Source organism: Nocardioides sp. Z50_6 (genome assembly GCF_058215755.1).
Genome location: NZ_JBZAJB010000002.1, coordinates 279,455 through 335,145, shown reverse-complemented (window position 1 = coordinate 335,145; position 55,691 = coordinate 279,455). Strand labels below are relative to the sequence as shown.

Genomic DNA, 55,691 nt, shown 5'->3' with positions numbered 1-55,691 from the left:
TCGCCCACGGGATCTGGGTCGACGACCCCGACTTCGACCTCGACGCTCACCTGGACCACACCACGCTGGCCCCCCCGGGCGGCGAGGACGAGCTGCGGGCGCTGCTGGCGCGGATGCTGCCGGTGGTCCTGGACCGCTCCCGCCCGCTGTGGCGGCTCACCCTGGTCGACGGCCTCGACGGGGGGCGCCAGGCGCTGGTCTTCCGGTTCCACCACACCCTGGCCGACGGGGCGGGGCTGGTGGAGACGATCACCCGGCTGCTCGACGACCGGGCGGAGGGCAGGCCGCCGGCCCCGGGGTCGGAGCCGGCGGCGGTGCCGGCTCACGACCCGGGCGCCGTACGCCTGCTGCTGATCGCCCTCCTGGGCCAGCTGAGGGCCTGGCTCACCGCCCCCGCGCTGCTGGTCCGCACCGTGCGCCGGTTCCGTGCGGTCGAGCGGCGCAAGACCGAGGCCGAGGTGAGGGTGCCCCGGTCGCTGCGCGACTCCCCGCCCTCGGTGCTCAACCGCTCCGCCGACCCGGCGCGCGACTTCGCCCGGGCCCGGCTGTCCCTGGGCGACCTGAAGGCGGTGCGCGACGCCGCCGGCTGCACGCTGAGCGACGTCGCCCTCGCGGTGGTCGCCGGGGCGCTGCGCGCCTACCTGCTCGAGCGCGACGAGCTGCCCGAGACTCCGCTGGTCGCCAACGTCCCCGTCGGCAACGACCCGGCCGGGGCCGGCCCCCGCACCACCGGCAACCACTTCTCCAACTACTTCACGCTGCTCCCCACCGACCTGGCCGACCCGCGCGAGCGGCTCGCGGCGGTGTCGGCCGGCACCGCCGAGGCCAAGCTCCAGCTCGAGCTGCAGGGCAAGGACACCGTCCCGGCCTGGATCGACCGCGTCCCGCCGGCGCTGGCCGCCCGGCTGGCCGGCCGGATGGCGGCCCGGCAGCGTGAGGGCGCGGTCGCACCCGACTGCAACGTGCTGATCTCCAACATGCGGGTGCCCGCCCCATGGACCTTCCGCGGGCAGGAGGTGCCCGACTTCTTCATGACCGGCCCGGTCGCCGACGGCGCCGGCCTCAACATCACCCTGACCGGCTACGGCGAGCACCTGACCCTGTCGGTCGTGGTCAACCCGAGCGCCGTCGCGCAGCCCGCCGAGCTCGCGCGCCTCCTCGAGGAGGGCATGGCCGAGCTCCGCCGGGCCTGTGCGGCCGGCCGACCGGAGGTGGCCTGATGCGTCGGCTCAACGGGGAGGACGCCGGCTTCCTCTACATGGAGCAGCCCGAGCAGCCGATGAACTCGATGGCCGTGGGGGTGCTGGAGCCCGGCGAGCCGCTGACCCTCGACGACCTGCGAGGGCACCTGGCCTCCCGCCTCGAGGAGCTTCCGTCCTTCCGGTGGCGCATCCTCCCGGTGCCGCTGCGCCTCCACCACCCGGTCGCCGTGCCCGACCCCGACTTCGTCCTCGACCGGCACCTGCGCCACGTGACCCTGCCACCCGGCGAGGGGGACGAGGCGGGTCTCGACGCGCTCTTCGCCCGGCTCGCCGAGGAGCACCTCGACCGCGGCCGGCCGCTGTGGCAGGCGGTGCTCGTGGACGGCCTCGACGGGGGCCGCCAGGCGCTGGTCGTGAAGTACCACCACTGCCTGGCCGACGGGGTGGCCGGCATCTACAACTTCTCCCGCCTCTTCAGCGACGCCGCCCACCCCCCGGCGGCCCAGCCCGCCTTCGCGCCCACCGCGCTGCCGGGCCGGGCCCGGCTGGTGGCCGGCGCGCTCGCCGACCACGCCCGGGCGCTGGTCCGGCTGCCCGGGCTGCTGCTGCGCACCGCCCTGGGCATCCGCGCGGTCCGGGCGCGACGGCGTACGGCGAGCGTGGAGGTGCCGGGCTTCGACGGCCAGGCGCCGTGGACCCCGCTCAACGACGCATTCACCCCCGCCCGCCGCTACGTCCGCGCGGCGATCCCGCTCGACGGGGTCAAGCAGATCAAGGACGCCTCCGGGGGCACGCTCAACGACGTGGTGCTGGCCGTCGTGGCCGGGGCGCTGTGCCGCTACCTGCCGACCCGGGGCGGGCTGCCCGAGCGCGCCCTGCTCACCACCGTGCCGGTGAGCACCGAGGAGACGCACGCGCTGACCCGCCAGTGGGGCAACCACTTCTGGAGCTTCACCACCACCCTGGCCACCGACGTCGCCGACCCGTGGGAGCGGCTGGCGGCGATCGGCGCGAGCGCCCGGGAAGGCAAGCAGCGCCTGGAGGCGCTGGGGGTGGGGCTGGTGCCGGACTGGCTCGACGTCCTGCCGCCGCTCCTGGTGGAGCCGGCGGCCCGGAGCATGCTGGAGCGCGGGCGGCAGGCGACGGACTCCGTCGACGCCACCATCCTGGTCTCCAACGTCCGGGGCCCCGCGGAACCCTGGTCGCTGCGCGGGCGCACCGTGGTCGACCTGCACGTCGACGGGCCGCCGAGCAACGGCGTCGGAGTCAACGTGATGGTCTGGAGCTACGGCGACCGGCTGTTGCTGGGCTGCCTGGCCTTCGCGGACGCCCTCGACGACCCGGCCGGGTTCCGGCAGGCGCTCCTGGAGAGCTATGACGAGCTGCGGGCGCTGGCCGAGGAGCGCCGCGGACGGGTCGCCTAGCCGGCACCGGGCCTGCTCGGCCTGCTCGGCCTGCTCGGCCTGCTCGGCCTGCTCGGCCTGCTCGGCCTGCTCGGCCTGCTCGGCCTGCCTGCCCGGCTCCCGGCTCTGCTGCCGGGCGACCTGCGGTCTAGCTCTCGGTCGGCGGGACGGCCTCGCCCGGGGTGGCTCCCCCCGGGGTGCCGGGAGCGCTGCCGGAAGCGCTGCCGGAAGCGCTGCCCGGGGTGGCGCCGGCGGCGGCAGCGGCCGCGGCGGCGGCCGCGGCGGCGGCGTTCTCGGCCGCCTCGCGGGCCAGCCGGGCGGCCTGGGTGATGGAGGTGGCGAGGTTGACCAGGTGACCGATGCGGGCCAGCTCGGAGTCGAGGAACTCCGGGCCGCCGCGACGGCCCACCACGTAGAGCTCCTCGCCCACCGGGACCCCGCAGAGCACGAGGTTCTCGTCGGCTGACTCGAGCCGGGTGGGGTGCTCGATGTCGGCCCACTCCACGCTGTCCGGGGCGGCCTCGGTGTGGTCGACGATGACGGCGCCGTCGGGTGCCTTGCGCAGCCGCACGCCCCAGTCGACCCGGAACGACATCGGGATCAGCCCGAGCAGGCGGTGGTGGGCCTCCTCGGGGTGAGCGGTGATCTCCTCGACCACCTCGAGGTCGAGGAAGAGGTTGCCGCCGGCGGCGTACCGGTTGATCCAGATCACCCGCACGCCGTCGAGCTGGCTGCACGCGGAGACGATCGAGTCGGGCATCGTGCCCGGCACGATCTCGAGCAGGACGTCGTCGACCGCGGTGCCGTGGCTGGTCTTCTCCACGATCTCGATGGCCTCGATGTCGCCGCCGGCCTCACCGATCGCGGTCGCCACCCGACCCAGCGACCCGGGGACGTCGGGCAGCTCCACGCGCAGCAGGAAGGGCATCGATGGGGCTCCAGGTCTCGGACGGTCTCGGGTCTCGCTCGGGCGCGCCGGTCCGTCCACCGAGGCGGTGACCGGGGCCGACGCCTAGGACACTAACGAAGACGTGTGTCCTCCGGGTTTCCGGTCCGCCGTGACGCCCTGCGGCGGACCGGCAGCGGCCCGCAGCCGGTCGGCGGCTGGTCGGCGGCTGGACGCCCGGCTCAGGGCTCGCGCAGCCGGTCGGCCAGCCCGGTCGCCCGCTGGGCGCGGCGGGTCACGGCCGCCCGCACCTCGGCCTCGGAGCCGACCACCCGCACCCGCTCCCGGGCCCGGGTGACGGCGGTGTAGAAGAGCTCGCGGGTCAGCAGCCGGGAGTCCTCCGGCGGCAGCAGCACCGTCACCTCCTCGGCCTGGCTGCCCTGGCTCTTGTGGATGGTCATCGCGTGCATGGTCTCCACGTCGCCGAGCCGGGAGGGGGCGAAGTCGCGGGGACCGACCCCGGAGTCGATGACCACGCGGGGGCCGGCCTCGGTGGCGACCACCACGCCGGTGTCGCCGTTGTGGACGCCGAGGGAGTAGTCGTTGGCCGTGATCAGCAGGGGCCGGCCGAGGTAGGAGGTCTCATACAGCGGATCCTGGGTCTCGGCAGTGATCCACTGCTCGACCCGGCGGTTCCAGTGGCGGACGCCGTAGGGGCCGTCGCGGTGGGCGCAGAGCAGCCGGTGCCGGTCCAGGGCTCGCAACGCGCGGGCGGCGTCCCCGGCCTCCGCCGCGTCGCGGACCGCGAGGGCGGTGCCGAGGGCGGCCCCGCGGATGCGCGCGGACGGGTCCGCGTCGGGGACCCACTCGACCTGGGGGTGCCCGGCGGCGAGCACCTCGAGGGCGTGGTCGGCGTCCCCGGTGCGCAGCGCCTCGGCGAGCTCGCCGATCTCGGCCCCGAACCGGTGGACGGTGCGCAGCGAGGCGACCGGGGAGTCCTGGCGGCCCTCGAAGCCGCGGACCAGGTCGCTGAGCACCGCCCCCGCGTCGACGGAGGAGAGCTGGAAGGGGTCGCCGACCAGCACCAGGCGGGCGTCCGGGCGCACCGCCTCGAGCAGCCTGGCCATCATCGTCAGCGAGACCATCGAGGCCTCGTCGACCACCACCACGTCGTGGGGCAGCCGGTTGCCGCGGTGGTGCCGGAAGCGGGTGCTGTTGCCGGGGTCGCGCCGCAGCAGGCGGTGCAGCGTGGAGGCCTGGACCCCCGCCAGCTTGGCCCGGTCGGCGGCCGAGAAGCGGTCGGCGGAGTCGTGGACCGCCTGCTGCAGCCGGGCCGCGGCCTTGCCCGTGGGTGCGGCCAGCGCCACCCGCAGCGTTTGCCCGCGGCCGGTGGCCTGGTCGTGCAGGGCGACGAGCAGCCCGGCGACCGCGGTGGTCTTGCCGGTGCCCGGGCCCCCGGTGATCACCGAGGTCCACCGCTGCGCCGCGCGCAGGCAGGCGTCGCGCTGCTCGGCGTAGCCGGGCCCGGGCAGCACCCGCGCCAGGGTGGCCTCCACCAGCTCCTCGTCGAGGCGGGGGGCGCCCTGCGCCCGGGCCCGCAGGTCGTCGAGGACCTGGGTCTCCTGCTCGTGGTACCGGTCGAGGTAGAGGAGCCCGCGCTCCCATCGGAGCACCCCCTGGGCCACCAGGGGGCTGGCGGCCAGCGCCCGCTCCCAGGCCGTGGTCTCCGGCCAGGGCAGCTCGTCGCGCAGCGGCAGGTCGGCGGTGGCGGCCAGGTCGAGGCAGACCGACCCGGAGCGGACCGCCCGGTTGGTCAGCGCCACCGCCAGCAGCACCGTCGGGTCGTGCTCGCCGCCGAGCTCGCCGAGGGCGCGCGCCACGTGCACGTCGCCCGAGGTCAGCAACCCGGCGGCGTTGAAGGTGGCCAGCAGCCCGTCGGCGCCGAGCGCCAGGCGGGCGTCGTGGGCGTCGAGGGGCTCGAAGACGTCGCTCATCGGGGCCGCCTCTCGTCCGCGGGGTGGTCGGGGTGCTCCCCGTCGAGCAGTGCCGAGAGCTCCTCGACCAACGGCACCGGGGGCCGCCACGCGAAGACCCCGCACGGCGACCCGTCGACCACCGGCGTCCCGGGCCCGCACATGCCGCGCAGGTAGAGGTAGAGCACCCCGCCCAGGTGCTGGTCGGGGTCGTAGCCGGGCAGCCGCCAGCGCAGGTAGCGGTGGAGGACCACGGTGTAGAGCAGCGCCTGCAGCGGGTAGTCGGAGTGGCTCATCGCCTCGGCCAGCACCGAGGGCCGGTAGGAGTGGGCGGTCAGCGGGGCGGAGACGTCGCCGAGCCAGTTCGTCTTGTAGTCCACCGTCACGTAGCGGGTGGTCCCGTCGACCGGCACCCGCAGCACCACGTCGATGGAGCCGGTCAGGTAGCCGCGGAGCACCTGGTCGGAGAGGACCGGGTCGTCCTCGAGGGTCTGCGCGTAGCCCAGCAGCGGGTCGCCCGAGGGGAGGTGTCGGCGCAGCAGGGGGGCCAGGTCGCCGAGGCGTACCGGGCGGTCCCCGCGGGTGGTCCCGCCCGGCTCGTGCTCGTCGCCGCCGACGAGGGGGAGCTCGAAGTCGAGCTCGGCGAGCCGGTCGCGCAGGGGCAGGTCCATCCACGTCGCGCCGCCGGCCAGCGGGCCAAGCGGGCTGGCGCAGACCGTCACCAGGGCGTCGGCCAGCGCCTCGGCCTCGACCTCGACCGGCCACCAGACGCGGTGCTCCTCGACGAGCTCGAGCAGGTGGGCGCGGAAGTCCGGGGCGGCCGGGTCGGCGTGCTCGAGCACCGCGTGCACCAGCGAGCCGAAGGTGGCGCCCATCGGCAGGTCGGCCATCGGGGACGGGACCGCGGCCAGCTCGGGGTGGTCGGGCTCGACCGCGAGGATCCCCAGCTCGGCCTGGTCGCCCATCTCCGGCACCTCCTCGGGCTCCGAGAGCGCCCCGGCGCCGGCGCCCTCCGCGCCGGCGGAGGCGGTGGCCGCCGCGGAGAGCGCGGAGTAGGAGGTGCGGCGCCAGTCGGTGTCGACCCGGCGGGTGAAGACGCGGGCCGCCAGCCGGTCGCGCGAGGGCCGGATCGGGGTGGGGTCGGGCGCCTCGTTGGCGGCCAGCTCGGGCTGGAAGCCGCCGGCGTCGCGCCAGTGCCCGAAGATCTCGACCGCCCGGGCGTCGTCGACCAGCGCCTGCTCGTCCGGGACGGCCCCGCCGCCGGGGCGGCGGCCGAAGAGCATCCGGTGCAGGGCGGAGCCGGAGGTGTTGCGCTGGGTCGGCGCATACCAGGCGACGACCTGGGACTTCGCCCGGGTGAGGGTGACGTAGAGCAGGCGCAGCGACTCCCCGGCGTCCTCCCGCCAGTGCCGCGCCACCGCCTCGGCGCGGTGCGGCCCCGGACCGCCCACGTCGCGGCAGCGCTGGTCGGCCGCGTCGTGGAAGAGCGGGACGTCGGGGTCGGAGCCGGTCCAGCGGTTCCACAGGGTGGGGGCGTAGACGACCGGGTACTCCAGCCCCTTGCTGCCGTGGATGGTGACCAGCTGGACCGCGGCGGCGTCGGAGTCCAGGCGCCGGGTGCGCTCGGAGGCCACCTCGAGCTTCTCGTCGGCGACCTGGCTGCGCAGCCAGGCGACCAGGCCGACCGGGCCGAGCCGCTGCTCGACGGCGACCCGGTGCAGCGCCTCCCCGATGTGACGGACGTCGGTGAGCAGACGCTCGCCGCCCAGCCGGGCGAGGACGCGCTCGGTCAGCCCGTCGAGGACGGCGCACTCCAGCACGGCGGCGACCCCCCGGTCGGCGAGCACCTCGGAGAGGACGCGGACCTGGTCGGAGAGCTCGTCGGTGAGCCGGTCGGAGGCCTCGGTGCTCCCGGCGTCCAGCTCGGCGGCAGACCGCCCCACGAAGCAGGTCAGGGCGGCGGCCCGGACCCGCTCGGTGCGGTGCGGCTGCTCCAGCGCTTCGAGGAAGGTGAGCCATTCCGTGGCGGCGGGGGTGTGGAAGACCGAGCCGCCGGCGTTGACCACCGCGGGGACACCCACGTCGGCCAGCGCCCGGTGGGCGGCCTGCAGGTCGGCCCGGCGGGCCGCGAGGACGGCCACGTCGCCCGGCACCAGGGGGCGGCCGTCCCAGGTGGCGCCGCTGGTCAGCAGCTTCTTGATGTCGCGCGCCATGTCGGTGATGACGTGGTCGCGCCAGCGGTCGACCGGCGGCTTGGCCCGGGGCCCGAGACCGAGCTCCTCGCGGCGCACCAGGCGCATCCGGAAGGGGGCGCCCGCTCCGACCAGCCGCGACTCCTGGTGGTGGGCCGCCACCGGGTGGACGACGATGCTGGGGTCGCCCAGCTCGGCGCCCTCCAGGACGGCGTGCAGCGACTCCAGCAGCGGCCGGTCGGCCCGCCAGTTGGTGCCGAGGGTCTGTCGGGTGGTGGCCCGCTCGGCGGCGTGCAGGTAGGTGGCGACGTCGCCGCCACGGAAGGCGTAGATCGCCTGCTTGGGGTCGCCGATCAGCACCAGCGTGCAGGCGCCGTCGAAGGCGCGCTCGAAGACCTGCCACTGCACCGGGTCGGTGTCCTGGAACTCGTCGATCAGCGCGACCTTCCAGCGTTGCTGCATCCGCCGGCGGGCCGGCGAGCCGGGCGCCGCCAGGGCGTCGGCGAGCTGGCCGAGCAGGTCGTCGTAGCTGAGGATGCCGAGCCGGCGCTTGCGTCGGTCGACCTCGGCGAGCACGTCGCAGGCGAACCGGACGCGGGCCGCGGCCTCGGAGTCGGGCGCCTCCTCGAGGGCGGCGGTGGGCTCGACCCGCGCCCGAGGGTCGCCGACCACGGCGCGGGCGATGCGGCGGGCCACGTCGTGGCCCCACGGCGGGTGGGCCTGGCCGGCGAACCGGGCCAGGTAGAGGTCGTCGACGACCTCGTCGGTGAGCAGCTCGAGGTCCTCGACCAGGACGGCGTCGCGGTCGGTGTCGCCGGCGACCCCGAGACTGCGCAGCACGAGCTGGCAGAACTGGTGGATGGTCGCGATGGTGGCGGCGTCGAAGTCGACCAGGGCCGCGGTGACCCGGGCCAGCCGGGCGGCGCGGTCGGCGTCGCCGGCGTCGAGCAGCCAGGCGTGCAGCTGGTTGCCCTCCTGGGCGCAGCCCGGGTCGGCCAGCACCGCGACCGCCTCGTCGAGCTGGGCGCGGACCCGCTCGCGCAGCTCCTGGCTGGCGGCCCGGGTGAAGGTCACCACGAGCAGCTCGTCGAGGCCGGCGACCCCCTCGGCGACGTAGCGGGTGACCAGCGCGGCGATGGTCCAGGTCTTGCCGGTGCCGGCGCTGGCCTCGAGCAGGGTGGTGCCGCTCGGCAGCGGACCGGTGATGTCGAACGGGGTGGGGTGCTCCATCAGATCCCCCTGACCAGCTCGTGGCCGCCGAAGACCAGCGGACCCCAGACCCGCCAGGCGTAGTGGCCCAGCCGGTGGTCCGGGGGCGGGTCGCCGCCCTCGCCCTCGCCCTGGCCACCGCCACCGGCTGCGGCCGTCTCCTCGTCGGGGCGCAGCGGCGCGGCCAGCTGCTCGTAGGGGGCCTGCTCGCCGAAGGCGCGGACGTGCCAGCGGTCGGCGTCCTCCTTGGGGAAGCCGTTGTCGCTGAAGCGGGGGGTCTCCCACTCGCGGCGGCCCTTGGCGTCGGGGTCGGCGTCGCGGCCCCGGAGCACGTGCACCCGCTCCTCCGCCCAGGCCAGGGAGGTCCGGGGCGGCACCGGCAGGGGCTCGCGGAGGCCGCGCTCGTAGACGTCGACCAGGTCGCGCAGCCACCGCCGGGCGTCGGGCTCGGGCAGCGGGCCGATCTGTGCCACCTTGCCGCTGCTGCGGTACTTGCCGATCGTGTGGGTGGTCCAGTTCTCGTCGGGGTGCCCGGCGGCCAGCGCCAGGGCGTCGAGCCAGGAGGCGATCCGCTGCTTGGCGCCGAGGTTGGAGTAGCCGACCCGCACCACGTTGTTGCCGAAGATGTCGGAGACGGTGCCGGTGACCCGGCGGTCGCCCAGGTCGATGTCGACGTCGAGGGTGCGCGGCGTGCCGGTGCGCAGCGACAGGGCCTTCTCCACCAGCGGCCTCACCTTGCCGACCACCTCGGTGAGCACCCCGGCGCCGAGGTCGCGCGGGGGGAGCAGGCCGCGCAGCTGCTCGGCCACCATCGCCGACTGCGGGTCGGCGCCGGCGAGCACGTCGTGGACCAGCCGGTTGCCGACGTCCCACTGCTCCAGCGCGTCGAGGGTGATCGGGATCGCGTCCTTGGCCTCGTCGGCCTCGTACGGGGTGGTGATCCGAAGCCGGTTGACGAAGAACCCCTTGACCGGGTGGCGGAGGAACTCCTGCAGCTCGGCCAGGGAGACCTCGGGGGTGGGGTCGCCGGGAGGCAGGGGCTCGGGGACAAGGTCGCGGACGACCGGCTCCGGCGACCGCGCGGCCAGGGCCCCGGCCAGCGCGGAGCGGTCGAAGGTGAACGGCTCGTCGCCGACCAGGCCGCCCGGCACCAGGTTGGTCTCGTCGAAGGGCTGGAGCGGGTGGTGGATCAGCACCCGGTCGCGGACCGGCTCGGCGGCGGTGCGGTCGAGGGCGTCCAGCAGCTCGCCGAGCGGCACGGCGGGGGGACGCACGGCGCCGGTGTGCTCGCCGCGCCCGGTGTAGGTGACCACCAGCGTCTCGCCGGCCGCGCCGATGGCGTCGAGCAGGAGCTGGCGGTCCTCGGAGCGGACGTCGCGCTCCCCGGTCAGCGGACGCCGGGCCAGCACGTCGTCGCCGTCGACCGTCGAGACCCGGGGGAAGACGCCGTCGTCGAGCCCGACCAGGCAGACCACCCGGTGCGGGACGGAGCGCATCGGCACCATCGTGCAGACGGTGAGCGTGCCGGTGCGGAAGTTGGAGCGGGTGGGGCGGCCGCGCAGCCGGTGGGCCAGCAGCGACCGGACGTCGGCGTGCCGCAGCCGGGTGTCGTCGCCGTCGCCCGCGCTGGCCGCGATGCGGGCCAGCTCGCGGTCGAGCTGGGCGAGCTGCCAGGCGTCGTCGGCGGAGGTCGCGGTCAGGGAGTGGACGCCGTCGCCGAGGGCCGAGGTCCACTCCCCGGCGGTGGTGGCCACCCGGGCGCGATCCACGAAGGCGTGCAGGCGCTCCACCAGCTCGGTGAACCGGCCGACCAGGTCGAGGTCGCCGTCGCCCACGTCGTCGAGCGGGAGGGTGCCGCCGACCTGGCGGTGGCCCAGCCCCGACACGGCCGCGCCGAGCAGCACCCGGCGCAGCCCCGAGCGCCAGGTGTTGGCGTCGAGGTCGAGGCCGAAGTCGCCCCGGTGGCCGGCGTCGAGGCCCCAGCGGATCCCGGCCTGCCGCACCCAGGTCGCGATCCGCTCCAGGTGGTCGTCACCGAAGCCGAAGCGGGTGCGCACCGGCTCGGTCGCGGCGAGGTCGAGCACCTGGGTGGCCGTGAGCCGGCCGTGGGCCAGCTCGACCAGGGTGGCCGCGACGGCGAGTAGCGGGTTGGTGGCGCCCGGGGACCGGTCGGCGAGCCGGACCCGGAGCTGGTGGGCCGGGTGGCCGGAGCGCGGACCGGCGACGTCGGCGAGGCCGAAGCCCGCGGAGACCAGCGGGGCATAGCTCTCGATGTCGGGGCACATCACGAGGATGTCGCGCGGCTCCAGGGTGGGGTCGTCCTGGAGCAGGCCGACCAGCACCTCGCGGAGCACGTCGACCTGCCGGGCCTGCCCGTGGGCGGCGTGCACCTGGACCGACCGGTCGCCGGGGGCGAGCCGGCGGGCGCCCCGGAGCGCGGCGTCCGGCGCCCGGTTGGCGCGGAGGTCGTCCTGCAGCCAGCCGAGCAGCGTCGGCGGGGTCGGCGGCTCCGGCGGGGCGGGCGGCTCGAGGACGGCGGTCTCGGCGGCCACGTCGAGGGTGCGGCGCAGCTCGCGGGAGTCGCGGCCCAGGGAGGCGAGCAGGGGGTGGCCGACCAGGGCCACGGAGTCGTCCTCGGCCCGCGGCACCGGCCCGAGCGTCGAGGCCCCCGCGGCCAGGTCGTCCCAGAGGGCCGCCGAGACCTGCGGCAGCCACAGGTGCACCTCGCGGGTGGCGGCGAGGGCGGCCAGCAGCTCGACCTCGGTGACCGGCAGCCGGGTGTGGCCGAAGAGGGAGAGCCGGGTGGGGAGCTCCAGGCTCGGGTCGTCGGCCCGGAGCCGCTCCAGGGTCCGGGCGTGCCGCTCGTCGGGCGCGGGCAGCCCGACGTGGACCACCAGCCGCCGCCACAGCTCGGCCTGCCAGAGCAGGTCGTCGTCGAGCGGGGTCGTCGTCCCGTCGGTGTCGCGCCCGGCCCGCCAGCCGGTGAGCAGCTGTGGTCGCTGCACGGCGTAGGAGGCGAAGAGGGAGGCGAGCCGGTGGGCCACCGAGAAGCGCCGGGCTCGCCGCAGCTCGTCGCCGTCGTGGTGGCCCAGGTGGGCCGAGAGCGCCTCGAACCCCGGCTCGCCGAGCGACGCGTCGATCACCTCGAGCAGCGGCCAGACCAGCTGGTCGGGCGCCCACGGGTCGTCCCGCTCCCGACCGAGCAGCAGCGCGACGAGCGAGGAGGGGGCCAGGAAGCGGACGCCGGCGCAGACGCCGTCGCCGCGGGAGCCGGCACCGAGCCGGTGCGAGAGCCGCTGGGTGAGCCAGCGCTCCATCCCCTTGACCGGGACGACCACGACCTCCTGCTCGAACGGGTCGGGCAGCGGCGTGCTCAGCAGGCCGCCCAGCTCGTCGGCGAGCTGGGCGGTGCTGGTCGCTCGGTGCAGGTGGAGTGGCACGCGCCGAGCATGCCACGCAGCACCGACACCCGGCCGTCAGGTGCGGTCCCGGGTCGGGCGGGTTCCCGGGTCAGTCCCGCGAACGGCGCGAGAGGGTCAGGGTGAGCCCACCGCTGGACCCGTGCCCGAGCTTGACCAGCAGCGCGTAGGGCTCGCGGTACAGCAGCGATCCCGTCGCGACCGGCGCGGCCGCGCTGACGAAGGTGTAGCCGCCGGGACAGTCGCGGTAGCACGGCCCGCTGAGCGCCGCGGACCACTCGCTGCCGGTGACGGTGACGTCGCTGGCCGCGAGCCGGATCGACGCGGGCCCGTCCGCCGGCACCCGGGCGGAGAACCACTGGCCGGGGTCGGCCGACTCGAAGCGGACGGGTGGTCCCCCGAGCACCAGGTCGGGTGCCTCGAGGATGGAGCGGATGCGCAAGGTGCGGTCCTGGGGCGCCGCGTCCCGGTCGGTCGCCACCACCAGCCGGTGGGTGCCGCCGGCGCGGGCCGGGACGGCGGGCGCGGGACGCAGCCAGGTGGCGGAGCCCTGTCGCCACCACTCCTCCTCGGAGTCGAGGAAGGTGCTCACCCCTGCGGGCAGCGCCACGGTGAGGACGTGTTCCCGACCGCGTCCGGCGGGCAGGGTCACCGGCGGCCCGTCGAGCTCGACGACGTGGGTGGACGCGCTCCGGGCGTCGACCCAGGCGCGGGTGGGGGAGGTGAGTCCGATCCGCGTGCCGCGCCGGACCACGGGGTCGTCCTCACCGAGCTCGTCCCAGACGGCGACGGGCTGCCCGTGCTCGAACGAGGCGCCCTCCCAGCCGTACCAGCGCAGCTCGTCCCCGACGAGCAGGTCGCCGGTCCGGATCGCCCGGCCGCGGGCGTCGCGACCGGTGAGCTTCACCCGGCCGGTGCGCGGCACGTCGACCCAGGCGACGTCGAGGTAGCCCTGCTGGGGCTTGCCGAGCCGGACCGCGGCGCCGTCCACCGGGACCTCCCGGCCCCGCAGCTTGGTCAGCTGGAGCCGTGTCGGGTCGGCGCAGGCTCCGCGGAACCCGATCGTCGCCCGGCCGGTCGACCGCACCCGGAAGACGTGGCGGAGATTCTCCCGCCGCGTGCCGCGACGGTCGGTCAGGGTCAGGTGCCCCCGGCAGGTGACCCCGACGCGCAGCGTGACCTCGTCGCCGCGACGCGCCCGGAAGGTGATCTCACCGGGCTGCCGGGCTGCCACGCGCAGGGGGCCTTCGCCGTAGGCGCGGACGGCGCGCTTCACCGGCGGGGCGGCCGCCGGCGCCCCGACAGGGGCCTGGGCCGCCCGGCTCGCCGCCCGTTCAGGCAGGGTCCCCTCCGCCAGGGTGCCGCCCGCCAGGGCGGCACCGGACGGCAGCAGTCCTGCTGCCAAGGACAGGACGACGGTGGCGACGGCTCGTCGCATGGCTCCCCCACCCGCGCGGACGGCCCGGCGCCGTCAGGTGCTCCGGACTCTAGTGCGCCCCGGACTCCGCCGGGAGGCCGTCCGGATCAGGTGTCCTCGCCCGGATCGGGCCCCGAGTCCTCGACGTCACCGGCCAGCTGACCGGGATCGGCGTCGGCGAGGTTGCGCTGCTCCTCGGGATCCTCCTCGAGGCCGGCGGGCACGTCGTCCAAGGGGAGCTCCGCGGCAGGGGGCAGGTCGCTCTCCTCGAGGTCGGTGGCCTCCTGGGACGAACCGCTCCCCGTCGGGGTCGGTCGGGATCTCGGTCATCAGGTCTCCTCTCGCCACGCCGCGGCGCGCGGGTCGATGGTCTGGCTGGGTGGTCTGCGCTGGGTGGTCGGCCTCAGTGGTCGCGCAGGGCCTCGATCAGCTCGTCCTTCTTCATCGACGACCGGCCCTCGATGCCGAGCTCGCCGGCCCGCGCGCGCAGGTCCTCGACGGTCCAGTCCTCGTAGCTGCCGGACTGCCCGCCCTTGCTGCCGACCGAGGAACGCGAGGAGGCGGCAGCGGCGTTGGCGATCCGTGCCGACTTCTCCTTGCTGTTGCCCTCGTCGCGCAGGTCCTCGTAGAGCTTCGGGTCCTTGACGCTGGGTCCGGGCCCCTTGCCCTGGTCCTTGGCGGCCATCGGGTCTCCTCTCCGAGTCAGCGGACGACGAACCAGACGATCGCCATCGCGATCATGCCGAGGAAGATGAGTCCGAACAGGGCCATCACCAGGAACGGCCGTCCGGACTGCTGGGTCGGATCGATCTGGTCCGGGTCCTCACCATGCGTGCTCATGGGCGTTCCGTACCCGGCTCCGGCCGGGTCATGCCCTGCTGACGTCCTGCTGACGAGCGGGTCACGCGCCCGTGCGGCGGCGCAGCTCGGGCAGCACCTCGGCGCCGTACTGGGTGATCATCTCCCGGTAGTGACGGCCCATGTTGCTGACGTAGAGCTCCTCGAAGCCCGCCTCGATGGCCGGCTGGAGGGTGTCGAGGTGCTTCTCCAGGTCGGGACCGCAGGCGACCTTCTCGGCCGTCGACTCCTTGGTGACCAGCTCGGAGACCTGCTCGAAGTGCTTCGGCGAGGGCAGCACCTGGGCGAGCTCGCCGGGGACCCCGGAGTTGGCCCACAGCCGGTGTGCCTCGTCGACGCCCTGTTCCTCGGTGGGCGCCCAGCAGACCTTCATCCCGATCTGGGCGGGCTTGCCGCCGGACCCCTCGCGGAACCGGCCCAGCAGCTCGGTGTCGGGGGTGGTGGTGATGTAGCCGTCGCCGATCCGGGCGGCCAGGTCGGTGGCCTTGGGTCCGAAGCCGGAGACGTAGATCGGCGGCGGGGCGTCGGGCAGGGTGTAGATCCGGGCGCTGTCGCAGGTGAAGTGCTTGCCGTAGTGGGTGACCACCTCGCCTGTCCACAGCTCGCGGATCAGCCCGATCGCCTCCTCGAGCCGCTCGAGCCGGACGTCGGCGCTGGGCCACGGCTCGCCGTGGATGTGCTCGTTGAGCGCCTCGCCCGAGCCCACCCCGAAGGTGAACCGGCCTTCCAGCATCACCGCGCTGGTGGCGGCGGCCTGGGCGAGCACGACCGGCGAGATCCGGTACGACGGGCAGGTCACCGCGGTGGTCACCGGCAGCGAGGTGGCCTGGCTGATCGCCCCGATCAGCGACCAGACGAACGGGCTCTGCCCCTGCTCGTCGTTCCACGGGTGGAAGTGGTCACTGATCCACAGGGCGTCGAAGCCGGCCTCCTCGGCCAGCACGGCCTGCTCGACCAGCTCGGCGGGGGTGAACTCCTCGGTGGACAGGAAGTATCCGAAGCGCATGGGCGCGCCGTACCCATCGGGTCCCCGAAGGAAAACCACTCGACTGCGCGTGGCGGTCCCGCGGTCCGCCAACTGGTGGGTTGGTGTCGCTCCCGGCCACGCAGCCGGCATCTTCCCACCAGTTGTGCGCGAGCCGGCCACTACGTTGGCCGCATGCTGATCGCACTCCAGGGCCACGCCCCCGTCGTCCCCGACTCCGCCTGGGTGGCGCCCACCGCCACCCTGGTCGGACGGGTCCATCTCGCCGAGGGTGCCTCGGTCTTCTACGGCGCCGTGCTGCGCGCCGACAACGAGCCGATCACCATCGGCCCGCGCTCCAACGTGCAGGACAACTGCGTCTTCCACGTCGACCGGGGCAAGCCCCTCACCCTCGGCGAGGGCGTCTCGGTGGGTCACGGCGCCGTGATCCACGGCGCCACCATCGGCGACCACGTGCTCGTCGGGATGGCGGCGTGCGTGATGAACGACGCGGTGATCGGGGACGAGGTGCTGATCGCCGCCGGCGCGGTGGTCACCGAGGGCATGGTGGTGCCTGCGCGCACGCTGGTCGCCGGAGTGCCGGCCAAGGTACGTCGCGAGCTGACCGACGAGGAGGTCGAGCGGCTGCACCACAACGCCGCGATCTACGAGGAGCACCGCGAGCTGCACCGCGCGGGGACCCCCGTGGGCACCGGCGGCACCGGCGGCACGGACTAGAAGGCCGCGGTCCTGCCCGACCAGGATCCAGGCGCTGGCGGCCCGGGGCCGCGCCTCCTACCGTGGAGGGCATGCGGTCGGTGGCCTGCCTCCTCGACGCGCGCGACCCTGAGCGGCTCGCGCGGTTCTGGGCGCCGCTGCTGGGCCGGGACGCGGTCCCGGAGCCCGGCGGTGTGCTCCTGCTGCCCGGCCCGGACGCCGAGCTCGACCTGGGGCTGGCGCCGACGGGTCCGCGCCCGCCGGGGCCGGCCCACGCACACCTCCACCTGACGTGTGGCACCTGCGAGGAGCAGGACGAGCTGGTGGGCGCCGCGCTCTCTCTCGGAGCGACCCGGCTGGATCTCGGTCAGCGCCCCGAGGAGGGCCACGTCGTGCTGGCCGACCCGGACGGGAACCACCTGTGCGTGCTCGAGCCGGACAACGCGTTCACCCGCGGCAGCGGTCTGCTGGGCGAGCTCACCTGCGAGGGCAGCCGGGAGGCCGGCTTCTTCTGGAGCGCGGCGCTGGGCTGGCCGCTGGTCTGGGACCAGGGTCCGCAGACGGCGGTCCAGCCCCCGTCGGGCGGCACCGTGGTCTCCTGGGACGAGCCGTCGCCGGCGCCCGGTGCCGGCCGTGGCCGGCACCGCCTCCGGGTCCCGCCCGACCCCGGAGGGACGGACGCGACGTTGGCGCGGCTGCTGGCGCTCGGTGCCGTCCGGCTGGGCACGCTGGACGACGGGACGCACGAGCTCGCCGATCCCGACGGCACCGTCTTCTGCGTGGCGGCCGACTAGCGCCGGGTGCCGAGGGAGGCGGCCACCGCGTCGGCGTACGCCACGTAGCCGGCGGCGTTCGGGTGGAAGGCGCCCGGGTCGGTGAGCCCGAGGATCCACGGGTCGGCCGCGTTCGCGCCGTGCCCGACGAACCGTCCGGTCACGTCGACGAACGCGAAGCCGTGGCGCCGGGCGGCGGCACGGATCGTCGAGTTCAGCAGGTCCGCGCCCTCGTTGAGCTGCGCCTGCTCGGCGGGGGAGGCGAGGAGGTAGTCGCCGGCCTCGGGGGAGAAGAGCCGCGGGTAGCCGGTGACCACGACCACCGAGAGCGGCGCCCGGCGACGCACCTTGCGGTAGACGCCGTCCAGCAGCCCAGGGAGCTCGCCGCTGATCCGGTTGCGGATCTGGTCCTGGGTGGCGGTGCACGCCTCGTCGGTGCCGAGCAGGCAGTCGCGGACGGCCAGGCTCCAGCCGATGTCGTTGCCGCCGATGCTCAGGGTCACCAGCCGGGTGTGCAGGTCGAGGGCGTCGAGCTGGCTGGGCTCGACCCCGCCCGGCGCCCCCTCGACCAGGGTGGCCGTCGTCGCGCCGGCACACGCCACGAAGTCGTCGAGCGCGAAGCGGAACCACCACCACCGCAGACCGTCGAGCAGTCCGGCGTAGGAGGAGGACTCCGAGCGTCCGCAGGTCGCCGAGTACGGCGGGACGCCGTAGCCCGAGCCGTAGGAGTCGCCGAGGGCGTCGTAGTCGAGCGAGAAGGCGCCTGGCCGGGGCGGCTCGGGAGCGGCGGTGGAGGACGCCGGGAGTAGGACGGCGAGCAGCGTGGTCAGGAGCGCGACGAGCGCGGTCGCGACAGCGACCCGCGAGGTACGACGGACGGTCATGCTTGACGGTAGGACCCGGGCCGGGCCGCTGGAAAGGGTGGACGAGGTCGGATCCCACGGACGCCCCTCATTTGTCAGCGGCGCACGAGCGGTGGTGGGATCAGCGCATGGCGGAGCAGACCATCGGCGTGGTGGGCGGCGGCATCGTGGGGCTGGCGGTCGCGCGGGAGCTGACCCGTCGCTTCCCGGGCGCGCGGGTGACGGTGCTGGAGAAGGAGGACCGGCTGGGCGCGCACCAGACCGGCCACAACTCCGGGGTGGTGCACGCCGGCATCTACTACCGGCCGGGCAGCCTCAAGGCTGAGCTGTGCACCCGGGGCCGGCTGCTGCTGCGCGAGTACACCGCCGAGCGGGGCCTGCCCTACCAGGAGTGCGGCAAGCTCGTGGTCGCCGTCGACCGCTCCGAGCTGGGCCGGTTCGACGCGCTGGAACGGACCGCCCGGGAGAACGGCGTCCCCGGGCTGCGTCGGGTGGAGGCGGCCGGGATCACCGACATCGAGCCGCACGCCGCGGGCCTGGTCGCCCTGCACTCCCCGGCCACCGCGATCACCGACTACGTGGCGGTCGCGCAGGCGTACGGCGAGGACGTGGTCCAGGCGGGTGGACAGGTGCTGCTCTCCACCACGGTGACCGGGATCCGGCGCGGGACCGGCGGGATCGAGGTCGCCACGGAGCAGGGCCGGCACCGGTTCGACCGGGTGGTGGTCTGCGCGGGTCTGCACGCCGACCGCGTCTCCCGGATGGCCGACGGCGTCGACGGCCCCCGGATCGTCCCGTTCCGCGGGGAGTACATGGAGGTCGCCCCCGCCAAGCGGGAGCTGGTCCGCGGCATGATCTACCCGGTGCCCGACCCCCGCTACCCGTTCCTGGGGGTGCACTTCACCCGGCGGGTGACCGGCACGCTGGAGGTCGGGCCGAACGCCGTCCTCGGGCTGGCCCGCGAGGGCTACGGCCGCGGTGAGCTCGACCTCGCCGACGTCCGGGCGATGGCGTCCTGGCCCGGCACCTGGCGGATGGCCTCGCAGCACTGGCGCACCGGGCTCAAGGAGGTGCGGGGCAGCCTCTCGGTGCGCGCCTACATGCGGGCGGCGAGCCGGTACGTGCCGGAGATCGGCGCGGCCGACGTGGTCCGCGGCAAGGCGGGGATCCGGGCCCAGGCGGTCGACCGCGACGGCTCCCTGGTGGAGGACTTCCGCATCGGCCACGAGGACGGGGTGACCACGGTCCGCAACGCCCCCTCGCCGGCGGCGACCTCGAGCCTGGCGATCGCCGAGCACGTGGTGGACCGGATCATTCGGCAGGCTTGAGCGCGCAGGACGCGGCCCGACGCGCTGAGGTCCAGACGCCGGACCAGTCCCAGTGGGGTCCCTCGCGGACGGTCCGGTAGCGCTTGAGCGAGGCCCAGTCGGGCGTCCCGGACTGGCCGCCGGTAGTCCTCGGGCGGCTAGTTGAGCGGCCGCATCGACTCCGGCACCCCACCGCCGCGGTGCACGTCCTCGACCAGCTCCTGCAGGGCGGTGAGGGCCACCCGCTGCGACATCGGGCCGTAGGAGACCCGGGCCACGCCCAGCTCCTCGAGCCGCCTCAGCGGCGGCACGCCGGGCAGGCCGATCAGGGTCAGGCGTTGCGGGCCGAAGGCCTCGACCAGGGTGGCGACCTCGGACTCGTCGAGGACGCCCGGCACGAAGACGACCGGGGCGCCGGCCTCCAGGTAGGCGCGGCCGCGCTCCACCGCGTCGGCCAGCACCCGGCCCCGGTCGCGGTCCTTGCCGAGCACGAAGGCGTCGGTGCGGGCGTTGAGGACGAAGTCGGGGACACCCTCGGCGCGGGCGGCCTCCATCACCTGCTCGACCACCCGGACCGCCTCGTCGAGCGGCTTCATCTGGTCCTCGATGTTGGCGCCCACCACGCCGACGCCGATCGCCCGGCGCACGGTGTCGCCCGCGTCGCCGTACCCGGCCTCCAGGTCGGCGCTGACCGGCAGGGAGGTCGCCTCCACGATCCGGGCGACCTCGCCCAGCATCTCGTCGACCGGGATGCGCTCGCCGTCCTCGTAGCCGCGAGACGCGGCGATCGAGTGGCTGGCGGTGGCCAGCGCGACGGTGCCCTCCGTCCCGGCGACCACCTTGGCGGAGATCACGTCCCAGACGTTGACCACGGTGAGCAGCCGCGGGGCGGTGTGCAGCCGGAGCAGCTCGCCGGCCCGGGCGCTGATCTCGGGCAGCGCGGTCACGGTCGGCCCAGGATCAGGCAGGCGGCGGCCCGTCGGATCCGCCAGGGAAGGACGGGGACGGTCTCGGTGAGCCGGTTGATCACGGGTGGTGCCTCTCTGTGGTGCTGCGTGTGCGTGGTGCTGCGTGCTCGGGGCGCGCCGAGGAAGCTCGGCGGCGCAGGTCGTACCCCTCCCCGTGGCCGGCGAAACCCCGGCTCCGGCATGAACGACCGCCCGTCGGGAACAGGACCCCCGTCCCACCACGAGACCCAGGAGGAACAGATGACGCACCGCGCCCGACAGCTGGAGGTCGCCGAGGCGTTGGGGGTGGTCCCGGAGATCGACCCGGCGGCGGAGGCCGAGCGGCGGATCGCCTTCCTCGCCGACTACCTCACCGGGTCCGGCGCCTCGGGCTACGTGCTGGGCATCTCCGGCGGCGTCGACTCCACCGTCGCCGGCAAGCTCGCCCAGCTGGCCTGCGAGCGGGCGGGCGGGCGCTTCACCGCGATGCGCCTGCCGCACGGCACCCAGGCCGACGAGGACGACGCCCGTGCCGCCCTCGACTTCATCGCGCCGCACGAGGTGCTGACCGTCGACGTCAAGCCCGCCGTGGAGCCGCTGCACGCCGCCACCACCCCGAGCGGCGGCTACGCCGACCGCGGGCAGGCCGACTTCGTGAAGGGCAACATCAAGGCCAGGCTGCGGATGACGGCCCAGTACGCCGTGGCCGGACGGCTGGGTGCGCTGGTGATCGGCACCGACCAGGCCGCGGAGGCGGTGATGGGCTTCTTCACCAAGCACGGCGACGGGGCCGCCGACGTCACCCCGCTGGCCGGCCTCACCAAGGGCCAGGTGAAGGAGATCGGCAGCCACCTCGGCGCGCCGGACCAGCTGGTCCAGAAGGTGCCGACCGCCGACCTGGAGGAGGACCGTCCCGCGCTGCCCGACGAGACGGCCTACGGCGTGACCTACGCAGAGATCGACACCTACCTGACCGGCGGCGACGTCTCCGAGGAGGCGCGGCGCGTCATCGAGTCCGCCTACGACCGGACCGCCCACAAGCGTGCCCTGCCGGCGGCGCCGGTCGAGCTGGGCTGAGGCTGCGGCTCAGCCCGCCGACTTCTCCGTCAGCGGGACGACCATCACCGGGCAGCGGGCGTTGGCCAGCACGGCGCGAGCGCGGGAGCCGAGGCGCGGCGAGATCGGGCCTCCGCGCCCGTGGCGACCGATCACGACCATGCGCGCGCTGCTGGACCGCTCCACGAGCGCGTCCGCCGGCCAGTCGTGGACCACCTCGACCTCGGGCGCGGCCGATCCGGCCGGGACCACGTGAGCGGCCGCCGCCTTGCTGACCGACTCCTGGGCCGCCTTCTGCCACTGGCCGTCCTTGGCCAGCAGGTCGTCGTACGGGCCCGGGGCGTGCCAGGCGTGCACCAGCCGGGTGGACCACCCGTGCAAGGACGCCTGCGCGAGTGCCGCCTGCACCACCTCGCGTGGCCCGCCGTCCTCGTGCACCCCGACGAGGAGCAGGTCGGACCGGTCGCCCTCCTCCTGCTCCCCGGCCGGCACCGAGATGACCGGGCAGTGCGCGTGGGCCGCGACCCGCGCGCTGGTCGAGCCGGTGACCAGGCGCACCAGGCGGGGCACCTGCTGATGCTGCAGCACGACGCGGGAGGCGTCCCGGCTCAGGTCGCTGAGCAGGGCGCCGGGGGCGCCGTGGCCGACGGCCGTGGTGATCGGGACGTCGATGCCGAGCTCGCGGGCGAGGCGGGCAGCCTCGTCGGCGACCTCGGTCGCGAGCTCCTTCCCCAGCTCGGCCCAGGAGTCCTCGTAGGTGACGAGCACGGTGCCGGGCGGTGGCGGGGGCGTGGGCACGACCGCATGCACGAGGGTGAGGCCGGCGCCCAGTCGGCTGGCCTCTGCGAGAGCGAAGCGCAGGGCCTCGGTGTTCTCCTCGGGACCGGTGACTCCCACCAGGACGGGCTGGGTGCTCATGGCTGCCTCCTCGTGCCTAGGGACGCGCCGCAGGACGATCGCCTGCGTCCTCCTCACACCGTAGCCCTGTGCTTCTGCCGGGAGCGGCAGCCCCGCGAGACTGTCGTCCTGGATGCCGTCGCGCTGGAGACGCTGGCGCACCCGCTGCGGAGCCGTCTGCTCGGGATGCTGCGGGTCGACGGCCCGGCGACGGCGAGCGGCCTGGCGGCCAAGCTGGGGGAGTCGAGCGGGCTGACCAGCTATCACCTGCGCAAGCTCGCCGACGCCGGACTGGTCGAGGAGGACCCGGGCCGGGCGAGCCGCCGCGAGCGGTGGTGGCGCCCCACCCACGAGGTGACCAGCTGGTCGACGGCCGACTTCCTGGGCAACGCCCCGGCGTACCGGGCCACCCAGTCGCTGCGGCGCAGGCACGGGAGATGACCGCGGAGATCTGGGAGGTGGTGCAGCGCTACCGCGCGGCGCCGGTCCCCGAGGACGCCTCGACCGCGCGGGTGATGTGGCTGCAGCACCTGGTGCCGTTCCGCGACGAGCTGCCGCTGTGACTCCCCGGCCGGCGGCGATGGACGACGAGCGCGCGGTGCGCCGACGGGTCCTGCTCGTGGCCCAGGGCGTCTACCGCGCGGCCGAGGAGTCCCGGCCGCGCCGGCCCTTGGCGGGCAGCATCTCGGCCGCCGGCTCGGAGTAGGCCACGCTCACCGGCCGGTCGTCCTCGAACCGGACGGAGGTCACCGAGCACAGCGTGCACTCGCGACGGCGCGGGTCGTGCAGCAGACCCCGCCCCTCCAGACGCCGGCGGGCGATCCAGATGGGCAGCTGGTGGGAGACGAGCACCGCCTCGTGCCCCGCGGCGGCGTCGCGGGCGGCCGCGACGGCCGCGAGCATCCGGTCGGCCACCTCAGCGTAGGGCTCGCCCCACGACGGCCTGACCGGGTTCCACAGGTGACGCCAGGCCGAGGGGGTGCGCAGCACCCCGTGGCCACCCTCGAGGCGCCAACCCTCCAGGCGGCTCGACGACTCCGTCATCCGCTCGTCGGTCGTCGCCTCGAGACCCAGTCGTGCGCTGAGGGCCTCAGCGGTCTGCCGGGCGCGCAGCAGCGGCGAGGAGACCAGGTGGACGATGTCGCGTCCGGCGAGGACCTCGGCCACCCGCTCGGCCATCGCGTGGCCCCGCGCCGTGAGCGGGTAGCCGTCGAGCCGGCCGTAGAGGATGCCGTCGGGGTTGTCGACCTCGCCGTGACGCACCAGGTGCACCACGGTCGGGCTCGCAGGTCCGGCCATTGGCGTGGTCATGACCCAGTAGTACCCGGTTGTGCCACACTCCCCGCGTGGCTCGACGGAAACTGGACCTCTTCTGGCTCACGGGTGCGCTGCTCATCCTGGGCCACCTGGCCTTCCGCGGCTGGGCGCTGTCGGGGTCCTGGTTCTACTTCGACGACCTCGCCTTCATGTCCCGGGCGATGAACCTGCCGTTCGGTGCCGAGTACCTCCTCGAGTCCTACGGCGGGCACCTGATGCCGGCCGGGTTCGCGGTCACCTGGCTCCTGACCGAGTACGCCGCCTACGAGTGGGAGGCCTGGGCGGCGGTGCTGCTCGCCCTCCAGGCGCTCGCGGCCGTCGGCATGTTCCGGCTCCTCGTCTCCATGTTCGGACGCCGGCCGATGGTGCTGGCGCTCCTGGCCGTCTACCTGACGTGGGTCTTCACCCTCTCCGCCGGGATCTGGTACGCCGCCGGCATCAACCAGCTGCCGCTGCTGATCGCCCTCGCCTTCGGCCTGACCTCCCACCTGGCCTACCTGCGGACCGGTCGCCTGCGGCACCTCCTCGCGACCCTGGCCTGGACCGTGTTCGGGCTCGTCTTCTACGAGAAGACGCTGGTCGTCTTCGCCCTGTACGGGCTCGTGGCGCTCGGCTGGTTCGCCTACGGCGGCCTCGGTGAGCGGTTCGGGCAGCTGTGGGCCCGCTACCGCACCGGCCTGGTCGCACACGTGGCCCTGGCCGGCGCCTACATCGCGATCTACGTGCAGATCGGGTTCACCGGCGGCAACTCCGACGGGAGCCCCATCCCCTGGGGTGACGTGCTCGGCAACTTCGTGGTCGTCACCTTCGGGCCGGCGCTGATCGGCGGGCCGCTGACCTGGCAGCCCCTGGAGAACGGCTCGTTGGCCGATCCGTCGCTGGCGGTGGTCTCCGTGGCCTGGGTGGTGCTCGTCTGTGCCGCCCTCTACGCCGACCACACGCGCACGATCAGCCGGCGTGCGTGGGGTCTGATCGGTTCCCTCCTGGTGATCAACATCGTGCTGCTGACCTCGGCGCGCGCGGGCGCGGTCGGCGCCGACATCGCCCGTGAGTACCGCTACCAGACCGAGCTGGCCGCGATCGCGGTCCTGGCGATCGGGCTGGCCTTCCTGCCGTTGCGTGGGGCCGTCGAGGTCAACGAGCCGCGCGAGGGCAGGCCTCGCTCCTTCGAGAAGCCCCTGCTGGTCGGCGCCATCGCGGTCTGCGTGACGGGGCTGTCCCTCGTCTCGAGCCTGCGCTACCTCGAGAACTGGCAGGAGGAGAACCCCACCCCGCCGTACTTCGACAACGTCTGGGCCACCCTCCCCGACCAGGAGGACCCGGTCCCGCTGGTCGACGCCCGCGTCCCACCCGAGGTGCTGTGGGGCTTCAACTACCCGGAGAACACGCACGGCCGCCTGTTCCAGCGCTACCCGGACGAGATGACGTTCCCCAGGAGCGCCGTCGACGACCTCTGGATCATCGACGGGGAGGGCGAGGTGATCCCGGTCAAGATCGATCCGGTACGACGCGCGCTTCCCACCAAGGGCTGCGGCTACAAGGTGGAGCAGGGTGCGCTCACCTCGGTCCTGATGGACGGCCCGGTCCTGGGCTCCTGGTGGGTGGAGGTGGAGTACGACGCCGACAAGGCCACCGAGATCAGCCTGAAAGCCGGGACCACCCATCACCAGGTGCAGATCCCGGCCGGCGTCCACTCCCTCTTCGTGCTGACGGAGAGCGAGTACAGCCGGATCCGGATCGGCAGCTCGGAGGACGCCGGGCTGTGCATCTGGGACGTCTCCCTGGGGCCGATCAAGGGTGAGCAGTAGCCGCCTCGGGCAGCCGAGGCCTCAGAGCGGGAGCTTGCGGAAGAGCGGCCGCGGCACGTGGCGCAGGCCCGACATCACCCCGCGCATCGCGCCCGGCACCCAGACCAGGTCGGTGCCGGAGGCGACCGCCTTGGTGACGGCCTTGGCGACGTCGTCCGGGCCCACCGCCAGCGGGGCCGCCTCGCGGCCCCGGGTCATCTTGGTGTGCACGAAACCGGGGCGCACCACCACGACCCGCGCGCCGGTGCCGCGCAGGGCCTCGCCGAGGCCGAGGTAGAAGCCGTCCATGCCGGCCTTGGAGGAGCCGTAGACGAAGTTGGAGCGGCGCACCCTCTCGCCGGCCACCGACGAGAGGGCCACGATCACCCCGTGGCCCTGGCGGCGCATGACCGAGGCCAGGCAGACCCCGACGCTCACCGGGGCGACGTAGTTGACGCTCGCGTGCTCGACCGCCGACGCGTGGTCCTGCCAGGCGGTCTCCTCGTCGCCGAGCACCCCGAAGGCGACCACGGCCACGTCGATGTCGCGCTCCTTGGCGATGGACTCGATGAGGGCGGGGTGGGTGTCGGTGTCCTGGGCCTCGAAGTCCACCGCCTGCACCGTGAGCCCGAGGCCCTCGAGCTCGGCGACGGCCGCGTCCCGGCGCTCGCCGGGGCGGGCGGCCAGCACGACGTACGGCGCGCCGGTCTCGGCCCAGCGGCGGGCGGTGGCCAGCGCGATCTCGCTGGTCCCGCCGAGCAGGAGGAGGGTCTGGGGCTGGCCGAGGGCGTCGAGCATGAGGGTCCTTGTCGGGTGTCGAGGTCAGAGGTCGAGGCGGCGGGACAGGTCGGACTGGAAGGTGCGGTCGGGGTCGACCCGGTCGCGCAGCGCGCGGAGCTCGGGCAGGCGCGGATACATCGCCGCCAGGGCGTCGGGGCGCAGGCGTGAGTCCTTGGCCAGGTAGACCCGGCCGCCGGCCGCGACCACCGCGGCGTCCAGCTCCTGGAGCAGCGGTGCCAGGCCGGGGGTCGCCGGCACGTCGTAGGCCAGCGTCCACCCGGCGGTCGGGAAGGAGAGGAACCCGGGGTTGCCGGGGCCGAAGCGCTTGAGCACGGCGAGGAAGCACGGGAGCCGCCGTTCCGCGATCGTCTCCAGGATCCGGGCGAGCGCCTGCTCCGCGCCGTCCGGGACGACGAGCTGGTACTGGACGAAGCCGTGCGGGCCGTAGGCGCGGTTCCAGCCGGCCACCCCGTCGAGCGGGTGGAAGAACTGGCCCAGCGACTGGATCTCGCCGCTGCGGTGCCGCGGCGCCTTGCGGAACCAGGCCTCGTTGAAGGCGCGGACGGCGGGCAGCGAGACGAGGTTGACCGGCGGGGTGAGGGGCAGCGCCAGCAGCGGGTCGCCCGGGAGGGGGAGGGGCCGGTTGGCCCGGCGTCCGGTCAGCTCCTCGCGGCGGGCGTGCTCGCCGAGGGTGAGCACCGAGCGGCCGAGGGCGCGGCCACGGGCGAGGGTGTCGATCCAGGCGACGGAGTAGGTGTAGCGGTCGTCGGCCGCGGCCATCTCGCGCATCACCGACTCCAGGTCGGGCAGCCGGCGGGTGGTGACGCTGGCCCAGCCGGTCTCGACCGCGATGGTGCGCAGCGTGGCGCGGAGGATCACCCCGGTCAGGCCCATCCCGCCGACGGTGCCCCAGAAGAGGTCCGGGTCGCCCTCGGGGGTGACGGTGCGGGTGCTGCCGTCGGCGAGCACCAGGTCGAAGGAGACCACGTGGTTGCCGAAGCTGCCGGCGACGTGGTGGCTCTTGCCGTGCACGTCGCAGGCGATAGCACCGCCGACCGTGACGTAGCGGGTGCCGGGGGTGACCGGCACGAAGCGGCCCAGCGGCAGCAGCACCCGCATCAGGTCGTGGAGGCTGGTGCCGGCCGAGACCTCGATCGTGCCGTCGAGGCCGAGCTCGCCGTAGGCGGTGGGCAGCGGGGCCAGCACCTCGCCGCCGGCGTTCTGCGCGGCGTCACCGTAGGAACGCCCCAGGCCGCGGGCGATCACGCCGCGCGTCCCGGCCGCGGCGACGACCTCGGGCACCGAGGCCGCGAGGGTGTCGAGGAGGTGGCCGGTGGTGGGGGCGGTGCGGCCCCAGCCGTGCAGCGACGACGCCTCAGGCACCGAGCACCCCCAGCACCAGCGCGAGGACCCAGACCGCACCGACGGCCTGCAGCAGCCGGTCTCCCCACACGATGTCCTCGGGGTCGCCGGCCAGGCCGGCGTCGATGTCGACGGCGTAGCGCAGCAGGCCCAGCACGAAGGGGACGATGGAGAGCGAGTGCCAGGGGATCCCGCTCGGTGCGGCGTTCTCGAACGCCCACAGGCAGTAGGAGGCGATGGTGACCGCCGCCGCGAGGCACCACACGAAGCGCAGGTAGGTGTCGGTGTAGCGGACCAGCGAGCGGCGGGTGCCGGCCTCCGAGCCCAGGGTGTGCAGCTCGGAGTAGCGCTTGCCCGCCACCACGAAGAGCGACCCGAAGCCGGCCACCAGCAGGAACCAGTCGGAGATGAGGAGGTCGGCGGCGAGCCCGCCGGCGACCGCGCGCATCAGGAACCCGCCGGCCACCAGCGCCAGGTCGACGACCGGCTCGTGCTTGAGCCACAGCGAGTAGGAGCCCATCAGGACCAGGTAGGCGGCGAGCAGCACGACCAGCTGCCACCCGGCCAGGGAGGCGACCGCCAGGCTGCCCACCACCAGCAGCACGGCGATCAGCAGCGCGGCCCGCACCGAGAGCCGGCCCGCGGCGATCGCCCGGTTCTGCTTCTTCGGGTGCAGCCGGTCGGCGTCGACGTCGGCGCAGTCGTTGACCAGGTAGACCGCCGAGGAGGCGCCGCAGAAGGCGACGAAGGCGAAGGCGGTCGCGGCCATCACCCCGGGCTCGGCGATGTCGCCGGCGGCCAGCGGTGCCGCCACCACCAGCAGGTTCTTGATCCACTGCTTGGGTCGCATCGACGACACGACGGCAGCGGCGGAGATCACAGCGGGCACTCTATGCGCTCGGGGTGCCCGCCGCGGGGAGTCTCGTCAAGGGCCTCGCGACCCGTCCAGGAGGGCCCGGAAGGGGTCCGGAAGGGGTCCGGACAGGCAAGAACCCCGGCGACCGAGGTCACCGGGGTTCGTCCTGCGCGCCTGTAGGGATTCGAACCCCAAACCTTCTGATCCGTAGTCAGATGCTCTATCCGTTGAGCTACAGGCGCCCGTCCAGCCATCAGGCAAGGACTGGAAGAGAGTATCCGATCGCGGGCGCGGGGCGAAATCAGGAGGTCTCGCGCAGCTCGTTGAGCATTCCCTCGGTGTCGCTCCACACCGAGGCGAGGATCTGCCGGCCCGCGGCCAGCAGGTCGGCCAGCTGGGGGCTCGCGACGGCGTACGTCACGGTCGTGCCCTGGCGGGAGGAGGTGACGAGTCCGGCCCGGCGCAGCACCGAGAGCTGCTGGGAGAGGTTGGAGGCCTCGACGCCGATGTCGGCGAGCAGGTCCTTGACCGGCATCGGCCGCTCCACGAGCAGCTCCAGCACCCGTACCCGGGTGGGGTGTCCGAGCGTCCGGAAGAGGTCGGCTTTGGCCTCGTAGAGAGGTACTGCCATGATGCCCTCACCTCCTCGGGGTAGTCTCACTGATCGTGCAGACTACATGAGTTGAAGAAGTCTTCAATTATGTTCTTCACGACGACCCGGACGAGGGTGTTCGGGCACCAGCACTTCCACAGGTAGGGAGCAAGGCACCATGGCAGACTTTGAGGCAGCCCTGGACGCGGCGGGGCTCACGAACCCGCACGTTCGTGACTACGTGAAGTACTACGCAGAGCTCACGGGCGCGGAGCGCATCGAGGTCGTCAACCAGGCGGACGACGAGCGGCTGGTCGCCGAGGCCCTCGAGGCCGGCGAGCTCCTGCCTGCGGGCAAGGACCGTTACTACTCGCGCAGCTACTACAAGGACACGGCGCGCTCCGAGGAGCGCACCATCGTGGCCACCAACGACCCCAAGGACAAGGGCGTCTACAACAACTGGCGCCCCGCCTCGGAGATGAAGCCGCTGCTCGAGGACCGCATGCGCGGCGCCTCGGCCGGCAAGACGATGTACGTCGTCCCCTACCTGATGTCGCCCCCCGGCAACGAGCTCGCCCCCTGGGCCGCCGGTGTTGAGCTGACCGACACCCGGACCGTCGTGCTCCACATGATCCGGATGGCCCGCGTCGGGGTCGAGCACGTCAACGACCTCGAGGACCAGAACAGCTTCGTCCGCGCCGTCCACGTGACCGGCGACCTGGAGAACCTCGGCCAGGGCACCCCGGACGACATGCGCTACTTCGTCACCGTCGGTGACGAGCGGACGATCCTGCACTTCGGCTCGTCGTACGGCGGCAACGCGCTGCTGGGCAAGATCGCCCACGGCCTGCGCCAGGGCGCCTACGACGGCTGGGCCAGCAAGAAGTTCCTCGCCGAGCAGTACATGCTCATCGGGATCCACGACAAGGAGACCGGCAAGGACTACCACATCTGCGGCGGCTTCCCGAGCGCCTCGGGCAAGACCAACCTGGCGATGATGCTGGCCCCCGACGCTCTCGGCGACCGCTACCACGTCTCGTTCTACGGCGACGACATCGCGTGGCTGTGGGTCGACGAGAAGACCGGCCGCCTGATGGGCATGAACCCGGAGTACGGCGTCTTCGGTGTCGCCAAGGACACCAACGAGAAGACCAACCCGATCGCGCTCAAGTCGCTCAGCGAGGGCACCCGGACGATCTTCACCAACGTCGCCTACAACCCGAAGACCCAGGAGGTCTGGTGGGAGGGCCGCACGCCCGAGCCGCCGGCCGACGTCGACGGCTGGCTCGACTGGAAGGGCAACCCCATCGCGGAGCGCTCCGAGGCCGAGAAGAACGACCCGTGGGCGCACCCCAACAGCCGGTTCACCACCACGCTGGACAACGTCCCGAACATCGCCAAGGACTACAACGCCCCTGCCGGCGTGCCGATCGACGCGATCATCTTCGGTGGCCGCACCCGCGACCGTGAGCCGCTGATCCGGGCGATCCACGACCTGGCCGAGGGCGTCTACGACGGCCTCACCCTGGGTGCCGAGGCGACCGCCGCCGCCGAGGGCAAGGAGGGCGTGCTCCGCTACGACCCGATGTCCAACCGGCCCTTCATGGCCTACGGCGAGGGCGACTACGCCCAGCACTACCTCGACGTGGTCGGCGCGGCGAAGGAGCAGCCGATCTTCGCCCACGTCAACTGGTTCCAGCGCGACCCCGAGGACGGTCACTTCCTGTGGCCCGGATACCGCGACAACCTCCGTCCGCTGCTGTGGCTGCTGCAGCTCAAGAACGGCGAGGTCAAGGGCAACCGCACCCCGGTCGGCATCATCCCGACCGAGGAGGAGCTCAACCTCGAGGGCATGGACCTGCCCGCCGAGGACCTCCACCGGATCCTGACCATCGACCGGGCCCGCTGGCGCCAGGAGATGGGCTACCGCGAGGAGCACCTCAAGCAGTTCGACCGGATGCCCGAGGCGATCTGGGAGGCCCACCGCCGTGTGGCCGCCGAGCTCGAGCAGGACCAGGCCTGACCTCACCCGGCAGTCCCCGGCACCTCCGACGTCCCCCGTCTCCCCACCAGGAGGCGGGGGACGTTCGCGTCCGGGGCCGCGTCCGGGGCCGGGCGAGCGGTGGATCGATCCAATACTGCGCGGCGCGCGGGACGGCTAGCCTCGCGGCACCCACCCGCCAGGCAAAGGTGCCGGGCGAAGCCCATCACCCCGCACGCGCGAGAGGGACAGGCCATGACCGCCACCATCGACACCGCCGCGACCAGCCGGCCGGCCACCACCCACCAGGGCATCCTGGCCTGGGTCGAGGAGATCGCCGAGCTCACCCGCCCCGCCGACATCCACTGGTGCACCGGCTCAGACGAGGAGTGGCAGCAGCTGACCGCCGCCCTCGAGGCCACCGGCACCTTCACCCGGCTCAACCCGGCCATCAAGCCGAACTCGTTCCACGCCGCCTCCGACCCCACCGACGTGGCCCGGGTCGAGGACCGCACCTACATCTGCTCGCTCGAGGAGCGCGACGCCGGTCCCACCAACAACTGGATGGACCCCGAGCAGATGAAGGAGCTCATGCGCGGGCTCTACGCCGGCTGCATGGCCGGTCGCACCATGTACGTCATCCCCTTCGTGATGGGCCACCTCGACGCCGAGAAGCCGATGTTCGGGGTGGAGATCACCGACTCCGCCTACGTGACCGTCTCGATGCGGGTGATGGCCCGGATGGGCACCGACGTGCTGCGCCGGATGGAGGAGCTGGACGCCGCCGGCCAGGACGTGCAGTGGGTGCCCGCGCTGCACTCGGTCGGGATGCCGCTGTCCGAGGGCCAGGCCGACGTCGCCTGGCCGTGCAACGACACCAAGTACATCGTGCAGTTCCCCGAGGAGCGGATGATCTGGAGCTTCGGCTCCGGCTACGGCGGCAACGCGCTGCTCGGCAAGAAGTGCTACGCGCTGCGCATCGCCTCGGTGATGGCGCGCGACGAGGGCTGGATGGCCGAGCACATGCTCATCCTCAAGCTCACCAGCCCCGCCGGAGCCACCAAGCACGTCGCCGCCGCGTTCCCGTCGGCCTGCGGCAAGACCAACCTGGCGATGCTCAAGCCGACCATCCCCGGGTGGAAGGTCGAGGCCATCGGCGACGACATCGCCTGGATGCGGATCGGCGAGGACGGCCGCCTGTGGGCGGTCAACCCCGAGTTCGGCTTCTTCGGCGTCGCCCCGGGGACCAACGAGCACACCAACCCGCACGCGATGAGCACCATCAACAAGGGCAGCTCGGTCTTCACCAACGTGGCGCTCACCGCGGACGGCGACGTCTGGTGGGAGGGCCTGGAGAACCCGCCCGCGAAGGCGACCTCCTGGAAGGGCGAGCCGTGGACCCCGGAGATCGGTGCTGCCACCGGCGAGCTCTCCAGCCACGCCAACAGCCGCTACTGCACCCCGATCAAGCAGTGCGACATCCTGGCGGCCGAGTACGACGACCCGCGCGGGGTGCCGATCGACGCCATCCTCTTCGGCGGTCGCCGCCGCACCACCGTCCCGCTGGTCACCGAGGCGCGCGACTGGACCCACGGCACGTTCATGGGCGCCACCCTCTCCTCGGAGACCACCGCCGCCGCCGTGGGCGCCGTCGGCGTGGTGCGCCGTGACCCGATGGCGATGCTGCCCTTCATCGGCTACAACGCCGGCGACTACTTCGGCCACTGGATCGCGATGGGCAAGGACAACGACGAGTCCAGGCTGCCCCGGATCTTCTACGTCAACTGGTTCCGCAGGGGCGAGGACGGCGACTTCCTGTGGCCGGGCTTCGGCGAGAACAGCCGGGTCCTCAAGTGGGTCGTCGACCGGCTCGAGGGCCGGGCGGCCGCCGTCGAGACCCCCATCGGCCACGTGCCGGCGCCCGGCTCGCTGGACGTGGACGGCCTCGACGTCTCCGAGGAGCGGCTCGCCGCGGCCCTGGCGGTCGACACCGAGGAGTGGCAGGCCGAGCTGCCGCAGATCCAGGAGTGGTTCGAGAAGTTCGGCGACGACCTGCCGGGCGTCCTGTGGGCCGAGCTGGACATCCTGCGGGCCCGCCTGGAGGCCTGAGCGGCGCTCGGCCCCGGTGGGCGCCGACGGAGGCTGTGGAAAGATGCCTCCGGGCGCCGGCCGGGTGCCGCCGGCTCTGGTGAGGAGGAGACGTGGCGCAGTTCGGGCCTGAGGATCGCGACCTCTTCGAGCGGGTGGCCACCGACCTCTACGACCACGTCGTCAGCTCGGGCGGGATCTCGGCGGACGACCCGCGGCTGGCCCGCGACGACGAGCAGGCGGCCGCCCTGGACCTGCTGGCCCGGATCGGGCTGGTGGCGCGCGAGGGCACGCGGTGGATGGCGGTCGACCCGAGCACCGTCGCGTCGCTGATCGTGGCGCCGATGGGTCAGCAGGGCGCACAGCTCATCGCGGAGTCGTCGCGGTGGGCGCAGGCCTTCAACGCTCTGGCCCACGTGTGGCGCAAGGCCCCCGGCGAGACCAGTGGGCTCGTCACCGAGGTGAGGGGCGCGGCGATCAACTCGTTCATCGCCGCCGTGGTCGCCGACGCCGAGTTCGAGCTGCTCACCGCCCAGCCGCAGTCGGGGCGCAACGCCCCCACCCTGGCCGCGGCCACCCAGCGCGACCTCGCCGCCCTGGACCGAGGCGTCAAGATGCGCACCCTCTACCAGCACTCGGCGCGACGCAGTGCGACCACCTACAAGTACGTCGCGGCGGTCGGGTCGCGCGGCGCCGAGGTGCGCACCCTCGACGAGTTCTTCAACCGGCTCATCGTGGTGGACCGCCGGCTCGCGGTGATCCCCGGGCACGAGGGGCTGGCGGTGGCGCTCGCCATCCGGGAGCCCTCGCTGGTGGCCTACCTGGTCGACATGTTCGAGCGCACCTGGGAGCGGGCCCGGCCCTTCACCCACCGCGAGGCCTCGATGAGCCGCGGGGTCGCCGCCGAGCAGCGGGCGATGACCATCCGGATGCTGATCGCCGGCTACGCCGACCCCGCCAGCGCGAAGCGGCTCGGGGTCAGCCCCCGGACCTACGCCGGCTACGTGGCCGACCTCAAGGACGAGTTCGAGGCCCAGACCAGGTTCCAGCTCGGCTACGCGATGGGGCGCCTGGGGGTCTCGGGCCACGAGTCGCCGACTCCCGAGGAGTGACCCGCCGGCCGGGACGAGCGGAGACGGAAGAAGGCAGCGACCGTGGGTCGCTGCCTTCTTCGTTCGCGGGACCGGTCACGAGAGTGACCAAGTCAGGCGGCTCGACGGGGGGATCCGAGTCTCCCGGGTCCCGCTAGCCCCTGGTGGGTCAGCGGTTGGGGCCGCTGATGTAACCCCAGCTGGTGTCCTTGGCCTGCGCGGGCGCGGCCATCGCGCCGAGCGCGATCAGGCTGGAGCAGAGTGCAATGGCGGTCAGGCGGAGAACCTTCATGGCGGTGTCACCTTTCGTAAGGGTCAGGGGCGGACCCGGTCTTCTTGATTGTCGGCACAGACGGGCGACACGTCATCAATATGGGGTGTGCATCTTTGTGCACTGCAGATTGCTGCAACACCGGTGGGCGCCGGGGAGCGCGGGTGCGGAGTCCCGGGGGAGGCGCCCCAGGAGGCGCGAGAGCGAAGTGGCCGGGGGGAGCGCTCCAGCGAGCTGCTCCCCCCGGCTGCTGGCGGAGGCGGAGGGATTTGAACCCTCGATGGGGTTGTAGCCCCAAACCCGCTTAGCAGGCGGGCGCCATAGACCGGACTAGGCGACGCCTCCTTGCAGCGAGCACAGGCTACAAGGCCCGGCCGCGATGTGCCGAATCAGCCCCGGGACCGGTCGCCGCCTCACCGGCGGCGGAGGCCCTGGCCCCGCTGGAGGTGGTCGATGACGTCCTTGGCGAAGGCCTCGCGGTCGGCGTTGAGGGCCTCGGTCGGGATGGTGGTGGTCCGCCCGTCCCGCAGTCGCAGCACGACGCAGGGGGAGCCGTGCCGGTGGGTGGTGACCGCGTCCTCCACGTCCTTCCACCGCGCGGCCGGGACGCCGGCCCCGCGGATCCGGCGTACCTGGTAGCCGTCCTCGCCGAGCCGCACCACCCAGCCGTTGCTCCAGGCCATCATCGCCACCAGCACGACCAGCACCAGCACCACCGGCACCAGCAGGGTCGCGGTGTGGAAGTTCCAGACGGCGACGCCCAGGGTGGCCAGGGCGACGAGCGCGGCCGCTCCGATCAGGGTGAGACCGAGCAGGCGGGCGGTGAGGGCGGGGGAGAAGCGGTAGTCGGAGGCCACAGGTCGATTGAACAAGATGGCCCGAAGTGACTACGAATCGGGCCTTGTCCTCGCCCAGTGGTGCGGGTCACACTCGTCTTCCCCGGCGCGGCGTCAGGGAGGAAGCGACCCGATGAGCCCACGTGCCGCCGACGAGGCGGGCCACGACCCGGTCGGCGCCCGACGCGGTGCCGACGAGGGTGTTGTCGTCGCGCCCCCCGGCGAGCTCCCCCTCCAGCGGCTCGAGCACGCCCTGACCCACCGGGACCGGACGAGCTCGCTGAGCATCTGGCGCTGGGCGGTGCTCCAGCGGATGGTCGCGGTCCGCGAGGTGCTGGTGCGGGAGTCGCGGGTGCCGGACGACTGGCTGGCCGCGCGTCGGTCCCGGGTGCTGCGGGAGCGCAACGCCCTGCTGGGCCGGATGAGCGAGCTGCGCTTCCGGGTGATGGGTGACCCGGACGTCGACCAGGCCGGCTACGAGATGCGGCGCCTGGTCGGCGACATCCGCGAGCACCTCCGTCGGGTCGGCGACCCCGCCCCCGACGACACCGAGGTCCGGGACCGAGGGACGCGCTGATCTCCTAGACTGCTCCGCACGCGCGGGCCCCGCGCGTGGAGGGGTGCCGGAGTGGCCTATCGGAACCGCCTTGAAAGCGGTCGTAGGGAGACCTACCGCGGGTTCGAATCCCGCCCCCTCTGCCGGAGCCGGTGACGGCTCCCCACCGGCGGGGAGCCGTCACGTGGCGACGTCCCCCGCCCGGCGGCGAGGAGCCGCCGAGGAGGTCAGTCCTCGTCCTCCTCGATGGTCGCCTCGTCCAGGAAGTCCGCGGCGATGCGGAGCAGCTGGCCGGCCACCTCCGGCTCGATCCCGCCGATCATGATCTTGAGGCCGAGGTCGGCGGTGGGGTCCAGGTCCCAGTCGTCGTCGGCGGCCGGCGTCGTGGAGAGGTCCACGAGCTCCAGGTGGATGCCGGAGCGGGTGCCGCTGACCGTGGCGTCGTGCACGGTCTCCTCGTCGGCGATCAGCTGTGCGGCGACACTGAGGGTCGCGTCCTCTTCGGTGCTCATGGTCTCCCTTTGGTCGGCTGCACGTCGAGCCTTGCCGTCGCGTGCCAGCACCACCAGCCTAGAGTCGACCCATGCAGACCAGCTGGTTCGCCTCCCCGGCAGACGCGGTCCGACGCCTGGGCGAGGTGGGCTACCTGGCCGGCACCCCGACCGCGACGACCGCCTTCCTGACCGGCGCCCTGGAGAAGCCCCTGCTGGTCGAAGGCCCCGCCGGGGTGGGGAAGACCGAGCTGGCCAAGGCGGTCGCCCGGGCCTGCGGTGCCGAGCTGGTCCGGCTCCAGTGCTACGAGGGCCTCGACGAGGCGCGCGCGCTGTACGAGTGGAACTACAAGAAGCAGCTGCTCCGGATCCAGGCCACCGACTCCGCCACCCAGGCCTGGGAGCAGACCCACGACGACATCTTCACCGACGAGTTCCTGCTCACCCGCCCCCTGCTCACCGCGATCCGGCGCTCCGAGCCGACGGTGCTGCTCATCGACGAGGTGGACAAGACCGACGTCGAGGTCGAGGGGCTGCTGCTGGAGATCCTCTCCGACTTCCAGGTCACCATCCCCGAGCTGGGCACCGTCTCGGCGGTGCGCCGCCCTTTCGTCGTGCTGACCTCCAACGCCACCCGCGAGCTCTCGGAGGCGGTCAAGCGCCGCTGCCTCTACCTCCACCTGGACTATCCCGACCTCGAGCGCGAGCTGGAGATCGTCCGCAGCCAGGTCCCCGAGCTGGAGGAGCGGATCGCCCGGCAGCTGGTGGAGACCGTCGTGCGGCTCCGCGACCTGGACCTGAAGAAGGCCCCCTCGATCGCGGAGTCGGTCGACTGGGCGCGCACCCTGGTCGCCCTGGAGATCGGCGACCTCGACGAGGCGGCCGTCGACGCCACCCTCGGGGTGGTCCTCAAGCACGCCTCCGACCACGACCGCGCGGTCCGCGAGCTCAAGCTGCGCAGGTGACCTGCCGGTGAGCGAGGAGTCCGGGCTGCTGCACCGGCACGGCGCCTTCCTCGAGGCGCTGCGGGCGGCGGGGATGCCGGTCTCGCTCGCCGAGGGGCTCGACGCGGTGGCGGCCGTCTCCGCGCTCGGCTGGGACGACCGCGAGGCGGTCCGCGAGGGGTACGCCGCGACGCTGGTCAAGCGGCAGACCCAGCGGCCGGCCTTCGAGGCGATCTTCGACCTCTACTTCCCCCGGCTGCTGGGGGAGGGCGTGGCCACCCCCGACCTGGCCGACGAGCACGGCATCCGCGACTCGGCGCCGGTGCTGGCGGGGTTCCGCGAGCGGCTGGCGGAGGCGCTCGCCGACCGGCGCGCCGACCGGGCGGATGACGGAACCAGCGAGGGCGGCGACGGTGAGGGCGACGGACAGGGCGACGGACAGGGCGGTGGCCAGGGCGGCGGACAGGGCGGCGGACAGGGCGGCGGACAGGGGGAGGGAGCCCGGTCGCTCCAGGAGCTCGCCACCGAGGCGGTGGGCCGGTTCGGGCAGATGCCCGGGCGGGCGCCCGGCCGCTCCGGCTGGTCGGCCTACAACACGCTGCGCCGGGTGGCGCCGCAGGACCTCGTCGACCGGCTGGTCGCGAGCCTGCTGGCCGACGGGCTCACCGAGGAGGAGGCGGAGCGTCGGGCGGCCCGCCGGGTCGGCCTGTTCACCCGCCTGGTCGAGGCCGACGCCGTACGCCGCATCGCCGCCGAGCGCGACCCCGGGGAGGTCGCCCGGATCACCGTCCGGCCGACCATCGACCGGCTCGACTTCACCTCCGCGCGCAAGGCCGACCTGGAGGAGATGCGCCGACGGCTCTACCCGCTCTCCCGGCGTCTCGCCAGCCGGCTGACCAAGGAGCAGCACGCCCGCCGCCGCGGCCCGCTGGACTTCCGGCGCACCGTCCGGGCCTCGATCTCCACCGGCGGGGTGCCCCTGACCACCCACCACCGACCGAAGCGGCCGCACCGCACCGAGCTGGTGGTGCTCTGCGACGTCAGCGGCTCGGTGGCCAACTTTGCCGCCTTCACCCTGATGCTGGTCTTCGCGCTGCGCGAGCAGTTCACCAAGGTGCGGGCCTTCACCTTCGTCGACGACGTGCACGAGATCACCGACGCCTTCACGCCCGGGGGCGACCCCGGCGAGGTGATGGCGCAGGTGGCGGCACGGGCCGTGCACGCCAGCCGGTTCGGCCGGACCGACTACGGCCGTGCCTTCACCCGCTTCGCCGAGGAGCACGCCGACGCGCTGGGGCCCAAGGTCTCGCTCCTGGTCCTGGGCGACGCCCGCTCCAACTACCGCGACCTCGGGGAGGACGTGCTGGCGGGGCTGGTCGCTTCTTGCCGGGCGTCGTGGTGGCTCAACCCCGAGCACCCGCGCCAGTGGGGCGCCGGCGACTCGGCGGCGCCGGTCTACGGCGCCCTGGTCCCGATGGTGGAGTGCCGCAACCTGGTCCAGCTGGAGCAGTTCGTCCACGACCTGGTCTGACCGGGCCGCGGCCGGCGTCAGCCCGCCAGGAACCCCAGGTCGCGCATCCGGGCCACCTCGGCGACGACGTCCGGGTGACCGGACTCGTCGGCGATCCGGCCGGCGGCCACCACCTCGTGCTCGCCCTCGGCGGCCGTGGCGTCCAGGATCACGGTCACCCGGTTGGGCACGCCCTGGTTGACCAGCGTGCCGAGCAGCGCGACGGGGTTGGACCGGTCCTCCAGGGAGAGCACCCGGCAGGTCTGGGGGACCACCGGCACCTGGGCCGCGGGCGACCGGACGGTGACGACCTGGTCGACGGTGAACTTCCGCGAGCGGCCGGCCGCGGCGATCTCCGCCGCGGTGGCGCCGCCCTGGCCGGTGCCGACCAGCAGGACACGCGCGTCCTCGGCGTGGGCGACCGCCCGCTCGACGGCCTTGACCACCTGACGGGCATACATCGAGTGGTCGGTGCTGACCAGGCGGACGCCGGGCCCGGGGGTCGCCCCGCCCCGCGGTCCGGGGAGGTAGGCGATGAAGCGGTCCTCGCCCACGGCGCGGACCACCACCCCGGCGTCGGCCGCCATCAGCTCCCGCATCAGCGCGGCCAGGCCGTCGGGGCGGGGGCCGCCCAGGTTGCCGCCGTCCTCGCCCGTGGGCAGGGCCTCGCCCTCGCCCGCCTCGGTCACGAACGCGCCGATGGAGTCGCGCAGCGCCGCGGCCGAGTCGGTGACGAAGGGCTGCACCCCGATGGCCCGGAGGCCGCCGCGGGCCGCCAGCGCGGCCTGGTCGCCGGCCAGGACGCCGGCGGTCAGCATCGCGCGCATCTGGAGCCCGTCGAGCAGGCCGCCGCCGCCCTGGACGTGGTCCATCAGCTCGGGGTTGCTCTCGGCCAGCTGGCTCAGGTAGGCGGCCAGTCCCTCGCGGTCGAGGTGGTCGGTCTCGATCAGGCCGGCCGAGACGATCGCGCCGCCGAGCGCGACCTCGGGCGCCAGGTAGCCGATGGCGCGCCCCGCGATCGACCCCAGGGTCTGGTAGGCCGCCTGCTGCAGCTCGTCGATCCAGCGGTAGGTCAGGACGGTGGCGCGCACCACCAGCGCGTCGGCGTCCAGCTCGACCGAGCGGGTCAGCAGGCCGTGCTTGCCGGTGGTGGCGGCTCGGATGTCCTCCTCCGCCTCGGCGAACGTGGCGGGCGAGAGCGGGGCGGAGGAGGCGACGTCCTCGTCGGACAGGACGGCCGCGCCCAGCCGCGCCCGGCTCCGCATCTCGTCGCCGGAGGAGTCGAAGAAGTCGGCCAGGGCCAGCATCTGGTGGTACTTGTCGGCGTTGACGGCCGCGTCGTTGCCGTGCTCGCTCGGCGCCGGGGGCGCGGTGCGCTCCACGTGCGGGATCTGCCCGCGCATCTCGTTCATGCGCTCACCTCGGCGAGCACCGGGGCCAGCGTGACCGCGAGCTCCGCCGGCTCCACCCGGCGGACCTCCAGGCGCGGGTCCTCGTCCTCGTGGTGCGGCAGCAGCGCGTGCCAGCCGTCGGCCAGCAGGGTCCAGGAGACCACCCCGACGGAGGTGGTCTCGGTGTCGTCGACCCGCGCGGCCAGCACCCGCAGCCGGCCCTGGGCCTCCTGGTGCAGCGCGGCCATCGCCCGGCCCGCGTGCGCGTCGTCCATCGGGGCCCCGTCCGCGTCGTGCACCGAGCCCGGCCGCTGGCCCACCAGCACCGGGACCAGGTCGTGGCGGCCGGCCCTGAGGGCCTCCCCGACCGCGTCGGCCAGCGAGTAGGGCGCGCTGAAGACGCCCGGCACCGCGGACCCGCCCAGGGGCACGTCCTCGGGGGGCACCGCCACCCGGGCCAGCTCGGAGGCCCACTGGTCGGCGCCGAACCAGGCCAGCTCGAAGACGACGCCGTCGACGGTGGCCAGGGTGGCGACCGCCCCGCCGGCCTCCCGGTGCCAGGACTTCACGTGGTTGCCCGCGGCCGCGATGTCGATCTCGAGCGCCAGCTCGGGCGTGGCGAGGAGACCGACCGCGCCGACCAGGCCGGGCTCGACCCCGGCCGGGCCGTTGAGCCCGCGCCGGGCCAGGCTCTCCGCCGGGTCGTGCAGCGAGGCGAGCGCGGTGGCGTAGGCGGTGTCCTCCGCGGAGGAGGCGCTGGCGCCCAGCCGCGCGTCCAGGGCGTTGGGCCTCGTGGTCCGCGGCTCGTCGAAGGGCAGGGGGGCGCCACCGGCGGCCGCAGCGAGGAAGCGGAGCTCGGGGAGCGTGACGGCGAGCCGGCGCGGCAGCCCCTCCAGGACCCGCTCGGTCGGCGGCGGCGGCGGCGCCGTCAGGTCGACGGTCACCATGACGGCTGCCCTCCAGCCAGTGCCCTGCCCACTTCGGGACGGTCCACGGTCGGTGCCTCTCCTCGTCGGTTCATCACGTCTAGAGCCCGGGCAGCTCGACGTCGAGCCAGTCGCGGTGACCCGGCGGCGGCGGCACGAAGGCGAGGAGCAGCGCGTCCTCGGGGGCCGGCTCCGCCCCCGGGGCGGTCGCCTCGCCGGCCTCCACCCGGGCCCGGGCGTCGGCGATCAGGGAGGCCACCTTGCGCTCGGTCACCGCGATCGCGTCCTGGCGGTGATCGACCTCGTGGACGTGGCGGCCCAGGGTGTCGGCGGCGGTCTCGTGCAGGCCCGCGGCCTCGCGCAGGTGCGCGGCGCGCTCCTTGATCCGCAGGCGCATCGACTCGGCGGCCCGGCCGTGCCACGGCACGGCCTCGGCCTGGGCGACGAGCCGGTCGGCCATCCGCCGGATCTCGAGGGCCTGCTCACGCAGCTGGCCCACGCGCCGGCGCATCGCAGCCGTCTCGCCGTACATCGGAGACCCCTTTCCGTGCTTCCCGGATGCTTACCCCAGCCGTGCGGGCGCAAACCCGCCGCGCAGCCTCCACTCCGGAGGCCGGCCCCGCGCGTCAGCGCCCTGCCGGACGCGTCATCGTGGGCACATCATGGCAGGGCCGCAGCCGGCATGCAGACGACTCCGTTGGCCTGAGCCGTCACCGTCTTGGGAGCCTGCTTCTGCGGCCGCAGGCTGGCGAAGCCGTCGCCCACGACGACGACCACCCCCGGACCCAGGGGGTCGCCGCCCCTGATCATGGGGTTGCGGAACTGCTTGAGGACCAGCTCGACGGCGGGGTTCTTGGGGTCGTTGGCCCAGATCTGCACCCCGTCGACCTTGGTGCCCTGGGGGGCGTTGCCGGTCGAGGCGGGCACGAACCCGCGGGTCACCAGCTGACCGAGCGTCTTGGAGGCGAGCCCGTTGCGCCGGCTGGCGTTGAAGACGCTCACCACCACCTGGTCGGGCCGCAGCTCCTCGCCGGCCGCCACCCGGGTCTCGGTGCACACCGGCACCTCCGCGCTCTGCGGCAGCGGCCGGGTCAGGGCGAACATGCCCCACCCGGCGGCGACGAGCACCAGCACCAGCAGCGAGACCAGGGTGAGTGCGGAGCGCAGGCGAGGCGGCATCACGCCGACGCCCCGACCAGGTCGTGGACCCGCGCGTGGAGCACGGCGCGCTGCTGCAGGGCGGCGCGCAGGGCGCGGTGCAGGCCGTCCTCGAGGTAGAGGTCGCCCCGCCAGCTGACCACGTGGGCGAAGAGGTCGCCGTAGAAGGTGGAGTCCTCGTCGAGGAGGGCGACCAGGTGCAGGGTGTCCTTGGTGGTCACCAGCTGGTCGAGCCGGACCTGGCGCGGCGGGATCGCGGCCCAGTCACGGGACGAGAGCCCGTGCTCGGGGTAGGGCCGCTCGTCGCCCACGCGCTTGAAGATCACGCCGTGACTATATCGAGGTCCCACGCGCCGCCGACCGGAACGAGACGCACCCCCGGGCTCGGCCCGGCGCATCCGGGTCGACGGGAGCCGCTCACATCGTCGGCTCGGTCCAGGCCAGCTGGACCACCTCGGTGCCGCGGTCGCGGGTGACCAGGCGGGCCCGGCCGGGGTCGGCCTGCTCCGGACGCACGTTGCCCACCAGGACGCCCTCGTCGCGCGGGCCCGAGAGCATGATGCCCGGCATCGCCAGGTCGCGCATCGACTGGATGATCGGGTCGTAGAGGGCGCGCGAGGCGCCCCCGGCCCGGCGCGCCAGGACGACGTGCAGGCCGGTGTCGCGGGCCTGGGCCATCAGCGGCTGAAGCACCTGGGCCGGCGAGTTCTGCGACGTCGCGACCAGGTCGTAGTCGTCGATCACCACGTAGACCTCCGCGCCGGTCCACCAGGTGCGGGTGCGCAGCTGCTCGGGCGTCACGTCGGGGCCGGGCAGCCGGTTCTGCAGGTAGGCCGCGAGGTCCTGGAGCACCGGAGCCGCCTGGGTGGCGCTGGTCAGGTAGTTGAGCAGGTACTCGTCGGGGACCTCGCCCAGCAGCGCGCGGCGGAAGTCGACCACCACGATCTGCGCCTCCTTGGGCGTCCGGGTGCGCATGATCTCGTGCACGTAGTTGCGCAGCAGGGCGCTCTTGCCGGACTGCCCGTCGCCGAAGACGAGCAGGTGCGGCTCGGCGTCGGGGTCGAGGGTGGCGGGGGCGAGCTCCTTCTCGTTGATGCCCAGGATCAGGTCGCGACCCAGCTGGTCGCGACGCTTGGCGTCGTCGCGGATCGTCTCCAGGGTGATGAGCTCCGGCAGCAGGCGCAGCTTGGGCCCGGTCGGTCCGCGCCAGGCGGCGATGCAGCGCTCGACGAGGTGGTCGACGCCCTCGCCGAGGTTGTCGGGGTCGGGGCGACCGTCGATGCGGGGGAGCGCGGAGAGGAAGTGCAGCTTGCCCGGGACGAGCCCGCGCCCCGGCCGGCCGGCCGGGACGAGGGCGGCGACCTTGCGGTCGATCTCGGAGTCGAGCGGGTCGCCGAGGCGCAGCTCGAGGCGGGAGCCGAGGATGTCGCGCATCGCGGCGCGGAAGTCGGCCCACCGGCTCGACGAGGTGACCAGGTGCATCCCGAAGGTCAGGCCGCGGCCGGCGAGCTGCTGGATCTCCAGCTCGAGGTCGTCGAACTCGGCGCGCAGCGTGCCCCAGCCGTCGATGACCAGGTAGACGTCGCCGTACCCGTCGTCGGCGGTGCCCTGGGCGCGTCGGCTGCGGTAGGTCTCGATCGAGTCGATGCCGTGCTCGCGGAAGTAGGCCTCGCGGCGGTCCACGATGCCGGTCACCTCGGCCATGATCCGGCGCACGACGTCGGGCTCGGCCCGGCTGCCGACGCCCGAGACGTGGGGCAGGCGGACGAGCGGCGCGAAGGTGCCGCCGCCGAAGTCCATCACGAAGAACTGGGACTCCAGGGGCGTCGTGGTCAGCGCCAGGCTGGTCACGATCGAGCGCAGCAGCGTGCTCTTGCCGGTCCGCGGGCCACCGACCACGGCGACGTGGCCGGCGGCGCCGGTCAGGTCGAGGGTCAGGGTGTCGCGGCGCTGCTCGCGGGGGCGGTCGACGGTGCCGAGCGGGATGACCAGGCCCTTGGCCGAGCGCCAGTGCGGCGAGACGAGGCCCAGCTGGGGGTCCTCGACCAGGTCGGGCATCAGCTCGTCGAGCGTGTCCGGCACGTCCAGCGGCGGCAGCCACACCTGGTGGGCCGCCATGCCGTGGCCGACCATCCGGGAGACGGCGATGTCGAGCACCGACGGGGCCTCGCCCTGCTGCTTGGCGGCGGGGGCCCGGTCCTCCTCGACCTCCGGCTCGGGCTCGAGGGTCTGCACCTCGGCGACGGAGAAGGGCAGGATGCCGCGCACCAGGCCGCCCTCGTCGCGGATCACCCGGCTCCGGTTCGGCGGGGGGCCGGAGACGTAGGCGGCCTTGAAGCGCAGCAGGGTCGACTGGTCGGGCTTGAGGTAGCCCAGGCCGGGGACGGCGGGGAGCTCGTAGGCGTCCGGGACGCCCAGCACGGTGCGGGACTCGCCGGCCGAGAAGGTCCGCAGGCCGACCCGGTAGGAGAGGTGGGACTCCAGGCCGCGCAGACGGCCCTCCTCCAGCCGCTGGGAGGCCAGCAGCAGGTGGATGCCCATGGAGCGGCCCAGACGGCCGATCGCGACGAAGAGGTCGATGAACTCGGGCTTGGCGGTGAGCATCTCGGAGAACTCGTCGACGCAGATGAAGAGCGAGGGCAGCGGGGCGAGGTCCTCGCCGGCCGCGCGTGCCTTCTCGTAGTCGCGGATGGAGGCGTAGTTGCCGGCGGCCCGCAGCAGCTCCTGGCGGCGCACCATTTCACCGGAGAGTGCGTCCTGCATGCGGTCGACGAGCGTCAGCTCCTCGGAGAGGTTGGTGATCACCGCGGAGACGTGGGGCATCTGGGACATGCCCGCGAAGGTGGCACCGCCCTTGAAGTCGACCAGCACCATGTTGAGCTGCTCCGGCGGGTGGGTCATCGCCAGGCCGAGGACCAGCGTGCGCAGGAACTCCGACTTGCCGGAGCCGGTCGCGCCGATCACCAGGCCGTGCGGGCCCATGCCCTGCTGGGCCGACTCCTTGATGTCCATGTGGATCAGGGAGCCGCCGTCGCCGAGGCCGATCGGCACCCGCAGCCGGTCGCGCGCCGGGCGGGGGCGCCACGCCGACGTCGGGTCGAAGGTGTGCACGTCGCCCATGCCGAGGAGCTCCATGAAATCCGCCGGGCCGGTGATGTCGGCGCTGGTCTCGCCGCTGCCGGCGGAGACCACGTGGAGCGGGGCGAGCCGGCGGGCGAAGGCCTCCGCGGTGGCCAGGTCGCACTGGTCGACGAGCGCCTTGACCGGCTCGGCCCGCAGCCGCACCGCCAGGACCGGGCACTTGCCCTGCTGCTGGGGGGCGCCGGTGAGCTCGAGCCGGAGCCGGTCGGCGTCCTCGAGCTCGTCCCAGCGGGCGGGCAGGTCGAGCAGGGTGACACCGTGCAGGCCGTCGGGCGGCACGACGTGGTTGCCGGGCGGGAGGTGGCCGCCGTCGATGACCAGCAGGATGTGGGGGGTGGCGGGCCGTTCGTCGGCGCCGAACCGCGGGCGCTCGCTGAGGTCCGGCGGGAGCAGGGCGCCGAGGTCGTCGAGGGAGGTGCTGACCATCCGCATCGGCCCCACGGCGTCGGACTCCTGCGCGCTCTGGGCGTGCGGCAGCCACTTGACCCAGTCCCAGTGGGCGAGGTTCATGTCGGAGGTGAGCACGGCCACGATCAGCTGCTCGGGGTTGTGGAACGCCGTGGCGGAGCAGACCAGGGCCCGGGCCAGCGAGCGGGCCTCCTCCTCCGGGCCGCACACCTCGATCCGGTCGAAGGCGCGCAGGTCCAGGGAGGCCGGCAGGTTGGGCTGGGTGCGGTGGACCACCAGGAGCCGGTGGAGCGCGGAGGCCGCCGCGGGGTCGACCTGGTCGATGGGGGCGCTCTCGGGCGGGATCAGCTCGAGCGAGAGCGGTTGCGAGCACAGGCCGTAGCGCACGTGGAGGTAGTGCGGGTCGCCCGGGCCGTGCTCCCAGATCCGGGAGCGCTCCTCGGCCAGCGACGGCAGGGCGCTGGGGTCGGGGTGGCGCCAGGTCAGCGCCATCCGCTGCTGGGCCGCGGCGTCGCGGGCGACCTTGCGCACCCCGGAGAGGTAGCGCAGGTACTCGGTGCGCGAGCCGGTGACCTGCTGGGCCCGCTGCTTCCGCTGGCGGTCGATCTGGACGACGATGAAGCCCAGCGTGGCGAAGAGGAACATGCCGGCGGCCAGGAAGCTGCGCCCCCGGCCCGCGCCGCCGCCGCCCATGGTGGCCACCAGCACGATCGAGCCGAGGCTGCCGAGCATCGGGATGGCGTTCATCAGGACGCCGGAGGCGCCCTCGTGCTCCTGGATCGCCGGGGGTGGCTGCAGGACGATCTGGCCGGTGGGCATCTCGGGCTCCTCGAGCCGGTGCCCGTTGCGCAGTGCGGTGCTCACACGTCCCCCTCCGTGACCACTGGCTGGTCGCGGAAGATGATAGGCCGAACGACAGACCTAGCGGCTACCCTGCGGGAGGTCGGCGAGCGGGGCGGACGCCGCGTGGGGCGGACCAGGGACGGGGGAGAGGTGTCGGAGACCAAGGCCGGGCCGGGCCGGGCGGCGACGGTGGCGCTCAGCATCCACGGTCCCCTGGGCGTCCTGGACCTCGTGGTCCCCGCCGCAGCGACCGCGCACGACGTGGCCCGCGCCTACGCCACGGAGTCGGGGCTGGCCTCGATCCCCCTCATCCAGACGCCCCTGGGTGAGCTGGTGGTCGCCGACCGGCCGCTGCTCCAGATGGGCCTGGAGTCGGGCGACGTGCTGGTGGCCGTCACCGGCTTCCACCGCGGCCGGGCGCGGGCGGCGGAGACCGCCCGGGAGACCGGCGGCGGCTCGGGCCCGCTGGCCGCCGCGGTGACCACGGCCGCCGCGCTCTGCGCGGTGCTGGCCGGCTGGTTCGCCTCCTACGCCGACCGTGACGACCTGCGCTGGGCCGTGGCCGCGGTGCTGCTGGCCAGCGGGCTGGTCGCCGCGCTGCCGGTCGGGCGCCACGCCCGCCACCGCAACGTCGCGGCACCGGCGTTCGGGGTGGGGGCGACGTACGCCGTGATGGCCGCCGAGGGGCTCTACCAGGCCCCGGCCGTGGTGGCCTCCTGCGCGCTGGCCGCGGCCGCCCTGGCCGCCCTGGCCCGGGCGATGGGCGAGGAGGAGGACGAGGAGCTCGTCGTCTGGATGATCGCCGGGGCGGTGGTGGCCGGCGTCTGCGCGACGGTGCCGCTGCTCGAGCTGGAGGCGACGGTGGCCTGGTCGGTGCTGGTGCTGCTGGCCATGCTCGCCGCCCGGACCGCCCCGTCGATGGCGGTCGACGTGCCCGACGAGGCGCTCCTGGACCTGGAGAAGCTCGCGGTCACCGCCTGGTCGGCCCGGGAGCAGAGCCGCGGGCGCCGCGGGCGGATGGTCGTGCCCGAGGCGGCGGTGCGCGACCTCGTCGTCCGCGGCAGCCGGACGGTCACCGCCTCGGCGGCGGCCATCGTGGTGGTGCTGCTGGTCGCGGCTCCGCAGCTGATGGAGGTCGCCACCATCGACCTGGACCGCATCGGCGCGCGGTGCCTGCTCTTCTTCGCCGGCGGCGCGGTCCTGCTCGCCGCGCGCAGCTACCGGCACGGCACGGCTCGCACGCTGCTGCGCGTCGGCGGCCTGTGGTGCTGGCTGCTCTTCGTCGTCGAGGTGCTCACCGTGGCGGGCCCGTCGTGGCGGGTCGCCCTGCTGGTGGCGGCCGTCGGGCTGGGTCTGGTCGCGCTGGCCTCGGCCATCGCCACCGGGCGAGGCTGGCGGTCGGTGTGGTGGGCGCGGCGCGCCGAGGTCGCCGAGACCCTGTGCGGCTCCTTCGGGATCGCAGCCGCGGTGGCGGCCTCGGGCCTGTTCAGATTCTTCTGGGAAATGAACTCCTGAGTGTTTACCCAGGTCGTGCGGGGGTAGATGCAGCCTGTCCGGAGGGGTCGGGACGTCTCTTCCGGGAACACCAGTCCGTCGAGGACTCCAACAGACTCTTGCGGCACAGGGCCGCTGAGGGGGAAGGAACAACATGTCTGAAGCAGGTCTCACAGCGGCCGAAAAGGCCCTCAGCAAGGCGGCCGACGCGGTTGACACCGCCCGCAACGACGTCACCCAGCGCTGCAACTCGCTGAGCGGCCAGATCGACGCGATCGGCGCCAAGTGGGGCGGGCAGGGCGCCGTGGCGTTCCGTCAGCTGCACAACGCCTGGCAGGAGAAGCAGCGCAAGATCGTCGGCGCGCTCGACCAGTTCTCCGAGTCCCTGCGCCAGACCGAGAAGGACAACGTCGCCACCGACCAGGCCCGCGCCGACGCCTCCGCCAACCTCATGAACCGCCTCGGCTGACGCCGGCCCTGACCACTAGGAGAATGACCATGTCCTTCGACGGAATCCGCGTTGACCACGGCGCGCTCGACCAGGCCTCCATGGACCTGAAGGCGGCGGCCAAGAAGATCGAGGGCCGCCTCGACGAGCTGGAGAACCAGCTCAAGCCCCTCGCCTCCGACTGGACCGGTTCGGCCCGGGAGAGCTACCGCCAGGCCAAGCAGACCTGGGACACCGCCATCAACGAGATGGTCGTCCTGCTCGACCAGGTCGGCATCGCCGTCAACTCCTCCAACGAGGAGTACAAGGCTGCCGACTCGCGGGGCGCGAGCCGCTTCAGCTGATCGCACCGCAGGAGGTCGGCCGTCCATCCGGACGGTCGGCCTCCTTCGTGTCTGTAGGGGCCCGAGCACCCTTAGGGTGGGCCCTGCGCCAGGGGGGACCGGTCGTGCGCGGTCGGCGGCCCCGGGACGCCGACCGGGACCGACGAGGGGGATGACGAGATGAGCCAGACTGCCGCGAGCACCTCGGGGCTGGTGCGGGTGACGGTGACGTCCGGGTCCCGTCGCGTCGACCTGGTGCTGCCCTCCGCGGTCCCGGTGGCCGAGCTGGTCCCGGAGCTGGCCCGCAGCGTCGGCCTCCTCGACGCCTCCACCGTCTACGGCGGCTACCAGCTGGTCACCCAGGACGGGCGGCAGCTGAGCAACGAGGTCGGCCTGACCCTCCAGGGCGTCGAGGACGGCGGCGTGCTCGCCGTCACCGCCGGCTACCGCGAGAAGCCCCCGCAGGTCTACGACGACGTCGTCGAGGCGATGGCCGACGTCGTGGAGCACGAGCTCGACCCCTGGGAGCCGGAGACCGGCCGGCGCACCGCCCTGTGGGCGGCCAGCCTGCTGCTCGGCCTGGGGGCGTTCGGGCTGCTGATCCAGGGCGAGAGCCTGCTGGGCGGCATCGCCGCCGCGGTCATCTCCGGCCTCCTCGTCGCCGGCGCGGTGGTGCTGGCCCGCGCCCAGGACGAGCCGCAGGCCGCGGTGTCGGTGGCGCTGCTGAGCGGTGTCTACGCCGCCGTGGCCGGACTGGTGCTCGCCCCCGGCGAGCTGGGCGGCTGGCAGTGGCCGCTGCCGAGCGAGGACTTCGCCACCCCGCTGCTCTGCGCGGGGGCGGGGGTGCTGCTGGTCGGGATCGTGGCGCTGGTCGGCGTCGACGAGGGCCGGGCGCTGGTCCTCCCGGTGGGGGTCGTCGGGGCGGTGATGACCGCGGTCGCCGCCGTGGTCCAGGTGGTCGGCGGGGCGCCCTCGGTGGTGCTGACGGTGGTGCTGACGATCGTCGTCCTGCTCGGCAACGTCTTCCCGTGGCTCGCCCTGGGGCTCACCTCCACCAAGGTCGAGCAGGTCGTCACCCTCGCCGACGTCACCAAGGACCCCGACGAGATCCACCCCGAGCGGGTCGCGGCCGACGCCCGGATGGCCCACGAGATCCTGCTCGCGGTAGCCGCCACGGTCGGTGTCCTGATCACGCTGATCGCCCCGTTCGCCGTCGACCGTGGCGTCACCGGCACGCTGCTGGTGGTCATGTGCTGCCTGGCGGTGATGCTCCGGACGCGGCAGTACCGCACCCGTTCGGAGGTGCTGGCCGGCCTGGTCTCGGGCATCTGCGGACTCGTCGCGGTCGCGGTCTCGGTGCTCTTCCTGCACCCGGAGTGGCGAGCGGGCTCGGCGGTCGCGCTGGCCGTGGTGGGCGCGGTGCTCCTGGTGCTGACGCTCGCGCCGCCCTCGCCGTCGGTGCGCCGGGGCCGGGTCGGCGACGTCGTCGAGTCGATGGCGCTGCTCTCCCTGCTGCCGCTGACCGTGCTGGCCGTGGGCCTCTTCGAGCGGATCAAGGGCTGAGCCGTGGCGACCAAGAAGGAGCTCGTCGAGGCCTACCAGTTCAGCCGCCGGCGACTGGTGACCGCCTTCCTGAGCGGCGCCCCCGGTGGCCGCGAGGTGGAGCCGACCAAGCCCGGACGCAGCCTGGTGGGCGGGATCGCCCTGGCGGTCCTGCTCTGCGCCGGCGCCGGGGTGGCGGGCTACCTCGGGGGGCGTCCCGACTCGAGCTGGAAGGCCGAGGGGAGCTTCGTCATCTCCAAGGACACCGGCGAGCAGTACGTCGTGCTGCGCGGCGGTGACGAGCCGCTGATCCAGCGGGTGCCCAACTTCCTCTCCGGGCAGCTGCTGCTCGGCGCGGCCGAGCCCGACGTCTACACGGTCAAGGACGATCACATCCGCACCGTCACGCTGGGCGGCGACCTCGGCATCGAGGGGGCGCCGGCGGGGCTGCCCGGCCCCGAGGAGCTGATGAACAGCGGCTGGACCGCCTGCACCGCGCAGGGTCAGGGGATCCGGGTGCACGTCGACGACGCCCCCGGGGCCCGCACCGACGGGACGCCCGCCTTCGTCGTCCGCTCCCGCAGCGGGTCGTTGTGGCTGCTGGCCACCAGCCCGCAGGGCCCGGCCTACCGGTTCCAGCTGCCCGGTGGGGACACCGCCCAGTCGACCCTGCTCGACTCCCTGGGCTTCGGCGCCAGCTCCCAGGCGCCCGAGGTCGACGACGCCTGGCTCAACCTCTTCCCGCTCGGGCCGGCGCTCTCCGAGCGCGCCTTCGGGGTGACCCGGGCCGGCCAGCCCGTCGACTACGCCTCCCAGGGGGAGGAGGGCACCACCGACCTGAGCGCCTACCCGATCGGCACGCTGCTCGAGGAGGGCGAGAACCACTACCTGCTCGGTGACACCGGGCCGCAGATCGTCCGGCCCTTCGCGGCCGCGGTCTATGCCGCGCTCGTCGGCGACCCGGTCCAGCTCTCGACCCGGCTGCGGGCCCCCACCGAGGCGGCGGGCCACCCCGAGGAGTGGCCGCAGGAGCAGCCGACCGCGGTGGTGGGCGCCGAGATGTGCGCGGTGCAGGAGGTCGTCGACGGCCGGAGCCGGACGCTGGTCGCCACCGAGCCGGACTCCTCGACGTCGGTGCTGGACAACCGGGTGCCGCCCGGCGCCCACGAGGTGTCCGTCGAGCCGTCCGGCGGCGCCTACGTGCTGGCCGGCGGCAGCACCTCCCGCGACGGCGGCACGCCGTACGTCGTCGATGCCAAGGGCGCCAGGTATGCGTTGCTCGGGCCGATGGTCCCCGACTACATCGGCTACGGCGAGGTGGAGCCGCCGGTGGTCCCGGACGCCTGGCTCAGCTTCTTCGCCGACGGCGTGCCGCTCTCCGTGAACGCCGCCCGCAGGCTCCCCGAGGACGCGCCGGAGAACGCCGAGGCCCCGTCGTGACCCCTGGGGTCGCCCGCCGGTGGCGCGGTGCGGCCGCGGTGGCCGGCCTGTCGCTGGCGGTGCCGGTGCTGGTGGCCGGGCCGACCACCCCGCCCGCCCGGGCCGCCGGGGAGGACGCGTGCAGCCGCGACATCCTCCCCGACACCGAGCGGACCAAGGACGTCGGCGACGGTGTGCGCAACCTCCCGCTGGAGCGGATGAACGTCCCCCGGGCCCACCGCGTGACTCGCGGCGCGGGCAGCACCGTCGCCGTGGTGGACAGCGGGGTGGGATACCTGGGCGGCAAGCAGGTGCGCCAGGAGTCGATCGGCTTCGGCGGGCCGCTCGCCTCGGGCCACGGCAACATCGTGGCTGGGCTGATCGCCGGCCCCGACGGTGTGGCCCCCGAGGCCCGGCTGATCTCCGTGCGGGTGCTGGACAAGGACTCCCCGGACCCCCAGCAGGGCCAGCGCGGGCTCAACTCCAACGCGGTGGAGAGCGCGCTGCGCAGGCTTGCGCAGGTGCACGCCACCGACCCGATCGACGTCGTCAACATCTCGCTGACGCTGCCGGCCAGCGATCCCGGCCTGGCCGAGGCGGTGCGGGGCCTCCTCGACCTCGACATCGTGGTGGTGGCCGCGTCCGGCAACGTCGACCCGGACCGGTCGGACCCGCCGCGTGGCGACGCGGAGGTCTTCCCCGCCGACTACGAGGGCGTCGTCGCGGTCGGGGCCGTGGGCGTGTCCCCCCTGATCGACGTGCGCGGCTACGTGCTGCCCAACGCCGAGACGGTGGTGGCCGCGCCGGGCGGCGGCGGGCTCGCCTACAACCTCAACGGGCAGCGGTGCCAGGTGCCGACCGACGAGATCGCCACCTCCTGGGCGGCCGCCTCCGTGAGCGGCGTGGTCGCCCTGCTCCGCTCGGCCTACCCGAAGGAGAACCGGCGGCAGATCGTCGCCCGGCTCACCCGGACCGCCGAGGGGTCGGAGCTCAACCGCGACCCGTGGACCGGTGCGGGGGTGGTGCAGGCCGCCGACGCGCTGACCCACGAGCTGTCGCCGCGCCGCAACGGCGAGCTCCGGCGTACCGAGACCGTGGTGCGCAGCGACGCGCAGGCGCCGCCGCCGCCGGAGCGCGTCGACGTCTTCGGGCCGTCGCGGACGATGCTGCTGTGGTTCGGCCTGCTCTCCGGGGCGTTGGTGGCTCTCGCCTTCGTGATGCGGCCCCTGCTGCGCCGGCGCGACTGACCGTCTTCGGGGCGGACGCCCGGTTCCGGACAGAGATTCGAAACCGGCGAGTAGGGGTACGGCGGGCGCACGGTCCACACGAGCGAGGAGACAGGCGTGCGCAACCTCATCTCATTGATCCTGGTCATCTGGTTAATCATCGGTGTCGCGGCTGCCTGGCAGCGCGGCTACTTCGGCGACGACCGGGACGTGAGCTGCAAGTCGCTCAGCGACACGGCGCTGACCATCGTCGCCGGCCCGCTCAACTACGTCGGGGTGAACCCCAAGATCAAGTGCCAGGACGTGGACGTCCCCCAGCCGTCGCGCTGAGCGTCGCCGCCCGGCCCGGATCAGGCTGAGGGGCCGACGACGCGCTTGCGGGCGCTCCGGGTGGTCTTGGTGACCACCGGGGCGGGCGGCTCCGCGGGAGCGGACGGCGGCTCCGGGGCCTGCTCGGGTGCCTTCTCGGGTGCCGTCTCAGCGGTCTTCGAGGCGGTCTTCGAGGCGGCCGACCTGGTCCGCCGGGTGGTGGTCCGGGTGGTGGTGCTCGGGGCCGGCTCGGTGCTCCCGGCCCCTTCGACCCCCTTGTCCTCCCTGGCGGCCTTGGTGGAGGCCTTGGTGGTCCGCGCCCGGCGGGCCGGCTTGGCCGGCTCGGTGGTGGCGGCCTCGGCCGTGCCGGTCCCGCCGGTGGTGGGCTCGGTGGTGGGCTCGGCCTCGGCGGGCTCGGTCTGGTCGCCCTTGGCGGGGGCGGCCTTCCTGGCCCGGGCGGGGGCGGCCTTGGCGGTCTTGGGGGTCTCGGTCCTGGCGGCACCCGGGTGGGACTTCTCCCGGATCCGCACCTGCTGACCGGGCGGGCGCTCGACGTCGAAGAGGCCGATCTCGGTGACCAGGTCGACCAGCTTGGCGTAGCCCCAGTTGCGGGAGTCGAAGTCGGGGGCCTGCTTGGCCACGTGGGAGCCGACGCTGCCCAGGTTGGCCCACCCGTCGTCGTCGGAGCTGGCAGAGATGGCGTCGCGCAGCCACCGCACCAGCTGGGCGTCGCTGTGCAGCTCCTGGCTGGTGCTCCGGCGTCGCTGGTTGCCGCCGCGCGAGGCGCCGGCCTCCGGGTTCCGGCCGGTCTCGTCGTGGTCGGCGGTGTCGCTGTCGGAGTCGGTGCTGCGGTCCGAGGCGCGCAGAACGTCGAGGTAGACGAACTTGTCGCAGGCGGCGACCAGGGGCTTGGGGGTCTTCTTCTCGCCGAAGCCGTAGACGGTCATCCCGGACTCGCGCAGCCGGGAGGCGAGCTTGGTGAAGTCGGAGTCGGAGGAGACCAGGCAGAAGCCGTCCAGGTTGCCGGTGTAGAGCAGGTCCATCGCGTCGATGATCAGCGCGCTGTCGGTGGCGTTCTTGCCGGTGGTGTAGCTGAACTGCTGCATCGGCTGGATCGCGTGGGAGTTGTTGGCGTCCTTCCACCCGGCCAGGCGCGGCGTCGTCCAGTCGCCGTACGCGCGGCGCACCGTGGCGGTCCCGTACTTCGCGATCTCGACGAGCAGCGACTCGACGATCGTCGGCGTGGTGTTGTCGGCGTCGATGAGCACCGCGAGCTTGGGGGAGTCTGAGCGAGCCATACCCTGAGCCTAGTGCTGCCCGGCCCCGGCCCGGCCGGTGGCCAGCAGCGCGTTGACCAGCTCGGCCGCCTCGTCTGCCCGGTCGACGGTCACCGCGAACTCGGACCCGTCGCGCAGCGCCAGCACCAGGCCCGGCCCGCGGCGGACGACGGCCGCCCGGCCGCGGGCGCTGATCCGGTAGCCCCAGCCGCCCCACCGCATGGGCTCCACGTGCTCGGCGCTGGCTCCGGCGATGCTCGTCAGCGGGTGGCGGTGCCTCAGGAACGGGAGCGGGCCCCACCGCACGGTGACCGCCTCGCGGTCGACCCGGACGGTCAGCCGGTGCATCAGGCCCAGCAGCACGCCGACTCCGACCAGGGTCAGCGACGCCTGCGCCACCCGGAAGGCGAGGACCGCGCCGGCCAGCACCAGGCCCACCGACATCGCCAGCAGCACCCGGGATGAGGCGCGGCCGACCCACACCACCCGCTCCTGCTCGGAGATGGTCAGGCTCGAGGTGGGGGTGGGCCGCACCGGTCGCCGGGCACCGGAGCCGCGGACCAGCCGCCACAGGGCCCAGGCGACCGCGGCCGGCAGCAGCACGACCACCGCGAGCCACAGGTAGGACAGTCGCACGTCGTCGGCCGAGGCGGCGCCCGCGGCGTTGACGACCACCGTGAGGTAGACGCTCGCCGCCAGCCACCCCACCCAGCCGGCGCCGAGGACCACCTCGGCGGCGACCGTCAGGTGGGCGCGCATGCCCAGCGCGGCCGCCCCCACCGCGGCGGCCGCGGCCGCGGCGATCCCGCAGAGCAGCGTCATGGCCTGCACCGAGGTGGTGCCGTCCACCTCGCCTGCCGCGTTCCAGTGCCGGGGGAGCGGGTCCGGCAGGGAGTCGGCGTACCCGGCCCGGAGCAGCACCACCAGGAGCGGCGCGGCCAGCAGGAGGGCGCCCGCCGCCCAGGCCCTGGTCCGGGGCGCGGTCGGGACGGTCGGTGCGGGGGTCGGGGGGTGGCTCATGGCTGGGCCTTTCGGATCTCGTCGAGGAGCTGGTCCCGGGTCAGGCCCAGCAGCGCCGCGCTGCGCAGGAGCTCGTGGATCTGCTGCTGCAGCCGGGCGCCGGCGCTGACGGCGCTGTCGGCGTCCGCCCGCACGTGCACGCCCCGACCCCGGCGGATGTCGACCAGCCCTTCGTCGCGCAAGGTGGTGTAGGCGCGCAGCACCGTGTGCATGTTGACGTC

Annotated in this window: 51 protein-coding genes and 3 tRNA genes (2 of these 54 running past the window's edge); 23 read left to right on the top strand and 31 right to left on the bottom strand. The window is 74.0% G+C overall.

From position 1 onward, the window contains the following. Both AC4BGE_RS06310 and AC4BGE_RS06305 read left to right on the top strand, forming a co-directional pair. Window positions 1-1,220, top strand: partial view of a wax ester/triacylglycerol synthase family O-acyltransferase gene (locus AC4BGE_RS06310; RefSeq protein ID WP_490574702.1) — the 3' portion only. 199 nt of this gene lie to the left of the window's left edge; the window shows 1,220 of its 1,419 coding nt (coding positions 200-1,419); its start codon lies beyond the left edge, outside the window; its stop codon occupies window positions 1,218-1,220. Beyond that, window positions 1,220-2,626, top strand: coding sequence for a wax ester/triacylglycerol synthase family O-acyltransferase (locus tag AC4BGE_RS06305; protein WP_490570638.1), 1,407 nt, complete (start codon window positions 1,220-1,222; stop codon window positions 2,624-2,626). Before AC4BGE_RS06310 ends, AC4BGE_RS06305 begins: the two co-directional genes overlap by 1 nt. 127 nt (window positions 2,627-2,753) lie before the next feature. On the opposite strand, the gene AC4BGE_RS06300 is transcribed toward AC4BGE_RS06305, so the two are convergent. The 9 genes from AC4BGE_RS06300 to AC4BGE_RS06260 form a co-directional block, all read right to left on the bottom strand. Next, entirely contained in the window at window positions 2,754-3,533 is a 780-nt protein-coding gene (locus AC4BGE_RS06300; RefSeq protein WP_490574701.1) for an ACT domain-containing protein, read from the bottom strand. 200 nt (window positions 3,534-3,733) lie between these two features. Beyond that, complete coding sequence (gene recD / locus AC4BGE_RS06295) at window positions 3,734-5,485, bottom strand: exodeoxyribonuclease V subunit alpha (RefSeq protein WP_490574700.1); 1,752 nt, start codon at window positions 5,483-5,485, stop codon at window positions 3,734-3,736. Then, a complete protein-coding gene (locus AC4BGE_RS06290) occupies window positions 5,482-8,886 on the bottom strand; it encodes a UvrD-helicase domain-containing protein (RefSeq protein ID WP_490574699.1) in 3,405 nt (1,134 codons plus the stop codon). The genes recD and AC4BGE_RS06290 overlap by 4 nt, the downstream gene beginning before the upstream one ends. Next, a complete protein-coding gene (recC, locus tag AC4BGE_RS06285; protein WP_490574698.1) occupies window positions 8,886-12,305 on the bottom strand; it encodes an exodeoxyribonuclease V subunit gamma in 3,420 nt (1,139 codons plus the stop codon). The genes AC4BGE_RS06290 and recC overlap by 1 nt, the downstream gene beginning before the upstream one ends. Window positions 12,306-12,375: 70 nt before the next feature. After that, a complete protein-coding gene (locus AC4BGE_RS06280) occupies window positions 12,376-13,722 on the bottom strand; it encodes a hypothetical protein (RefSeq protein WP_490574697.1) in 1,347 nt (448 codons plus the stop codon). Between the two features lie 86 nt (window positions 13,723-13,808). Then, window positions 13,809-13,934, bottom strand: a complete 126-nt coding sequence (locus AC4BGE_RS06275) for a hypothetical protein (RefSeq protein ID WP_490574696.1) — start codon at window positions 13,932-13,934, stop codon at window positions 13,809-13,811. Between the two features lie 170 nt (window positions 13,935-14,104). Then, window positions 14,105-14,386: a DUF7218 family protein gene (locus AC4BGE_RS06270; protein WP_490574695.1), complete on the bottom strand. Its 282-nt coding sequence runs from the start codon at window positions 14,384-14,386 to the stop codon at window positions 14,105-14,107. A gap of 17 nt (window positions 14,387-14,403) precedes the next feature. Continuing rightward, window positions 14,404-14,541: a hypothetical protein gene (locus AC4BGE_RS06265; RefSeq protein ID WP_490570631.1), complete on the bottom strand. Its 138-nt coding sequence runs from the start codon at window positions 14,539-14,541 to the stop codon at window positions 14,404-14,406. Window positions 14,542-14,602: 61 nt separating this feature from the next. Further along, on the bottom strand, window positions 14,603-15,565 hold the full coding sequence (locus AC4BGE_RS06260) for a TIGR03557 family F420-dependent LLM class oxidoreductase (protein WP_490570630.1): 963 nt from the start codon (window positions 15,563-15,565) through the stop codon (window positions 14,603-14,605). Window positions 15,566-15,718: 153 nt separating this feature from the next. On the opposite strand from AC4BGE_RS06260, the gene AC4BGE_RS06255 reads away from it, so the two are divergent. Further along, window positions 15,719-16,261, top strand: a complete 543-nt coding sequence (locus AC4BGE_RS06255; RefSeq protein WP_490570629.1) for a gamma carbonic anhydrase family protein — start codon at window positions 15,719-15,721, stop codon at window positions 16,259-16,261. Between the two features lie 71 nt (window positions 16,262-16,332). Continuing rightward, window positions 16,333-17,034 (top strand): VOC family protein, encoded by a 702-nt coding sequence (locus AC4BGE_RS06250; protein WP_490574694.1) that lies wholly within the window; start codon window positions 16,333-16,335, stop codon window positions 17,032-17,034. On the opposite strand, the gene AC4BGE_RS06245 is transcribed toward AC4BGE_RS06250, so the two are convergent. Continuing rightward, window positions 17,031-17,897 carry an SGNH/GDSL hydrolase family protein gene (locus AC4BGE_RS06245; RefSeq protein ID WP_490574693.1) on the bottom strand — a complete coding sequence of 289 codons (867 nt, stop codon included), beginning with the start codon at window positions 17,895-17,897 and terminating at the stop codon, window positions 17,031-17,033. The genes AC4BGE_RS06250 and AC4BGE_RS06245 overlap by 4 nt on opposite strands. Before the next feature lie 107 nt (window positions 17,898-18,004). Between AC4BGE_RS06245 and lhgO the strand changes: the two genes are divergently transcribed. Then, entirely contained in the window at window positions 18,005-19,204 is a 1,200-nt protein-coding gene (gene lhgO, locus AC4BGE_RS06240; RefSeq protein ID WP_490574692.1) for an L-2-hydroxyglutarate oxidase, read from the top strand. Window positions 19,205-19,341: 137 nt separating this feature from the next. Here the strand turns inward: lhgO and AC4BGE_RS06235 are convergent, their stop codons facing one another. Further along, entirely contained in the window at window positions 19,342-20,130 is a 789-nt protein-coding gene (locus AC4BGE_RS06235; protein WP_490574691.1) for an isocitrate lyase/PEP mutase family protein, read from the bottom strand. Between the two features lie 261 nt (window positions 20,131-20,391). On the opposite strand from AC4BGE_RS06235, the gene nadE reads away from it, so the two are divergent. Beyond that, the gene (nadE, locus tag AC4BGE_RS06230) at window positions 20,392-21,207 is read left to right on the top strand and encodes an NAD(+) synthase (protein WP_490574690.1); all 816 of its coding nucleotides are present in this window, start codon (window positions 20,392-20,394) and stop codon (window positions 21,205-21,207) included. Between the two features lie 9 nt (window positions 21,208-21,216). Here nadE and AC4BGE_RS06225 read toward each other — a convergent pair whose 3' ends face one another. Beyond that, complete coding sequence (locus AC4BGE_RS06225) at window positions 21,217-22,104, bottom strand: universal stress protein (RefSeq protein WP_490574689.1); 888 nt, start codon at window positions 22,102-22,104, stop codon at window positions 21,217-21,219. 12 nt (window positions 22,105-22,116) lie between these two features. Between AC4BGE_RS06225 and AC4BGE_RS06220 the strand changes: the two genes are divergently transcribed. After that, window positions 22,117-22,524, top strand: a complete 408-nt coding sequence (locus AC4BGE_RS06220) for a helix-turn-helix domain-containing protein (RefSeq protein WP_490574688.1) — start codon at window positions 22,117-22,119, stop codon at window positions 22,522-22,524. Then, complete coding sequence (locus AC4BGE_RS06215) at window positions 22,521-22,646, top strand: hypothetical protein (RefSeq protein ID WP_490570617.1); 126 nt, start codon at window positions 22,521-22,523, stop codon at window positions 22,644-22,646. The genes AC4BGE_RS06220 and AC4BGE_RS06215 overlap by 4 nt, the downstream gene beginning before the upstream one ends. A 70-nt stretch (window positions 22,647-22,716) precedes the next feature. Here AC4BGE_RS06215 and AC4BGE_RS06210 read toward each other — a convergent pair whose 3' ends face one another. Further along, complete coding sequence (locus AC4BGE_RS06210; protein WP_490574687.1) at window positions 22,717-23,394, bottom strand: histidine phosphatase family protein; 678 nt, start codon at window positions 23,392-23,394, stop codon at window positions 22,717-22,719. A 35-nt stretch (window positions 23,395-23,429) separates the two neighbouring features. Between AC4BGE_RS06210 and AC4BGE_RS06205 the strand changes: the two genes are divergently transcribed. Next, window positions 23,430-25,208, top strand: coding sequence for a hypothetical protein (locus AC4BGE_RS06205; RefSeq protein WP_490570615.1), 1,779 nt, complete (start codon window positions 23,430-23,432; stop codon window positions 25,206-25,208). A gap of 21 nt (window positions 25,209-25,229) precedes the next feature. On the opposite strand, the gene dprE2 is transcribed toward AC4BGE_RS06205, so the two are convergent. The 5 genes from dprE2 to AC4BGE_RS06180 form a co-directional block, all read right to left on the bottom strand. Further along, the gene (gene dprE2 / locus AC4BGE_RS06200) at window positions 25,230-25,985 is read right to left on the bottom strand and encodes a decaprenylphospho-beta-D-erythro-pentofuranosid-2-ulose 2-reductase (protein WP_490570614.1); all 756 of its coding nucleotides are present in this window, start codon (window positions 25,983-25,985) and stop codon (window positions 25,230-25,232) included. A gap of 24 nt (window positions 25,986-26,009) precedes the next feature. Further along, entirely contained in the window at window positions 26,010-27,350 is a 1,341-nt protein-coding gene (gene dprE1, locus AC4BGE_RS06195; RefSeq protein WP_490574686.1) for a decaprenylphosphoryl-beta-D-ribose oxidase, read from the bottom strand. Then, window positions 27,343-28,218 carry a decaprenyl-phosphate phosphoribosyltransferase gene (locus AC4BGE_RS06190; RefSeq protein ID WP_490574685.1) on the bottom strand — a complete coding sequence of 292 codons (876 nt, stop codon included), beginning with the start codon at window positions 28,216-28,218 and terminating at the stop codon, window positions 27,343-27,345. The genes dprE1 and AC4BGE_RS06190 overlap by 8 nt, the downstream gene beginning before the upstream one ends. Before the next feature lie 136 nt (window positions 28,219-28,354). Next, window positions 28,355-28,427: transfer RNA gene (locus tag AC4BGE_RS06185), tRNA-Arg, on the bottom strand. Between the two features lie 59 nt (window positions 28,428-28,486). Then, window positions 28,487-28,816: an ArsR/SmtB family transcription factor gene (locus AC4BGE_RS06180; RefSeq protein ID WP_490570611.1), complete on the bottom strand. Its 330-nt coding sequence runs from the start codon at window positions 28,814-28,816 to the stop codon at window positions 28,487-28,489. Between the two features lie 139 nt (window positions 28,817-28,955). Between AC4BGE_RS06180 and AC4BGE_RS06175 the strand changes: the two genes are divergently transcribed. The 3 genes from AC4BGE_RS06175 to AC4BGE_RS06165 all read left to right on the top strand — a co-directional run bounded on the left by AC4BGE_RS06175 (window position 28,956) and on the right by AC4BGE_RS06165 (window position 33,958). After that, on the top strand, window positions 28,956-30,800 hold the full coding sequence (locus tag AC4BGE_RS06175; protein ID WP_490570610.1) for a phosphoenolpyruvate carboxykinase (GTP): 1,845 nt from the start codon (window positions 28,956-28,958) through the stop codon (window positions 30,798-30,800). 213 nt (window positions 30,801-31,013) lie between these two features. Continuing rightward, window positions 31,014-32,867 (top strand): phosphoenolpyruvate carboxykinase (GTP), encoded by a 1,854-nt coding sequence (locus tag AC4BGE_RS06170; RefSeq protein WP_490574684.1) that lies wholly within the window; start codon window positions 31,014-31,016, stop codon window positions 32,865-32,867. 92 nt (window positions 32,868-32,959) lie between these two features. Then, the gene (locus AC4BGE_RS06165) at window positions 32,960-33,958 is read left to right on the top strand and encodes a LuxR family transcriptional regulator (protein WP_490574683.1); all 999 of its coding nucleotides are present in this window, start codon (window positions 32,960-32,962) and stop codon (window positions 33,956-33,958) included. 148 nt (window positions 33,959-34,106) lie between these two features. On the opposite strand, the gene AC4BGE_RS06160 is transcribed toward AC4BGE_RS06165, so the two are convergent. The 3 genes from AC4BGE_RS06160 to AC4BGE_RS06150 form a co-directional block, all read right to left on the bottom strand. Beyond that, window positions 34,107-34,229 carry a hypothetical protein gene (locus AC4BGE_RS06160; RefSeq protein ID WP_490570607.1) on the bottom strand — a complete coding sequence of 41 codons (123 nt, stop codon included), beginning with the start codon at window positions 34,227-34,229 and terminating at the stop codon, window positions 34,107-34,109. A gap of 230 nt (window positions 34,230-34,459) precedes the next feature. Beyond that, window positions 34,460-34,553, bottom strand: a tRNA-Ser gene (locus tag AC4BGE_RS06155). Between the two features lie 68 nt (window positions 34,554-34,621). After that, window positions 34,622-35,065, bottom strand: coding sequence for a hypothetical protein (locus AC4BGE_RS06150; protein WP_490570606.1), 444 nt, complete (start codon window positions 35,063-35,065; stop codon window positions 34,622-34,624). Between the two features lie 112 nt (window positions 35,066-35,177). Between AC4BGE_RS06150 and AC4BGE_RS06145 the strand changes: the two genes are divergently transcribed. Both AC4BGE_RS06145 and AC4BGE_RS06140 read left to right on the top strand, forming a co-directional pair. Continuing rightward, window positions 35,178-35,621, top strand: a complete 444-nt coding sequence (locus tag AC4BGE_RS06145; RefSeq protein ID WP_490574682.1) for a hypothetical protein — start codon at window positions 35,178-35,180, stop codon at window positions 35,619-35,621. Between the two features lie 37 nt (window positions 35,622-35,658). Further along, a tRNA-Ser gene (locus AC4BGE_RS06140) sits at window positions 35,659-35,743 on the top strand. Between the two features lie 84 nt (window positions 35,744-35,827). Here AC4BGE_RS06140 and AC4BGE_RS06135 read toward each other — a convergent pair. Then, window positions 35,828-36,112 (bottom strand): hypothetical protein, encoded by a 285-nt coding sequence (locus tag AC4BGE_RS06135; RefSeq protein WP_490570604.1) that lies wholly within the window; start codon window positions 36,110-36,112, stop codon window positions 35,828-35,830. Window positions 36,113-36,183: 71 nt separating this feature from the next. Between AC4BGE_RS06135 and AC4BGE_RS06130 the strand changes: the two genes are divergently transcribed. After that, a complete protein-coding gene (locus tag AC4BGE_RS06130) occupies window positions 36,184-37,056 on the top strand; it encodes an AAA family ATPase (protein WP_490574681.1) in 873 nt (290 codons plus the stop codon). A gap of 7 nt (window positions 37,057-37,063) precedes the next feature. Beyond that, complete coding sequence (locus tag AC4BGE_RS06125; RefSeq protein WP_490574680.1) at window positions 37,064-38,566, top strand: VWA domain-containing protein; 1,503 nt, start codon at window positions 37,064-37,066, stop codon at window positions 38,564-38,566. A gap of 17 nt (window positions 38,567-38,583) precedes the next feature. Here AC4BGE_RS06125 and AC4BGE_RS06120 read toward each other — a convergent pair whose 3' ends face one another. From AC4BGE_RS06120 to eccCa, 6 genes are all read right to left on the bottom strand, one after another. Then, window positions 38,584-39,957 carry a hypothetical protein gene (locus AC4BGE_RS06120; RefSeq protein WP_490574679.1) on the bottom strand — a complete coding sequence of 458 codons (1,374 nt, stop codon included), beginning with the start codon at window positions 39,955-39,957 and terminating at the stop codon, window positions 38,584-38,586. After that, window positions 39,954-40,883 (bottom strand): hypothetical protein, encoded by a 930-nt coding sequence (locus AC4BGE_RS06115; RefSeq protein ID WP_490574678.1) that lies wholly within the window; start codon window positions 40,881-40,883, stop codon window positions 39,954-39,956. Before AC4BGE_RS06115 ends, AC4BGE_RS06120 begins: the two co-directional genes overlap by 4 nt. Before the next feature lie 79 nt (window positions 40,884-40,962). Then, complete coding sequence (locus tag AC4BGE_RS06110) at window positions 40,963-41,394, bottom strand: hypothetical protein (protein WP_490570599.1); 432 nt, start codon at window positions 41,392-41,394, stop codon at window positions 40,963-40,965. A 128-nt stretch (window positions 41,395-41,522) separates the two neighbouring features. Beyond that, the gene (locus AC4BGE_RS06105) at window positions 41,523-42,041 is read right to left on the bottom strand and encodes a LytR C-terminal domain-containing protein (RefSeq protein ID WP_490575073.1); all 519 of its coding nucleotides are present in this window, start codon (window positions 42,039-42,041) and stop codon (window positions 41,523-41,525) included. Further along, window positions 42,041-42,346: a type II toxin-antitoxin system VapB family antitoxin gene (locus tag AC4BGE_RS06100; protein ID WP_490570598.1), complete on the bottom strand. Its 306-nt coding sequence runs from the start codon at window positions 42,344-42,346 to the stop codon at window positions 42,041-42,043. The genes AC4BGE_RS06105 and AC4BGE_RS06100 overlap by 1 nt, the downstream gene beginning before the upstream one ends. A 91-nt stretch (window positions 42,347-42,437) precedes the next feature. After that, window positions 42,438-46,433, bottom strand: coding sequence for a type VII secretion protein EccCa (gene eccCa, locus AC4BGE_RS06095; protein WP_490570597.1), 3,996 nt, complete (start codon window positions 46,431-46,433; stop codon window positions 42,438-42,440). Window positions 46,434-46,562: 129 nt separating this feature from the next. On the opposite strand from eccCa, the gene AC4BGE_RS06090 reads away from it, so the two are divergent. The 7 genes from AC4BGE_RS06090 (at window position 46,563) to AC4BGE_RS06060 (ending at window position 53,194) form a co-directional block, all read left to right on the top strand. Next, window positions 46,563-47,927: a hypothetical protein gene (locus AC4BGE_RS06090; protein ID WP_490574677.1), complete on the top strand. Its 1,365-nt coding sequence runs from the start codon at window positions 46,563-46,565 to the stop codon at window positions 47,925-47,927. Between the two features lie 133 nt (window positions 47,928-48,060). Further along, on the top strand, window positions 48,061-48,375 hold the full coding sequence (locus AC4BGE_RS06085) for a WXG100 family type VII secretion target (protein WP_490570595.1): 315 nt from the start codon (window positions 48,061-48,063) through the stop codon (window positions 48,373-48,375). Window positions 48,376-48,404: 29 nt separating this feature from the next. Further along, window positions 48,405-48,698, top strand: coding sequence for a WXG100 family type VII secretion target (locus AC4BGE_RS06080; RefSeq protein ID WP_490570594.1), 294 nt, complete (start codon window positions 48,405-48,407; stop codon window positions 48,696-48,698). Between the two features lie 159 nt (window positions 48,699-48,857). Then, window positions 48,858-50,240, top strand: coding sequence for a type VII secretion integral membrane protein EccD (gene eccD / locus AC4BGE_RS06075; RefSeq protein ID WP_490574676.1), 1,383 nt, complete (start codon window positions 48,858-48,860; stop codon window positions 50,238-50,240). Window positions 50,241-50,243: 3 nt separating this feature from the next. Continuing rightward, entirely contained in the window at window positions 50,244-51,659 is a 1,416-nt protein-coding gene (locus AC4BGE_RS06070; protein WP_490574675.1) for a type VII secretion protein EccB, read from the top strand. Next, window positions 51,656-52,885, top strand: a complete 1,230-nt coding sequence (locus tag AC4BGE_RS06065; protein ID WP_490570591.1) for a S8 family serine peptidase — start codon at window positions 51,656-51,658, stop codon at window positions 52,883-52,885. The genes AC4BGE_RS06070 and AC4BGE_RS06065 overlap by 4 nt, the downstream gene beginning before the upstream one ends. Before the next feature lie 96 nt (window positions 52,886-52,981). Continuing rightward, window positions 52,982-53,194: a hypothetical protein gene (locus AC4BGE_RS06060; RefSeq protein ID WP_490570590.1), complete on the top strand. Its 213-nt coding sequence runs from the start codon at window positions 52,982-52,984 to the stop codon at window positions 53,192-53,194. A 20-nt stretch (window positions 53,195-53,214) separates the two neighbouring features. On the opposite strand, the gene AC4BGE_RS06055 is transcribed toward AC4BGE_RS06060, so the two are convergent. The 3 genes in view from AC4BGE_RS06055 to AC4BGE_RS06045 are tightly spaced (at most 9 nt apart) and all read right to left on the bottom strand, a layout consistent with a single transcriptional unit that may run on beyond the window. Next, the gene (locus AC4BGE_RS06055; RefSeq protein WP_490574674.1) at window positions 53,215-54,471 is read right to left on the bottom strand and encodes an NYN domain-containing protein; all 1,257 of its coding nucleotides are present in this window, start codon (window positions 54,469-54,471) and stop codon (window positions 53,215-53,217) included. 9 nt (window positions 54,472-54,480) lie between these two features. After that, a complete protein-coding gene (locus AC4BGE_RS06050) occupies window positions 54,481-55,470 on the bottom strand; it encodes a DUF1648 domain-containing protein (RefSeq protein WP_490574673.1) in 990 nt (329 codons plus the stop codon). Further along, a protein-coding gene (locus AC4BGE_RS06045) for a GntR family transcriptional regulator (RefSeq protein WP_490574672.1) crosses the window boundary here: on the bottom strand, window positions 55,467-55,691 show its 3' portion. 138 nt of this gene lie beyond the right edge of the window; the window shows 225 of its 363 coding nt (coding positions 139-363); its start codon lies beyond the right edge, outside the window; its stop codon occupies window positions 55,467-55,469. Before AC4BGE_RS06045 ends, AC4BGE_RS06050 begins: the two co-directional genes overlap by 4 nt.

Bases quoted from the DNA above. Each gene is read 5' to 3' on its own strand.
- AC4BGE_RS06180 (WP_490570611.1), bottom strand. From the start codon at position 28,816: ATGGCAGTACCTCTCTACGAGGCCAAAGCCGACCTCTTCCGGACGCTC.
- AC4BGE_RS06225 (WP_490574689.1), bottom strand. From the start codon at position 22,104: ATGAGCACCCAGCCCGTCCTGGTGGGAGTCACCGGTCCCGAGGAGAAC.
- AC4BGE_RS06260 (WP_490570630.1), bottom strand. From the start codon at position 15,565: ATGCGCTTCGGATACTTCCTGTCCACCGAGGAGTTCACCCCCGCCGAG.
- AC4BGE_RS06160 (WP_490570607.1), bottom strand. From the start codon at position 34,229: ATGAAGGTTCTCCGCCTGACCGCCATTGCACTCTGCTCCAGCCTGATC.
- AC4BGE_RS06085 (WP_490570595.1), top strand. From the start codon at position 48,061: ATGTCTGAAGCAGGTCTCACAGCGGCCGAAAAGGCCCTCAGCAAGGCG.
- AC4BGE_RS06215 (WP_490570617.1), top strand. From the start codon at position 22,521: ATGACCGCGGAGATCTGGGAGGTGGTGCAGCGCTACCGCGCGGCGCCG.
- AC4BGE_RS06120 (WP_490574679.1), bottom strand. From the start codon at position 39,957: ATGAACGAGATGCGCGGGCAGATCCCGCACGTGGAGCGCACCGCGCCC.
- AC4BGE_RS06290 (WP_490574699.1), bottom strand. From the start codon at position 8,886: ATGGAGCACCCCACCCCGTTCGACATCACCGGTCCGCTGCCGAGCGGC.
- AC4BGE_RS06265 (WP_490570631.1), bottom strand. From the start codon at position 14,541: ATGAGCACGCATGGTGAGGACCCGGACCAGATCGATCCGACCCAGCAG.
- AC4BGE_RS06255 (WP_490570629.1), top strand. From the start codon at position 15,719: ATGCTGATCGCACTCCAGGGCCACGCCCCCGTCGTCCCCGACTCCGCC.
- AC4BGE_RS06280 (WP_490574697.1), bottom strand. From the start codon at position 13,722: ATGCGACGAGCCGTCGCCACCGTCGTCCTGTCCTTGGCAGCAGGACTG.
- nadE (WP_490574690.1), top strand. From the start codon at position 20,392: ATGACGCACCGCGCCCGACAGCTGGAGGTCGCCGAGGCGTTGGGGGTG.
- AC4BGE_RS06115 (WP_490574678.1), bottom strand. From the start codon at position 40,883: ATGGTGACCGTCGACCTGACGGCGCCGCCGCCGCCGCCGACCGAGCGG.
- AC4BGE_RS06130 (WP_490574681.1), top strand. From the start codon at position 36,184: ATGCAGACCAGCTGGTTCGCCTCCCCGGCAGACGCGGTCCGACGCCTG.
- AC4BGE_RS06050 (WP_490574673.1), bottom strand. From the start codon at position 55,470: ATGAGCCACCCCCCGACCCCCGCACCGACCGTCCCGACCGCGCCCCGG.
- AC4BGE_RS06245 (WP_490574693.1), bottom strand. From the start codon at position 17,897: ATGACCGTCCGTCGTACCTCGCGGGTCGCTGTCGCGACCGCGCTCGTC.
- AC4BGE_RS06210 (WP_490574687.1), bottom strand. From the start codon at position 23,394: ATGACCACGCCAATGGCCGGACCTGCGAGCCCGACCGTGGTGCACCTG.
- AC4BGE_RS06300 (WP_490574701.1), bottom strand. From the start codon at position 3,533: ATGCCCTTCCTGCTGCGCGTGGAGCTGCCCGACGTCCCCGGGTCGCTG.
- AC4BGE_RS06105 (WP_490575073.1), bottom strand. From the start codon at position 42,041: ATGCCGCCTCGCCTGCGCTCCGCACTCACCCTGGTCTCGCTGCTGGTG.
- AC4BGE_RS06145 (WP_490574682.1), top strand. From the start codon at position 35,178: ATGAGCCCACGTGCCGCCGACGAGGCGGGCCACGACCCGGTCGGCGCC.
- AC4BGE_RS06270 (WP_490574695.1), bottom strand. From the start codon at position 14,386: ATGGCCGCCAAGGACCAGGGCAAGGGGCCCGGACCCAGCGTCAAGGAC.
- AC4BGE_RS06305 (WP_490570638.1), top strand. From the start codon at position 1,220: ATGCGTCGGCTCAACGGGGAGGACGCCGGCTTCCTCTACATGGAGCAG.
- AC4BGE_RS06170 (WP_490574684.1), top strand. From the start codon at position 31,014: ATGACCGCCACCATCGACACCGCCGCGACCAGCCGGCCGGCCACCACC.
- lhgO (WP_490574692.1), top strand. From the start codon at position 18,005: ATGGCGGAGCAGACCATCGGCGTGGTGGGCGGCGGCATCGTGGGGCTG.
- AC4BGE_RS06055 (WP_490574674.1), bottom strand. From the start codon at position 54,471: ATGGCTCGCTCAGACTCCCCCAAGCTCGCGGTGCTCATCGACGCCGAC.
- eccD (WP_490574676.1), top strand. From the start codon at position 48,858: ATGAGCCAGACTGCCGCGAGCACCTCGGGGCTGGTGCGGGTGACGGTG.
- AC4BGE_RS06080 (WP_490570594.1), top strand. From the start codon at position 48,405: ATGTCCTTCGACGGAATCCGCGTTGACCACGGCGCGCTCGACCAGGCC.
- AC4BGE_RS06135 (WP_490570604.1), bottom strand. From the start codon at position 36,112: ATGAGCACCGAAGAGGACGCGACCCTCAGTGTCGCCGCACAGCTGATC.
- AC4BGE_RS06175 (WP_490570610.1), top strand. From the start codon at position 28,956: ATGGCAGACTTTGAGGCAGCCCTGGACGCGGCGGGGCTCACGAACCCG.
- AC4BGE_RS06110 (WP_490570599.1), bottom strand. From the start codon at position 41,394: ATGTACGGCGAGACGGCTGCGATGCGCCGGCGCGTGGGCCAGCTGCGT.
- recD (WP_490574700.1), bottom strand. From the start codon at position 5,485: ATGAGCGACGTCTTCGAGCCCCTCGACGCCCACGACGCCCGCCTGGCG.
- AC4BGE_RS06250 (WP_490574694.1), top strand. From the start codon at position 16,333: ATGCGGTCGGTGGCCTGCCTCCTCGACGCGCGCGACCCTGAGCGGCTC.
- dprE2 (WP_490570614.1), bottom strand. From the start codon at position 25,985: ATGCTCGACGCCCTCGGCCAGCCCCAGACCCTCCTCCTGCTCGGCGGG.